The sequence below is a fragment of the Sphingopyxis fribergensis genome (assembly GCF_000803645.1).
In the GTDB taxonomy this organism is placed as follows: Bacteria; Pseudomonadota; Alphaproteobacteria; order Sphingomonadales; family Sphingomonadaceae; genus Sphingopyxis; species Sphingopyxis fribergensis.
Map to the genome: position 1 here is coordinate 3,334,456 of NZ_CP009122.1, position 54,861 is coordinate 3,389,316.

Annotated in this window: 59 protein-coding genes, 1 tRNA gene and 1 other annotated feature (2 of these 61 cut by a window edge); of the genes, 28 read left to right on the forward strand and 32 right to left on the reverse strand. The window is 63.3% G+C overall.

Annotation, left to right across the window (positions count from 1 at the left end):
- Both SKP52_RS15415 and SKP52_RS15420 read right to left on the reverse strand, forming a co-directional pair.
- Window positions 1–1,076, reverse strand: partial view of a M56 family metallopeptidase gene (locus SKP52_RS15415; protein WP_039576160.1) — the 5' portion only. Its footprint begins 649 nt before the window's first position; only the first 1,076 of its 1,725 coding nucleotides appear in the window; the start codon lies at window positions 1,074–1,076; the stop codon falls past the left edge of the window.
- Entirely contained in the window at window positions 1,076–1,450 is a 375-nt protein-coding gene (locus tag SKP52_RS15420; protein WP_039576163.1) for a BlaI/MecI/CopY family transcriptional regulator, read from the reverse strand. Before SKP52_RS15420 ends, SKP52_RS15415 begins: the two co-directional genes overlap by 1 nt.
- A 158-nt stretch (window positions 1,451–1,608) precedes the next feature.
- On the opposite strand from SKP52_RS15420, the gene SKP52_RS15425 reads away from it, so the two are divergent.
- From SKP52_RS15425 to SKP52_RS15435, 3 genes are all read left to right on the forward strand, one after another.
- Window positions 1,609–2,787 carry a vWA domain-containing protein gene (locus SKP52_RS15425; protein WP_039576165.1) on the forward strand — a complete coding sequence of 393 codons (1,179 nt, stop codon included), beginning with the start codon at window positions 1,609–1,611 and terminating at the stop codon, window positions 2,785–2,787.
- Between the two features lie 153 nt (window positions 2,788–2,940).
- Entirely contained in the window at window positions 2,941–3,747 is an 807-nt protein-coding gene (locus tag SKP52_RS15430; protein ID WP_081997401.1) for a lipid II flippase Amj family protein, read from the forward strand.
- Window positions 3,740–4,588 (forward strand): DUF817 domain-containing protein, encoded by an 849-nt coding sequence (locus SKP52_RS15435; RefSeq protein WP_039576167.1) that lies wholly within the window; start codon window positions 3,740–3,742, stop codon window positions 4,586–4,588. The genes SKP52_RS15430 and SKP52_RS15435 overlap by 8 nt, the downstream gene beginning before the upstream one ends.
- Here SKP52_RS15435 and SKP52_RS15440 read toward each other — a convergent pair.
- Genes SKP52_RS15440 through SKP52_RS15455 form a run of 4 tightly spaced genes read right to left on the reverse strand, consistent with a single transcriptional unit; the run spans window position 4,585 to window position 8,619 of the window.
- Complete coding sequence (locus SKP52_RS15440) at window positions 4,585–5,829, reverse strand: M24 family metallopeptidase (protein WP_039576169.1); 1,245 nt, start codon at window positions 5,827–5,829, stop codon at window positions 4,585–4,587. The genes SKP52_RS15435 and SKP52_RS15440 overlap by 4 nt on opposite strands.
- Before the next feature lie 16 nt (window positions 5,830–5,845).
- Window positions 5,846–6,856 carry a hypothetical protein gene (locus tag SKP52_RS15445; protein WP_039576172.1) on the reverse strand — a complete coding sequence of 337 codons (1,011 nt, stop codon included), beginning with the start codon at window positions 6,854–6,856 and terminating at the stop codon, window positions 5,846–5,848.
- 12 nt (window positions 6,857–6,868) lie between these two features.
- Complete coding sequence (locus tag SKP52_RS15450; protein WP_039576174.1) at window positions 6,869–8,074, reverse strand: exo-beta-N-acetylmuramidase NamZ family protein; 1,206 nt, start codon at window positions 8,072–8,074, stop codon at window positions 6,869–6,871.
- Window positions 8,071–8,619: a DOMON-like domain-containing protein gene (locus SKP52_RS15455; RefSeq protein ID WP_039576176.1), complete on the reverse strand. Its 549-nt coding sequence runs from the start codon at window positions 8,617–8,619 to the stop codon at window positions 8,071–8,073. Before SKP52_RS15455 ends, SKP52_RS15450 begins: the two co-directional genes overlap by 4 nt.
- A gap of 55 nt (window positions 8,620–8,674) precedes the next feature.
- On the opposite strand from SKP52_RS15455, the gene tyrS reads away from it, so the two are divergent.
- Window positions 8,675–9,901: a tyrosine--tRNA ligase gene (gene tyrS, locus SKP52_RS15460; RefSeq protein ID WP_039576178.1), complete on the forward strand. Its 1,227-nt coding sequence runs from the start codon at window positions 8,675–8,677 to the stop codon at window positions 9,899–9,901.
- Between the two features lie 74 nt (window positions 9,902–9,975).
- Entirely contained in the window at window positions 9,976–10,317 is a 342-nt protein-coding gene (locus SKP52_RS15465; RefSeq protein ID WP_039576180.1) for a PilZ domain-containing protein, read from the forward strand.
- On the opposite strand, the gene recG is transcribed toward SKP52_RS15465, so the two are convergent.
- Window positions 10,314–12,380, reverse strand: a complete 2,067-nt coding sequence (gene recG, locus SKP52_RS15470; RefSeq protein WP_039576183.1) for an ATP-dependent DNA helicase RecG — start codon at window positions 12,378–12,380, stop codon at window positions 10,314–10,316. The two genes, SKP52_RS15465 and recG, sit on opposite strands and share 4 nt — an antisense overlap.
- Window positions 12,381–12,539: 159 nt before the next feature.
- On the opposite strand from recG, the gene SKP52_RS15475 reads away from it, so the two are divergent.
- Window positions 12,540–12,800 (forward strand): succinate dehydrogenase assembly factor 2, encoded by a 261-nt coding sequence (locus tag SKP52_RS15475; RefSeq protein WP_039576185.1) that lies wholly within the window; start codon window positions 12,540–12,542, stop codon window positions 12,798–12,800.
- Entirely contained in the window at window positions 12,797–16,291 is a 3,495-nt protein-coding gene (gene mfd, locus SKP52_RS15480) for a transcription-repair coupling factor (RefSeq protein WP_052208370.1), read from the forward strand. Before SKP52_RS15475 ends, mfd begins: the two co-directional genes overlap by 4 nt.
- A gap of 98 nt (window positions 16,292–16,389) precedes the next feature.
- Here the strand turns inward: mfd and SKP52_RS15485 are convergent, their stop codons facing one another.
- Both SKP52_RS15485 and SKP52_RS25550 read right to left on the reverse strand, forming a co-directional pair.
- On the reverse strand, window positions 16,390–17,586 hold the full coding sequence (locus tag SKP52_RS15485; protein ID WP_039576186.1) for a GGDEF domain-containing phosphodiesterase: 1,197 nt from the start codon (window positions 17,584–17,586) through the stop codon (window positions 16,390–16,392).
- The gene (locus tag SKP52_RS25550) at window positions 17,583–17,903 is read right to left on the reverse strand and encodes a hypothetical protein (protein ID WP_228383668.1); all 321 of its coding nucleotides are present in this window, start codon (window positions 17,901–17,903) and stop codon (window positions 17,583–17,585) included. The genes SKP52_RS15485 and SKP52_RS25550 overlap by 4 nt, the downstream gene beginning before the upstream one ends.
- 9 nt (window positions 17,904–17,912) lie before the next feature.
- Here SKP52_RS25550 and moaA point away from each other — a divergent pair, with 9 nt between their 5' ends.
- The 5 genes from moaA (at window position 17,913) to SKP52_RS15510 (ending at window position 21,282) form a co-directional block, all read left to right on the forward strand.
- On the forward strand, window positions 17,913–18,929 hold the full coding sequence (gene moaA, locus SKP52_RS15490) for a GTP 3',8-cyclase MoaA (RefSeq protein ID WP_052208372.1): 1,017 nt from the start codon (window positions 17,913–17,915) through the stop codon (window positions 18,927–18,929).
- A gap of 30 nt (window positions 18,930–18,959) precedes the next feature.
- Window positions 18,960–19,730, forward strand: a complete 771-nt coding sequence (locus SKP52_RS15495) for an NAD kinase (protein ID WP_039576190.1) — start codon at window positions 18,960–18,962, stop codon at window positions 19,728–19,730.
- A gap of 60 nt (window positions 19,731–19,790) precedes the next feature.
- Window positions 19,791–19,865, forward strand: a tRNA-Asn gene (locus SKP52_RS15500).
- A gap of 112 nt (window positions 19,866–19,977) precedes the next feature.
- Window positions 19,978–20,559: a hypothetical protein gene (locus SKP52_RS26205; RefSeq protein ID WP_148309156.1), complete on the forward strand. Its 582-nt coding sequence runs from the start codon at window positions 19,978–19,980 to the stop codon at window positions 20,557–20,559.
- A 222-nt stretch (window positions 20,560–20,781) separates the two neighbouring features.
- Window positions 20,782–21,282 carry a hypothetical protein gene (locus SKP52_RS15510; RefSeq protein WP_148309157.1) on the forward strand — a complete coding sequence of 167 codons (501 nt, stop codon included), beginning with the start codon at window positions 20,782–20,784 and terminating at the stop codon, window positions 21,280–21,282.
- 1 nt (window position 21,283) lies between these two features.
- Here the strand turns inward: SKP52_RS15510 and SKP52_RS15515 are convergent, their stop codons facing one another.
- From SKP52_RS15515 to SKP52_RS15535, 5 genes are read right to left on the reverse strand one after another with little or no spacing between them, the layout of a single operon-like run.
- Window positions 21,284–21,499: a hypothetical protein gene (locus SKP52_RS15515; RefSeq protein WP_039576198.1), complete on the reverse strand. Its 216-nt coding sequence runs from the start codon at window positions 21,497–21,499 to the stop codon at window positions 21,284–21,286.
- Window positions 21,499–21,810 carry a hypothetical protein gene (locus tag SKP52_RS15520; RefSeq protein ID WP_039576200.1) on the reverse strand — a complete coding sequence of 104 codons (312 nt, stop codon included), beginning with the start codon at window positions 21,808–21,810 and terminating at the stop codon, window positions 21,499–21,501. The genes SKP52_RS15515 and SKP52_RS15520 overlap by 1 nt, the downstream gene beginning before the upstream one ends.
- Window position 21,811: 1 nt before the next feature.
- Entirely contained in the window at window positions 21,812–22,051 is a 240-nt protein-coding gene (locus SKP52_RS15525; RefSeq protein ID WP_039576202.1) for a hypothetical protein, read from the reverse strand.
- On the reverse strand, window positions 22,048–22,464 hold the full coding sequence (locus tag SKP52_RS15530; protein WP_039576204.1) for a hypothetical protein: 417 nt from the start codon (window positions 22,462–22,464) through the stop codon (window positions 22,048–22,050). Before SKP52_RS15530 ends, SKP52_RS15525 begins: the two co-directional genes overlap by 4 nt.
- Window positions 22,461–22,880 carry a S24 family peptidase gene (locus SKP52_RS15535; RefSeq protein WP_039576207.1) on the reverse strand — a complete coding sequence of 140 codons (420 nt, stop codon included), beginning with the start codon at window positions 22,878–22,880 and terminating at the stop codon, window positions 22,461–22,463. Before SKP52_RS15535 ends, SKP52_RS15530 begins: the two co-directional genes overlap by 4 nt.
- A 306-nt stretch (window positions 22,881–23,186) precedes the next feature.
- Here SKP52_RS15535 and SKP52_RS15540 point away from each other — a divergent pair, with 306 nt between their 5' ends.
- Window positions 23,187–23,492, forward strand: coding sequence for a hypothetical protein (locus SKP52_RS15540; protein ID WP_039576209.1), 306 nt, complete (start codon window positions 23,187–23,189; stop codon window positions 23,490–23,492).
- Window positions 23,493–23,577: 85 nt separating this feature from the next.
- Here the strand turns inward: SKP52_RS15540 and SKP52_RS15545 are convergent, their stop codons facing one another.
- From SKP52_RS15545 to SKP52_RS15590, 12 genes are all read right to left on the reverse strand, one after another.
- Window positions 23,578–25,968, reverse strand: coding sequence for a phage tail tape measure protein (locus SKP52_RS15545; protein WP_039576212.1), 2,391 nt, complete (start codon window positions 25,966–25,968; stop codon window positions 23,578–23,580).
- 10 nt (window positions 25,969–25,978) lie between these two features.
- The gene (locus SKP52_RS15550) at window positions 25,979–26,650 is read right to left on the reverse strand and encodes a hypothetical protein (RefSeq protein ID WP_039576213.1); all 672 of its coding nucleotides are present in this window, start codon (window positions 26,648–26,650) and stop codon (window positions 25,979–25,981) included.
- 5 nt (window positions 26,651–26,655) lie between these two features.
- Complete coding sequence (locus SKP52_RS15555; protein WP_039576216.1) at window positions 26,656–27,090, reverse strand: hypothetical protein; 435 nt, start codon at window positions 27,088–27,090, stop codon at window positions 26,656–26,658.
- Between the two features lie 330 nt (window positions 27,091–27,420).
- On the reverse strand, window positions 27,421–27,645 hold the full coding sequence (locus SKP52_RS27490; protein ID WP_407695107.1) for an HGGxSTG domain-containing protein: 225 nt from the start codon (window positions 27,643–27,645) through the stop codon (window positions 27,421–27,423).
- Complete coding sequence (locus SKP52_RS26535) at window positions 27,542–28,315, reverse strand: hypothetical protein (protein WP_160292432.1); 774 nt, start codon at window positions 28,313–28,315, stop codon at window positions 27,542–27,544. Before SKP52_RS26535 ends, SKP52_RS27490 begins: the two co-directional genes overlap by 104 nt.
- Window positions 28,316–28,372: 57 nt before the next feature.
- Complete coding sequence (locus tag SKP52_RS15565; protein WP_039576218.1) at window positions 28,373–29,143, reverse strand: hypothetical protein; 771 nt, start codon at window positions 29,141–29,143, stop codon at window positions 28,373–28,375.
- A gap of 65 nt (window positions 29,144–29,208) precedes the next feature.
- Window positions 29,209–29,445 (reverse strand): hypothetical protein, encoded by a 237-nt coding sequence (locus tag SKP52_RS15570; protein WP_039576221.1) that lies wholly within the window; start codon window positions 29,443–29,445, stop codon window positions 29,209–29,211.
- A complete protein-coding gene (locus SKP52_RS15575) occupies window positions 29,442–29,669 on the reverse strand; it encodes a hypothetical protein (RefSeq protein WP_148309159.1) in 228 nt (75 codons plus the stop codon). The genes SKP52_RS15570 and SKP52_RS15575 overlap by 4 nt, the downstream gene beginning before the upstream one ends.
- Before the next feature lie 178 nt (window positions 29,670–29,847).
- Window positions 29,848–30,036: a helix-turn-helix domain-containing protein gene (locus SKP52_RS27495; protein WP_081997403.1), complete on the reverse strand. Its 189-nt coding sequence runs from the start codon at window positions 30,034–30,036 to the stop codon at window positions 29,848–29,850.
- Between the two features lie 116 nt (window positions 30,037–30,152).
- A complete protein-coding gene (locus SKP52_RS15580; protein WP_039576226.1) occupies window positions 30,153–31,379 on the reverse strand; it encodes a tyrosine-type recombinase/integrase in 1,227 nt (408 codons plus the stop codon).
- Between the two features lie 496 nt (window positions 31,380–31,875).
- Complete coding sequence (locus tag SKP52_RS15585) at window positions 31,876–32,271, reverse strand: Na+/H+ antiporter NhaA (RefSeq protein ID WP_039576228.1); 396 nt, start codon at window positions 32,269–32,271, stop codon at window positions 31,876–31,878.
- Window positions 32,272–32,355: 84 nt separating this feature from the next.
- Window positions 32,356–32,853 (reverse strand): MarR family winged helix-turn-helix transcriptional regulator, encoded by a 498-nt coding sequence (locus tag SKP52_RS15590; RefSeq protein ID WP_039576229.1) that lies wholly within the window; start codon window positions 32,851–32,853, stop codon window positions 32,356–32,358.
- Window positions 32,854–33,166: 313 nt separating this feature from the next.
- On the opposite strand from SKP52_RS15590, the gene ectA reads away from it, so the two are divergent.
- The 11 genes from ectA (at window position 33,167) to SKP52_RS15645 (ending at window position 45,436) form a co-directional block, all read left to right on the forward strand.
- Window positions 33,167–33,622 carry a diaminobutyrate acetyltransferase gene (gene ectA, locus SKP52_RS15595; RefSeq protein ID WP_039581250.1) on the forward strand — a complete coding sequence of 152 codons (456 nt, stop codon included), beginning with the start codon at window positions 33,167–33,169 and terminating at the stop codon, window positions 33,620–33,622.
- Window positions 33,623–33,626: 4 nt separating this feature from the next.
- Window positions 33,627–34,931 carry a diaminobutyrate--2-oxoglutarate transaminase gene (gene ectB, locus SKP52_RS15600; RefSeq protein WP_039576231.1) on the forward strand — a complete coding sequence of 435 codons (1,305 nt, stop codon included), beginning with the start codon at window positions 33,627–33,629 and terminating at the stop codon, window positions 34,929–34,931.
- 15 nt (window positions 34,932–34,946) lie between these two features.
- A complete protein-coding gene (locus SKP52_RS15605; protein ID WP_039576232.1) occupies window positions 34,947–35,360 on the forward strand; it encodes an ectoine synthase in 414 nt (137 codons plus the stop codon).
- 23 nt (window positions 35,361–35,383) lie between these two features.
- Window positions 35,384–36,304, forward strand: a complete 921-nt coding sequence (gene thpD / locus SKP52_RS15610; RefSeq protein ID WP_039576234.1) for an ectoine hydroxylase — start codon at window positions 35,384–35,386, stop codon at window positions 36,302–36,304.
- A complete protein-coding gene (locus tag SKP52_RS15615; RefSeq protein ID WP_039576236.1) occupies window positions 36,301–37,743 on the forward strand; it encodes an aspartate kinase in 1,443 nt (480 codons plus the stop codon). The genes thpD and SKP52_RS15615 overlap by 4 nt, the downstream gene beginning before the upstream one ends.
- A 21-nt stretch (window positions 37,744–37,764) precedes the next feature.
- Entirely contained in the window at window positions 37,765–39,033 is a 1,269-nt protein-coding gene (locus tag SKP52_RS15620) for an MFS transporter (protein ID WP_039576239.1), read from the forward strand.
- Window position 39,034: 1 nt separating this feature from the next.
- Entirely contained in the window at window positions 39,035–40,390 is a 1,356-nt protein-coding gene (locus SKP52_RS15625; RefSeq protein WP_039581253.1) for an MFS transporter, read from the forward strand.
- A 76-nt stretch (window positions 40,391–40,466) separates the two neighbouring features.
- Window positions 40,467–42,272: a cation:proton antiporter gene (locus tag SKP52_RS15630; protein WP_039576241.1), complete on the forward strand. Its 1,806-nt coding sequence runs from the start codon at window positions 40,467–40,469 to the stop codon at window positions 42,270–42,272.
- The gene (locus SKP52_RS15635; RefSeq protein WP_052208379.1) at window positions 42,269–42,583 is read left to right on the forward strand and encodes a fasciclin domain-containing protein; all 315 of its coding nucleotides are present in this window, start codon (window positions 42,269–42,271) and stop codon (window positions 42,581–42,583) included. Before SKP52_RS15630 ends, SKP52_RS15635 begins: the two co-directional genes overlap by 4 nt.
- A 446-nt stretch (window positions 42,584–43,029) precedes the next feature.
- Window positions 43,030–44,871 carry an SLC13 family permease gene (locus SKP52_RS15640; RefSeq protein ID WP_081997406.1) on the forward strand — a complete coding sequence of 614 codons (1,842 nt, stop codon included), beginning with the start codon at window positions 43,030–43,032 and terminating at the stop codon, window positions 44,869–44,871.
- A gap of 43 nt (window positions 44,872–44,914) precedes the next feature.
- A complete protein-coding gene (locus tag SKP52_RS15645) occupies window positions 44,915–45,436 on the forward strand; it encodes a GFA family protein (protein ID WP_228383669.1) in 522 nt (173 codons plus the stop codon).
- A gap of 21 nt (window positions 45,437–45,457) precedes the next feature.
- Here SKP52_RS15645 and SKP52_RS15650 read toward each other — a convergent pair whose 3' ends face one another.
- A complete protein-coding gene (locus tag SKP52_RS15650) occupies window positions 45,458–46,786 on the reverse strand; it encodes a chloride channel protein (RefSeq protein ID WP_039576245.1) in 1,329 nt (442 codons plus the stop codon).
- Between the two features lie 303 nt (window positions 46,787–47,089).
- Window positions 47,090–47,145 (forward strand) — a sequence feature (sul1 is cis-regulatory element that is thought to sense ions involved in sulfur or methionine metabolism; They are found in Alphaproteobacteria).
- A 59-nt stretch (window positions 47,146–47,204) separates the two neighbouring features.
- Here SKP52_RS15650 and SKP52_RS15655 point away from each other — a divergent pair.
- On the forward strand, window positions 47,205–48,701 hold the full coding sequence (locus tag SKP52_RS15655) for a SulP family inorganic anion transporter (RefSeq protein ID WP_039576246.1): 1,497 nt from the start codon (window positions 47,205–47,207) through the stop codon (window positions 48,699–48,701).
- A 135-nt stretch (window positions 48,702–48,836) separates the two neighbouring features.
- Window positions 48,837–49,094 carry a hypothetical protein gene (locus SKP52_RS15660; protein ID WP_039576248.1) on the forward strand — a complete coding sequence of 86 codons (258 nt, stop codon included), beginning with the start codon at window positions 48,837–48,839 and terminating at the stop codon, window positions 49,092–49,094.
- A 31-nt stretch (window positions 49,095–49,125) separates the two neighbouring features.
- Here the strand turns inward: SKP52_RS15660 and SKP52_RS15665 are convergent, their stop codons facing one another.
- Complete coding sequence (locus SKP52_RS15665; protein ID WP_039581263.1) at window positions 49,126–49,737, reverse strand: glutathione S-transferase; 612 nt, start codon at window positions 49,735–49,737, stop codon at window positions 49,126–49,128.
- A gap of 153 nt (window positions 49,738–49,890) precedes the next feature.
- Complete coding sequence (locus SKP52_RS15670; RefSeq protein WP_039576251.1) at window positions 49,891–50,889, reverse strand: LysR family transcriptional regulator; 999 nt, start codon at window positions 50,887–50,889, stop codon at window positions 49,891–49,893.
- 131 nt (window positions 50,890–51,020) lie between these two features.
- Between SKP52_RS15670 and SKP52_RS15675 the strand changes: the two genes are divergently transcribed.
- Complete coding sequence (locus SKP52_RS15675; RefSeq protein WP_039576253.1) at window positions 51,021–52,226, forward strand: CaiB/BaiF CoA transferase family protein; 1,206 nt, start codon at window positions 51,021–51,023, stop codon at window positions 52,224–52,226.
- 80 nt (window positions 52,227–52,306) lie between these two features.
- Here SKP52_RS15675 and SKP52_RS27050 read toward each other — a convergent pair whose 3' ends face one another.
- Window positions 52,307–52,630 (reverse strand): glycoside hydrolase family 97 C-terminal domain-containing protein, encoded by a 324-nt coding sequence (locus tag SKP52_RS27050; protein ID WP_148309160.1) that lies wholly within the window; start codon window positions 52,628–52,630, stop codon window positions 52,307–52,309.
- Here SKP52_RS27050 and SKP52_RS27055 point away from each other — a divergent pair.
- The gene (locus tag SKP52_RS27055; protein ID WP_039576255.1) at window positions 52,595–52,873 is read left to right on the forward strand and encodes a substrate-binding domain-containing protein; all 279 of its coding nucleotides are present in this window, start codon (window positions 52,595–52,597) and stop codon (window positions 52,871–52,873) included. The genes SKP52_RS27050 and SKP52_RS27055 overlap by 36 nt on opposite strands.
- A 6-nt stretch (window positions 52,874–52,879) precedes the next feature.
- Here SKP52_RS27055 and SKP52_RS15685 read toward each other — a convergent pair whose 3' ends face one another.
- Both SKP52_RS15685 and SKP52_RS15690 read right to left on the reverse strand, forming a co-directional pair.
- Window positions 52,880–54,562 (reverse strand): GMC family oxidoreductase, encoded by a 1,683-nt coding sequence (locus tag SKP52_RS15685; RefSeq protein ID WP_039576258.1) that lies wholly within the window; start codon window positions 54,560–54,562, stop codon window positions 52,880–52,882.
- Between the two features lie 20 nt (window positions 54,563–54,582).
- Window positions 54,583–54,861 carry the 3' end of a sugar phosphate isomerase/epimerase family protein gene (locus SKP52_RS15690; protein WP_039576260.1) on the reverse strand. The gene runs 561 nt beyond the window's last position, so the window shows 279 of its 840 coding nt (coding positions 562–840); its start codon lies off the right edge, out of view; the stop codon is at window positions 54,583–54,585.

Sequence of the window (54,861 nt, forward strand, 5' to 3'; positions counted from 1 at the left end):
GTCGTCTTCCTGATCGTCGAGGCGACGGCGGAGTGGACGTCCGCCGTCAGTGCGGGCTTAGCGGTCGCCGAGAAGGCAGCGAGCGGCACGGTGATACCCGCGAGCACCACCAGGCTCATCAGGATCCAGCTCGCGCTCGCCGGACCGCGCCTCAGGCTGCCGTCGAGGACGCGTGTGATCCGGCGCTTCAAACTGTCCTTGCCCGGCGCGACGCCATGCGCGGCGAGCAGCGCGCCCTGATTGTCGTGCCGCGCCGCGCCGACCAGCAGGGTTGCATAGTCGGGACCGTCGATGTCGGCCATCAGCACCGCGTCATCGGCGGCTTCCTCGCGCAATTGGTGGCTCTCGCGCGCCAGCATCCACACCAGCGGATTGAACCAGAAGACCGCACAGGCGACACGCGCGCCGAGCAGCTTCGCCCAGTCGAGCCGCGCGACATGCGCCAGTTCGTGCGCGATGATCGCCTCGGCCTCACCCGACGCCGCCACGGCTTTCGGGCTCAGCACGATCGTCGGACGCAGCACGCCCCAGCTGATCGGCGAGCGCAATTCGTTGCTGACCAGCAGCGCGGTGCCATGCTTGAACCCCATCCGCCGCTGCGCCTCGGCGAGCGCCGACAGCCACGATCGCTCGACCAATATTTCGGCGCGCCCGCGCATCGCGAACAACCGCACCACCGCGACCGCCATCACTCCAGATAACAGCAGGAGCGGGGCAAGATAGAGAAAGGGTGCAAGGTCGCTCCACGAAAAGACGATCGGCGTCGATCCGGCACTTTCCACCACGACAGGGACTGACGTCGCAGCGGGTGCCGGATCGATCGCCGACCCCCCCGTTGTTGCCGTTTGCACGATCGGCACGGCGGGTTCGAAGGACCAGGCCGCGGGCAGCGGCGCCCATTGCGGCAGCAGCAATATAGCGGCCGGCAGCGCGAGCAGCGCCATCAGGCCCGCATGCGCGATCATCGACCGCTCGCCGGCCGAACGCCAGCGCGCGAGGCGCAGCAGGCCGAGCGTCAGCGCGGCGACAATGACGGATTTCCAGGCAAGGCCCAGCAACATGGCGGCGGTCAACATCACGCTTTCCCTTCGCGCGCTTTAGCGATCATCTGTTCAAGTTCGTCGAGTTCGCTATTGCTCATCTCGTCCTGCATCCCGAGCAGCGCCGCGGCAGCACTCGTCGCCGATCCGTTGAAGAAGACGCGCACGACCTGTGACAGCGCGGACTTGCGCGCGGTCTTGTCGGACACGCTCGGCGCATAGACGAAACCGCGGTCGGACTGTTCGCGGGCGACGAAGCCTTTGGTCTCCAGCCGCTTGAGCATCGCGCGGATCGCGGAACCCGACAGCTCGTCGGCCAAGGCTTCGCCAATCTCGATGACGGTCGACGCCCCGCGCTCGTATAGGATATCGACGATTTCGCGTTCCCGCGGCGGCAAACTGGACAACATGCGACTCACCTCATGCGCTACATTTGTAGCGTGCTACATTTGTAGCGCATTCTTGGCAAGGGGTTTTATTCGGATAACACACAAGGGGCGGTTGGGGCATCGCTTTCCGTAAACGTAAAGTGATTGCGCCCGCCGCCCCGACAGGATAATCCTACCCCATGTTTTTCGGCTTTCTCGACGAGCTTCGCGCCGCGGGCATCCCCGCCAGTCTGAAAGAGCATCTGATGCTGCTGGAGGCGCTCGACCGCGAGGTGATCGACCGCAGCCCCGAGCAATTCTATTACCTGTCCCGCGCGATCTACGTGAAGGACGAGGGCCTGCTCGATCGTTTCGACCAAGTGTTCAACAAGGTCTTCAAGGGCATCATTTCGGATTACGGCCAGAACCCGGTCGACGTTCCCGCCGACTGGCTGAAGGCGGTCGCCGAGAAATTCCTGACGCCCGAGGAAATGGCCGCGATCGAATCGCTCGGCGACTGGGACAAGATCATGGAGACGCTGAAAGAGCGGCTCGAGGAACAGCAGAAGCGCCATGAGGGCGGCAGCAAGTGGATCGGCACCGGCGGCACCTCGCCCTTCGGAAATTCGGGCTATAACCCCGAAGGCGTGCGCATCGGCGGCGAGAGCAAGCATAAGCGCGCGCTGAAGGTGTGGGAAAAGCGCGAGTTCCAGAACCTCGACAACACCAAGGAACTCGGCACCCGCAACATCAAGATCGCGCTGCGCCGCCTGCGCAAATTCGCGCGCGAGGGCGCGGCCGACGAGCTCGACATTCCGGGCACGATCGACGGCACCGCACGGCAGGGCTGGCTCGACATCAAGATGCGCCCCGAGCGGCGCAATGCCGTGAAGCTTCTGCTCTTCCTCGACGTGGGCGGATCGATGGACCCGTTCATCAAGCTCTGCGAAGAATTGTTCAGCGCCGCGACGACCGAATTCAAGAATCTCGAATTCTTCTATTTCCACAATTGCCCCTATGAAGGCGTGTGGAAGGACAATAAGCGCCGATGGTCCGAACGCCACCAGATGTGGGATATCCTCCACAAATATGGCCATGATTATAAAGTGATCTTCGTCGGCGACGCGTCGATGAGCGCCTATGAAGTCACCCATCCAGGCGGCAGCGTCGAACATTTCAACGAGGAATCGGGCGCGGTGTGGCTCCAGCGGATCACCCATGTCTATCCCGCCGCGGTGTGGCTCAACCCGGTGCCTGAGGCGCATTGGGGCTACACCCAGTCGGTAAAGCTGATCAAACAGTTGATGAACGACCGCATGTATCCGCTCAGTCTCGAAGGGCTCGACGATGCGATGCGCGAGCTGACGCGCAAGCATTGACGCGGCGTGGCCAACTTTGGCCGTGACCCTTTTTTGCCTATCCCCTAATTCCGTTCGCATCGAGCGAAGTCGAGATGCCCCTCGTCGGCGCCTGCCCCCAGGGTGTCTCGACTTCGCTCGACACGAACGGATTTCTCCGTATTGGGCTCCGCAATGATCGACCTCCCCCTCGTCACCATCCTGCTCCTCACGGGTTTCATCAACCTGATCGGCGCGCTTGCCTATGCTGCGCGCATCGCCGGTGTCCGCACGCGGCGCATCGCGATGTCGTTCGCGCTGTTCAACATCCTCGTGCTCTTCTCGCGCACGTCGAACAGCTTCCTCGGCCCCTTTCTCGCCAAAAGGATCGAGACGCGGATCCACGACGGCAGCGGCGCCTCGCTGTTCATCGACATGCAGTTTGTGCTCGCTGCAGCGAGCGTCGCGACGCTGATCGGAATCCTGCTTGTGCCCACCGGGCAGCGCATGTTTGCTACGGCGATCGGCTGGTATCAGACCAACCGCTCGACAACGAAGCTTGCGCTGAAAGCGATGAGTCGCAGCGGGCTGCGCACGGCGCACCAATCGCTGCGCATCCCCAGCCTCGCACATCTCAAGAGCTGGAGCATGCCGAAGGGGATCAGTTGGGGCGTGCTGATCGCCAACTGCCTCGCGCAATCCTTGCTAGCGGTCGGCGTCGTTGCCTCGCTCTACGCGGGCTATCTGGCGCCCGAATTCCGTGTCACAGCATCGCAGCTATCGGCACTGATCAACGGCTTTGCGACGATCCTGCTTTTCGCCTTCATCGACCCGCAGCTATCGGTGATGACCGACGATGCCGTCGAGGGCAAAGTCGGCGAAGGCGAGTTCCGCCGCGCGATCATGCTCATTTCGCTGAGCCGTCTCGCAGGCACCATCCTCGCCCAATTGCTACTGATGCCCGCCGCGCTACTTATCGCCTACGTCGCCGTGCATGTCTGAACCACCGCGCGGGCACAGTCGCTTCCACGCCGTCCGCTCGCGGCTGGAGGCGATGGCGGTCACGCCCGGGCCGCGCGGTTGGTTCGTCGAATTCCTCGTCTTTGGGTTCAAGCAGGGTTGGGCGTGCCTGTTCGGCGGCCTGATGCTCGCCCTGCTCCTCGGCACGCACCTTTTCTGGCCCGACGACGCCGCGCTCCACCGCTACGACGCGATCACGATCGGCGCGATACTGATCCAGCTCGGCATGCTCGCCTTTCGGCTCGAGACGCCGAAGGAAGCGCTCGTCATCCTGATCTTTCACATCGTCGGCACGGTGATGGAGCTGTTCAAGACCGCCGCCGGATCGTGGCAATATCCCGAGGCGAGCTTGCTCCACATCGGCGCGGTGCCGCTCTTCTCCGGCTTCATGTATGCTGCGGTCGGCAGCTATATCGCGCGCGTGTGGCGCATCTTCGACTTTCGCTACACCGGCTATCCGCCGGTTTGGTCGAGCTACGCGCTGGCAGTCGCGATCTACGTCAATTTCTTTGCCCACCACTGGCTGTACGACAGCCGCTGGTTCCTGTTCGCGGCCACCGCGTTATTGTTCTGGCGTTGTCAGGTGTGGTTCCGACCCCTCCACGTCCATCGCCGCATGCCGCTACTCGTCGGCTGGGGCCTTGTCGCTTTGTTCATCTGGTTCGCCGAGAATATCGGCACCTTCGCGCGCGCCTGGACCTATCCGAGCCAGAACGATGGCTGGCACATGGTTGGGTTCGAAAAGCTTGGCAGCTGGTATCTGCTGATGATCATCTCGTTCGTTCTCGTCAGCCTGGTCCAGCGGCCGAAGCTGCCCGACTAGCCAAACGGCTTGTCGATCGACGGCGGCGGTTCGCTGAACCATTTCGGCCCGCTGTCGGTCATATAGAAACAGTCCTCGAGCCTTATGCCGAATTCGCCGGGAATATAGATGCCCGGCTCGTTCGAGAAACACATGCCGGGCGCGAGCTTCGTCGTTTCACCGCGCACCAGATTGACCGGCTCGTGCCCGTCGAGGCCGATACCGTGCCCAGTGCGGTGCGAGGTGCCGGGCAGCTTGTAGCCGGGGCCCCAGCCAAGGCTTTCATAATAAGCACGCACCGCGTCATCGACCTTGCCGGCGGGCGTGCCGAGATTGGCGGCGGCGAAAGCGACATCCTGCCCCTTGCGCATCTGATCCCAGACCTGCCGCTGACGCGGGCTAGCCTTGCCATAAACAAAGGTCCGCGAGATGTCGGATTGATAGCCGTGCACCGTCGCGCCGCAGTCCATGAGCACGACTTCGCCGCTCTTCACCGCCTGCGGCTTGCCCGACCCGTGCGGATAGGCGCTCGCCTCGCCGAGGAGGATCAGCTCGAACTCGCTCTTGCCGCCAAGCGCCTCGGTCGCGCCCTTCATGATCGCGCCAATATCGGCCGGCGTCATCCCCGCCTCGACGCGCGGGGCGGTGTGGCGATAGGCGGCTAGCGTGATGTCGGCGGCGATCTGCATCAGCGCGATTTCGGCGGCAGATTTGTGCATGCGGCAACCGCGCACGACCGGCGCGCCGTTGACCACCGTCGCCTGCGGCATCGCTTTTTCGAGGCCATCAACCGCGAAATAGCGCACCGTTTCTTCGACGCCGATGCGCCCCTTGGTCAGCCCGCGCTTGCCAAGCCAGGCGGCGACGGTGGCGAGCGGGTTCTCGTCCTCGTTCCACGTCAGCACCTCGGCTTCGATGCCCAGGCTCTCGCGCACCGACGGTTCCTCGAAGAAGGGCGTAATGATGGCGACTTCGCCTTCGCGCGTCAGCACCGCAGCGGTCAGCCGTTCGCTCCGTGACCAGCGCACGCCGGTGAAATAGATGAGGCTAGACCCCGGTTCGATCAGCAGCGCGCCGATATCGTTCGCGCGCATGAGCTCTTTCGCTATGGCGATCCGCGCCATGCGCTCGGCCCTGCCGATGGGAACGGCCTTCGCGGCGAGGTTGGAAAGGTCCGCCGTGTCGGCCGCGAGCACCGGGGCGGGTAAGGTCGCTGCCAGCACGCCGATTGCCGCGGTGCCCAGAAATTGCCGTCGCTGCATCATTGCTTTCTCTCCGTCAGTTTCGGGGCGTCATGGGTATCGATTGGATGGTAGGCGGCGGCAATTTTTCATTGAGACGCCGCATCTCTCCGCTGCGGCGATCGCTATATTGCCTCATCAGGTCTTGGCAGAACCGCCGGGTGGTCCGCGTCCCGAGCAGGCCCGGCTCTGCCACGATTTCGGCCCATGAAAGTCCATCAGCAACGCACATCAGATCTTGGAAGTCCCCCGCATAAAAATCGTCAGAAAAATAGGCAAATAATCGTCCGCGCCGCGTCGCCACGACCGATGCCGCCCAGTTATCGTCGATCAACGGTATCGCCCAGGTCACACCATCCCCGGCTTTCATCATCTTCGACGAAGCAGCGACGGGATCGAAAGGCCGATATGCCGAAGCTTTCGGCCGAACTTCCCGGATCAACGTGACGCTGAGCTCGCCTGCCGAAACCTTGTCTTCGACGATATAGTCGGGCTTGGCTTTGCGGCCTTTCCACTCATCCAGCATGGCCAATTGATCCGCCGGCGGCGGCTTGCAACCAAGGTCCGACATATACATGCCCGCCCAGTTCAGCCCGGGCGCGATCGGCCCGCCCGGAAGGCGGTCCCATCGCATTTCCATCCGGCACAGGTCGATCTTGTCTTTTCGCTCGATCCGGCCATTGTTATAATCGTCGAGCGTTGCATAATTGCCCAAAGGCATGACGTAGAATACGCCCTTGCGGGGTGTCACCGCGCCAATGATGATCCGCGGGCGCGATGAGTCGATAGGAAAAATAGAATAAACGCCGACCTGAGGCTGATATTTCGGGTCGCGCCCTTCTTCTGCTGCCCGTTTCCGCAGCAGGCCAACGACATCACGATGAGATTGCTTCAGACGTTCGATATTGGTCCCGCCGGGGAACGGCAGCGTAACGACCTCACGCTCGACAACGGATGCCGTTGACGGCTCAGCCGCGCAGCTTGCGATCGGAAACGCAAGCGCAATGCTGATCGCAGCCGTCAAGCTTCGCTGCCATATCGTCGGCATTTCTTTGCCCCCTCAATAAATCAGCAGATCGGCAATCTCGTCCCGCCACGCCGCCTCGTCGGGCATCGCCAGTGCATCGAGATCGCCCGCCACCGCGCCCGCATCGTCGACCCACTCGCGCAGGCCCGGACCGCCGTTGATCACGTCGATCGCGAGCACATCGTCGGTATATTCATATTTGAAATCCTTCCCGCGCCAGATCGGATAGTCCGGATAGAGGCTGCGGATCGCCTTGAAGCCCAACGCCTGCACCCGCCACGGCTGGAACGCAGCATCGTCGTACCACGGCCCGTCGGCGTGGATATGCACGCCACTGCTCAGTTGCCCGACATGCTTGTGAAAGGTCGGCTGGAACCAGATATCGCGCAACCTGCACCCGCCGAGCCATTGCGGCGCGAGGCGCTGCATTTCCGCGATCACCGCCTTGGCGTCGATGTCGGGGGCGCCGAAGAGTTCGAGCGGGCGCGTCGTACCCCTGCCCTCGCTCAAGGTCGCGCCTTCGACCATCACCGTGCCGGCATAGGCGCGCGCCATGTTGACGTTCGCGGCGTTCGGGCTGGGGTTGATCCATACGCGGCCCTCCGGCCAGCCGAAGCCGGGGCCTTTCGGGTCCCAGCCCTCCATCCCGATAACGCGATAATCGACGTCGAGCCCGAAGTGGCGAATGAACCAATGCCCCATCTCGCCCATCGTCATCCCGTGGCGCATCACCATCGGTCCCGCGCCGACGAAGCTTTCCCAGCCGGGCTGCAACAAAGTGCCCTCGACGGGGCGCCCCGCCGGATTGGGCCGGTCGAGCACCCACACCGCCTTGCCATGCTGCGCCGCAGCCTCGAGTATATACAGGAGCGTCGTGACATAGGTGTAGATGCGGCAGCCGAGGTCTTGCAGATCGACCAGCATCACGTCGAAGGTGTGCATCGACTGACCCGACGGCCGCCGCACCTCGCCATAGAGGCTGAACACCGGCATGCCATAGACCGGGTCGGTGAAGTCGGGCGACTCCATCATATTGTCCTGAAGGTCGCCGCGCACGCCATGCTGCGGCCCGAAGACCGCAGTGATATCGAGCCCCGCAGCAACGAGCGCGTCGACGCTGTGCGTCAGGTCGGCAGCGACCGATGCGGGGTGCGCGAGTAGCGCGACGCGCTTGCCTTCGAGCGGTTTGCGGAGCGCCGAGTCGGCGAGCAGGCGGTCGATACCGAAAAGAACAGTCATGCCGCGTCGGGTGCCCCAAGCGTCAGCGCAAAGCAATCGGGATGATGGAAGTCGGGCTTGCCCGGCGGGTGCGCCAGCGCCCAATAGCTTTTGGTGCCGTCGACTTCCTCGATCACCGCCGACAGCGCGAGCTTGGCTCCATTGTCGGGAAAGATGCCGGGTTCGACGCGCAGCGCATAGCTTTGATCGTCCTTCTCCGCCGCCATTTTCCACGGCGCGAGATCGTCGGCACGCAGCAGCGAGCGATAATCGTCGAACTGGTAACAGGCCCACCGCCCGTCGGGGCCATAATTGAACTCGGTGTAATCGGGTTCGCCTTCCTCGGTCAAAAAGGCTTCGAAGCAGGTGCTTTCCCACAATCCATCGGTTGCACTGTCGGCGATGACAAGTTCGCCCTGCCCGTCGGGCAGAACCAGCGCGGCGATCGCACCGTCGACGATGAAGCGCAGCGCAAAACCGTCCTCGAACGACAGGCTGACCTCGACCGCGACCGCGCGCACGGCCTTCCCCGGCGTCGCCGGGTGACAGATCAGCTCTTTGCGCATGCTATCCAAATATCAAACCCCATGCTAAGCGCGCCCCGCTTTCAAAGAGGCCGCTATGACCAGTTACAAATCCGACCTGCTGCGCCTGCTCGACGAGCGAGGCTATATCCATCAGACGACCGACGCGGAAGGGCTCGATGCGCTTGCCGCGAAACAGGTCGTGCCGGGATATATCGGCTTCGACGCGACCGCGCCCAGCCTGCATGTCGGCAGCCTCGTCCAGATCATGATGCTGCGCCGCCTGCAACAGACGGGGCACAAGCCCGTCGTGCTGATGGGCGGCGGAACCACGCGGATCGGCGACCCGACCGGCCGCGACGAAAGCCGCAAGATGCTATCGGACGCGACGATCGCCGCGAACATCGCCTCGATCTTCAGCATCTTTCAGCAATATCTGACCTTTGGCGACGGCCCGACCGATGCGGTGATGGTCGACAATCAGGATTGGCTGGGCAAGCTCGGTTATATCGAGCTGCTGCAGGAAGTCGGCACGCACTTCACGATCAACCGCATGATGACCTTTGATTCGGTCAAGCTGCGGCTCGAGCGCGAACAGCCGATGACCTTCCTCGAATTCAATTACATGATCCTGCAAGGCTATGATTTCCGGCACCTGTCGAAGGACATGGGCGTCCGTCTGCAGATGGGCGGATCGGACCAGTGGGGCAATATCGTCAACGGCATGGAGCTTGGCCGTCGGATGGATGGCGCCGATTTGTATGGCCTGACGACTCCGCTGCTGACCACCGCCGCGGGGGCCAAAATGGGCAAAACCGCCGCTGGAGCCGTGTGGCTTAATCCCGCACAACTGTCCCATTTTGACTATTGGCAATATTGGCGCAACTGCGACGACCGCGACGTCGGCAAGTTCCTGAAGCTGTTCACCGACCTGCCGATGGACGAGATCGCGCGATTGGAAGCGCTCGAAGGCGCCGAGATCAACGAGGCGAAAAAGATCCTCGCCAACGAAGCGACCGCGATGTGCCGCGGCGCGGACGCCGCGAAGGCCGCCGCCGAGACCGCGACGCAAACCTTTGAAAAGGGACAGATCGGTGGCGACCTTCCGCAGGCCGTCGCGCCCGCCGAAGGGATCAGCGTTGTCGATGCCTTGCGCGAACTGGGCTTTGCAGGGTCGAACAAGGAGGCGCGCCGCAAGCTCGAAGAGGGCGCGGTGAAGGTCGATGGCGCAGTCGTTCGCGACCCGCAGCAGCTGATCCAGCCGGGCGCCGATCCCGTGCCGCTCAGCCTCGGATCAAAAAAACATGGCCTTGTGATCCGGTAACGCTCACAAACGCATTTACCACTTCTTCAGCAATCGGATGGATCGTCATGGCCAAATCAACAAGGTCCACGAATATGCGCAAGATCGACACCAGCAAGGCCCACTATGTAGGCCTCGACCAGCGGATCGCTCCGCGTAGCGACGTCTATTGCCGCCTGCCCTTCGTCATGCCCGACGGACGGCAGGAAATGTGCACCTGCGTCAACATCAGCGCCGACGGCATGCTGATGCGTTTCGAACGCGGGCTGGAGATCGGCGATCTCGTCGTATTCCGCATGCCGATCGTCGGCCGCATCGCGGCCAAGGTCGTCTGGTCGATCGGCGGCAAGACCGGCGTGCAGTTCGACAAGTCGATTTCGGTCGAGGATTATCTGCCGATGATCCGCGCCATGGGCGCGCGGGGCGACGTCAACTAACCACTCCGCAACAGCGGCACCGCCGCGTCGCGTTCGAACAGATACAGGCAGAGCCGCACCGCTTCCGCGCGTGCGCCGTCCATTCCGCCATCGCGCTCGACAAATAGGCGTGCGTCGTCGTGCGCCACGGGCAGCAGACGGACGAGTTGTTCGGGTGCCGCGAGCCGGTAGTCGGCATCGCCCGATTGTTTGAGTCCGAGCAGTTCGCCGCCACCGCGTAGTTCGAGATCTTTTTCGGCAATTACGAAACCGTCGTTCGTATCGCGCATCAGCGCGAGCCGCTCGCGCGCGGTTTCCGACAGATTCTGCGAGCGGAGCAGCAGGCACACCGACTTCGCGGTGCCGCGCCCGACGCGGCCGCGCAGCTGGTGGAGCTGGGCGAGCCCGAAGCGGTCGGCATGTTCGACGATCATCAGGCTGGCGGCGGGGACATCGACGCCGACCTCGATCACTGTCGTCGCGACGAGGACGCCGATTTCGCCCGCCTGGAAGCGCGCCATGACGTCATCCTTCTCCGGCCCCTTCATCCGCCCATGCACCAGTCCGACACGTTTTTCACCCAGCCGCGCGCGCAGCAGGCCCGCGCGCTCCTCGGCCGCCGCAAGCTCGCTGATCTCGCTCTCGGCAACGAGCGGGCAGACCCAATAGGCCTGCGCGCCGCTCGCCAAATGGCGGTCGAGCCCATCGACGACCTCGTCGAGCCGATCGACCGAAACGACGCGCGTATCGATTGGCGTGCGCCCTGGCGGCATCTCGTCGATTTGCGATACGTCCATTTCGCCGTGATTGGCGAGTTGCAGCGTGCGCGGGATCGGGGTTGCGGTCATCACCAGCAGGTGCGGCGGGCGGGCGGCCTTTTGCGTGAGCATCAACCGCTGCGCGACGCCGAAGCGATGCTGTTCGTCGACGACGACGAGCGCGAGATCCCTGTACGTCACCGCCTGCTGGAAAATCGCATGGGTGCCTATGAGGATATCGATGCTGCCGTCGGCAAGCCCCATCAGCGTCGATTCGCGGGCCTTCCCCTTGTCGCGCCCGGTCAGGATCGCGAGGTTCACCGGCAGGCCCGCGAGCATCCGTTGCAATGTAGCAAAATGCTGGCGCGCGAGGATTTCGGTCGGCGCAAGCAATGCCGCTTGGGTCCCTGCCTCAACCGCCGCCAGCATCGCGCGCAGCGCGACGAGCGTTTTGCCCGACCCCACATCGCCCTGCAGCATTCGCAGCATCGGCGTGTCCTGCGCCATGTCGCCTGCGATCTCGCGCCCGACGCGCTCCTGCGCTCCGGTCAGCCCGAACGGCAGCTTGAGCGCCTCGGTCAGCCGACCGTCGCCGACGATCGGGCGGCCCTTGCGCGTGCGAAGGCCCTGGCGGATCAGCATTAACGCGACCTGGCTGGCAAAAATCTCGTCGTAAGCCAGCCGGTCGCGCGCCGCTTCGTCGCGCGGGCTCGCATGCGCGCGTTCCATCGCCTCGCACCACGCGGGCCAGTTCCGGCTGGCGAGCAACGGCGCGTCGATCCATTCGGCAAGCTCGGGACGCCGTTCGAGCGCGATCTGCCCCAGCTGCGACAGTCGCGCGTTGGTGAGCCCTTCGGTCAGCGGATACACGGCCTCATGCTCGGCGATCCCCGCCTCGTCGCCCGGCTCGACGACCTGATCGGGATGCACGATCTGTCGCATGTCGCCATAGAGGTCGAGCCGGCCCGAGACACGGCGCTTCTCGCCCAGGGGAAAGAGTTTGCGCGCGAGCCCTGACGTCCGCCCGAAATAGACGAGCCGGACATGGTCGCCCGCATCGTCGAACGCCTCGACTCCGAACGGGGCTCGGGGCGACCTGCCCGCGCGATAATCCTGCGCGGTCAATTCGACGATGATCGTCTGCCCCGCCTGCGCCTGGTCGAGCCGCTCGACTGGGAAGCGCGAGATCAATCCGGTCGGCAAATGGAACAGCACGTCGACGACGCGCTCCAATCCCAGCCGCGTCAGCGGCTTGGCGAGCTGCGGTCCGACGCCTTTCAGGTCGGTGAGCGCAGCAAAGAGCGGATTGAGGATTTCGGGTCGCATCGCCCGGCGTGTCTAGCCTCGTATTTCCGCTCATGTCGAGCGAAGTCGAGACACCTCGCAGGCAAGCGCGCGACCGATGGGCATCTCGACTTCGCTCGATGCAAACGGGTTGGGGAAACGGCGGTTGATACATCGCCCGACAAGGCTAAAAGGCCCGCCATGCAAGACCGCCTCAAACGCCTGAAATTCCGTGCCTGGCACCGCGGCACGCGCGAGGCCGACTATATGATCGGCGGCTTTTTCGACCGCTATTCGGCGGGTTGGAGCGAGGAAGAGATCGCCTGGTACGAGATCGTCGTCGAGGAAGATGATGTCGACATCATGGCGTGGGCGCTGGGCACCGGTCAGCCGCCCCCCCATCTCGATCGACCCGAGATGATCGCCGCGATGCGCCGCCTGGACTATATCCCGCTGCCATGACGATTCCCGCCGCCGACATTTTCGCCGCGATCGGATCGGCGCCGACTCCGCTGACGCTGGCGCGCGCAGCCGACGGCTTCCTGCCGCTGCTCCTCGCCGACCTGGCGCGCGCAAGCGACAAGCGCCTCGTCTATGTCGCGACCGACGATAGCGCGATGCAGGCGATCGCCGACGCCGCGCCCTTCTTCGCCCCCGACCTTGCCGTCCACCGCTTTCCGGCGTGGGATTGCCTTCCTTACGATCGCGCCGGACCGTCGATGCGCGTCAGCGCCGACCGGCTTGCGACGCTCTCCGCGCTGCAACTGCCGCCGAAACGGGGCGAACTGATCCTGACCACCGTCGCCGCGATCACTCAGCGCACGCTGACGCCCTTCCGCATCCGCCAGCTCGCCACGACGCTCGCGGCGGGGCAGCGGATCGACCGCGACGCGCTTGCCGAACTGCTCGTCTCGAACGGCTTCAGCCGCGTCGACACCGTCGCCGATCAGGGCGAGTTCGCAGTGCGCGGCGGTATCCTCGATCTCTTCCCCGCCGGCGAAGAAACGGGCCTGCGCGTCGATTTCTTCGGCGACGAGATCGAGAGCATCCGCCGCTTCGACCCCGCCGACCAACGCAGCCTCGGCCCCGCCAAGGCGTTGCAGCTTCTCCCGGCATCCGAGACCTTGCTCGACGAAGCGACGATCAAGCGGTTCCGCTCGGCCTATCGCGACCTGTTCGGCGGCCAGTCGACGGGCGACCCGCTGTATCAGGCAGTGAGTGAGGGCCGACGGCAGGCGGGCATGGACCATTGGTTGCCGCTGTTCGAGGAACGATTGGCAACTTTGTTCGACCATATCGATCCCGCAACTCCCGTGCTGCGCGGCCACCGCACCGAGGCGACCGCCGAGACGCGTTTCGCAGCAATCAGCGACTATCACGCCAACCGCGTTGCCGCCGAACGCGAATCGCCGGGCAGCTATCGCCCGCTGACGCCCGAGACGCTCTATTTGGCCGAACACGAATGGGCCGGAGCCTCGTCGGATCGCCCAATCCATATCGTCACCCCCTTCGACGTGCCCCCAAGCGCAACGGTGGTCGACCTCGAAACCTTCGCCGCGCGCGATTTCACCCCCGAGCGCACTGCCGACCTCAACGTCTATGACAAGGTTGCCGACCATCTGTCGGACGAGCGGCGCAAGGGCCGGCGTACAATCATCGCCAGCTATTCGGGCGGCGCGCGCGAGCGCCTGTCGGGGCTGCTGCGCGACCATGGCGTCACTTCGCTCGCCCCCGCCGACAGCTGGCAGGAGGCGCTCGGCACCGCCTCGGCGGAAAGCGGCGGCGCGACCGCGATGGTCGTCCTGCCGCTCGACCATGGCTTTGCGAGCGACGCGATCAGCCTGCTTACCGAACAAGATATCCTCGGCGAGCGTCTCGTCCGGCGGCAGAAGCGCCGCAAGAGCGCCGATGCGTTTCTGGCGGAACTCGCGACGCTCAGCGTCGGCGACCTTGTTGTCCATCTCGATCACGGCATCGGGCGATATGAGGGACTGACCCAGATCCCGGTCGGGAGCAGCCCGCACGATTGCGTCGCGCTCACCTACGCCGGCGGCGACAAGCTGTACGTCCCCGTCGAAAATCTCGATGTCCTCTCGCGCTATGGCGGCGAGAGCGACGGCGTCGCGCTCGATCGGCTCGGCGGCGAAGCCTGGCAGCGCCGCAAGGCGCGGATGAAGGAGCGCATCCGCGAGATCGCGGGCGAGCTGCTCGCAACCGCGGCGCAGCGCGCTTTGCGCTCGGGCGAACTACTCGCGCAGGATGCCGCCTATCCCGCGTTCGCCGACCGCTTCCCCTATCAGGAAACTGACGATCAGGACCGCGCGATCGGCGATGTGCTCGCCGACATGGCATCGGGCCGCCCGATGGACCGGCTCGTTTGCGGCGACGTCGGGTTCGGCAAGACCGAGGTCGCGCTCCGCGCCGCCTTCGTCGCGGCGATGGCCGGGGTGCAGGTTGCGGTGGTCGTGCCGACGACTTTGCTCGCACGCCAGCATTACACGAATTTCGTCGAGCGTTTCAAAGGCTTCCCGGTCAACATCGGCCGCCTCTCTCGCCTAGTTCCGGCAGGTGAAGCGCAAAAGACGCGCGAAGGGCTCGAAAGCGGTCATATCGACATCGTCGTCGGCACCCATGCTGTGATCGCGAAATCGGTCGAGTTCAAGAATCTCGGCCTCGTCATCGTCGACGAAGAGCAGCGTTTCGGGGTCGTGCACAAGGAGCGGCTGAAGCAGCTCAAGACCGACGTCCACGTCCTGACCCTCACCGCGACACCGATCCCGCGCACGTTGCAGATGGCGATGTCGGGCTTGCGCGAACTCAGTGTCATCCAGACGCCGCCGGTCGACCGCCTCGCGGTCCGCACCTATGTGGCGCCGTGGGATCCCGTGGTGCTCCGCGAAGCCTTGCTGCGCGAGCATGACCGCGGCGGACAGAGCTTCTTCGTCGTGCCGCGGATCAAGGATCTGCCCGACATCGAGGAATTCTTGCGCAACCGCGTGCCCGAAATCAAATATGTCGTCGCGCATGGCCAGATGACCCCGACCGAGGTCGAGGACCGGATGAGCGCCTTCTACGACCGCAAATATGACGTGCTGCTGTCGACGACGATCGTCGAAAGCGGGCTCGATATCCCGAGCGCCAACACGCTGATCATCCACCGCGCCGACCGCTTCGGCCTCGCACAGCTCTATCAGCTGCGCGGGCGCGTCGGCCGATCGAAGACGCGCGCCTATGCCTATCTCACGACCCCCGAGCATGGCGCGATCACCGATACCGCCGAAAAGCGGCTGAAGCTGCTCGGCGATCTCGACACATTGGGCGCGGGTTTCCAGCTGGCGAGCCACGACCTCGACATTCGCGGCGCGGGCAATCTCGTCGGCGACGAGCAGTCGGGGCATATCCGCGAAGTCGGTTTCGAACTTTATCAGTCGATGCTCGAGGAGGCGATTTTAGTGGCAAAGGCCGAGGGTGCTGGAAAGCTGCCGCCGCGCGAAGCCTTGTCGCCCACGATCACCGTCGACGCGCCGATCCTGATCCCCGAGGATTATGTCCCCGACCTACCGCTGCGCATGGCGCTCTATCGCCGCCTCAACGACGCCGAGGATCGTCCGGCGCTCGATGCCTTCGCGGCCGAGATGATCGACCGTTTTGGGCCGCTGCCGCCCGAAACCGCGAACCTTGTGCAGCTGATGGAGATCAAGGCAAACGCGAAGCTCGCGGGGATCGCCAAACTCGATGTCGGCACCAAGGGCGCGCTCGTCAGCTTCCACGGCGACCAGTTCGCCAATGTCCCCGGGCTGATCGCCTATGTCGAACGGCTGAAGGGCCGCGCGCGCCTTCGCCCCGACAACAAATTGTCGATCAGCGGCGACTGGGTGAGCACGGGTGCGCGATTGAACGGCGCGCTCCAGCTATCGAAGGGATTGGGCAAGCTGGCGAAGCAGGTGGCGTAACGTCGCCTCGTCATTGCGAGGAGCCGAAGGCGACGCGGCAATCCAGAGCCCGCGTAAACCGCCCTGGATTGCTTCGCTCCGCTCGCAATGACGAAGGGCTATTCCATCAACGCCAGCAGTTGATCCGCCGGCACCGGCCCCGACTTCAGGAAGCCCTGCCACGTCGCGACGCGCAGTTCGGACAGGCGCGTCAGCTGACGCTCATTCTCGATGCCCTCGGCCACCACCAGCAACCCCAGAGCGCGCGCGAGGTCGACGATCGCGCGCACGACGATGCGGTCGCGATCGCTGCCGTCGATCGTGCGGGTAAAGCCGCTGTCGATCTTGAGATAGTCGATCGGCAGCCGTGCCAGCAGCGACAGGCTGGAATAGCCGGTGCCGAAATCATCGATCGCGACCGCGACGCCAAGCGCGCGGATCTGCGCAAGTTGGTCGGCGGCGCTCGCTGGGTCGCTCAGCATCGCCTGTTCGGTCAGTTCGAGCGTCAACCGGTCGGGGTCGACCTTCGCGGCTTTTGCCATCGCGGCGAAACGTCCCGCGAATTCGGGATCGCCCAGATCGGCGGCGGTGATGTTGAGCGAGACGCGCAGCTTGGCTAGCGCCTTGGGCCAGTTCGCCATTTCGGCGAGCGCGACGCGGTGCGCATGTTCGGTAAGCTCGCATTCGAGCCGCGCCGCGCGCGCCGCGGTGACCAGCGGCCCGGCGCCTAGCAGGCCGAGTTCGGGATGCTGCCAGCGCAGCAGCGCCTCGACCCCCGTCATTTCACCGGTCGCGACGTCATATTGCGGCTGGTAATGGATCACGACCTCATTCCGCGACAGCGCGGCGTGGACCATCACCCCGTCGCGTGCCGAGGCCGGCCGCGACAGCTGATCACCGGCATGGCGAAGCTGTTCGGCGACCGATTCGTCGCGCGTGATCAGCGCCGCGGCGATGCGGATAGACAGGCGGCCGTTCGGATCGCCGACGATCGGCTCGGCGAGCGCGACGTGCAGCGCGCGTTCCTGGGCGCGAAGCGCGCCGAGCGACAGCGGTGTCGACGGGACGATCAGGAAGCGCGGACCCTCAAGGCGGTCGACGCACGATCCCTGCCCGAATTCGTCGCTCGCGAAACTTTCGAGCCGGCGTCCGATCTCGTCGAGCACCGAATCGCCCGTCGCCTTCCCCGCGCTGTTGTTGATGCGCGCCATCTGGTCGACCTGGACCAGAATGACGCCCGCGTCGGCATCGTGCCGCGCGTGCAGGGCTTCGATTTTGCGGGCGCAGGCGGAAAGGGATTCGGACAGGCGATTCATCGCATTTCCATAGAGTCAGCATCCACCAATTGCACGTTCGAGGCATCGAAATGGCAAAGATATCGGGTTCGGGTGGCCGCCGCGAGTAGCATCGCTACCCGCAAGGTCGCGCGCGCACGAGATCGAAGCCATTTCGACGTCCCTTCGAGGTTTGAAGCGATTTTGCCCATGGCTTCGTCGGCAAGTCTGGAAATATCGACATATTCCTGCGCCTTGCCTCCTCGCCCTGAGCAAAATCGCTTCAAACCTCGATCGCGCAATTGGTGGATGCTGACCCTAGCAGGCTTTGCTTGCCAAGTTCCTGCCTTTTGCATCAATATGGGCGCGTGGCTGTCACATTTTCCCATAGCGTCGCGCGCGCAGCATCATTGATCGACGGACATGGCCGCCGGATCAGCTATTTACGCCTGTCAGTTACCGATCGCTGCGACCTGCGCTGTCGTTACTGCATGGCCGAGGATATGACCTTTCTGCCCAAATCGGCGGTGCTCAGCATCGAGGAAATGGGCGAACTTGCCGAGCGCTTTGTCGCGCGCGGGATTCGTCGCATTCGCCTGACCGGGGGCGAGCCGCTGGTGCGGCGCGGGATCGACACGCTGGCGATGCGTCTGGGGGCAATGATCGGTCATGGCCTCGACGAGCTGACGCTAACCACCAACGGCATGCGGCTCGCCGAGCATGCGCCGATGCTCGATGCAGCGGGCGTCCGTCGGATCAACGTCAGCCTCGACACGCTCGACAAACAGGCCTTTCAGCACATCACCCGCGTCGGTGACCTCGATGTCGCGCTGCGCGGCATCGATGCGGCGCGCAGCGCGGGGTTGGCGGTCAAGATCAATATGGTCGCGCTCGCCGGGCTCAACGAAGATCAGCTGCTGCCGATGCTCGATTATTGCACCGCGAATGGCTGCGACCTCACGCTCATCGAAACGATGCCGCTCGGCGACGTGGAGGATGACCGCAGCGATCATTATATCCCACTCCACCACTTCATCGCGCCGCTCCGCGAAGCACGCGCCATCTATCCGGTCGACAAGCGCACCGGCGGTCCGGCGCGCTATTTCGCGGTCGAAGGCAGCCCGGTGACGCTCGGGCTGATCACGCCGCTCAGCGATAATTTCTGCACGACGTGCAACCGCATCCGCCTGACGGTCGAAGGGCGCGTCTATATGTGCCTCGGGCAGGACGACCATGTTGACCTCCGCGCGGCGCTGCGCGAGGGCGGCGATCTGGATAGCTTGATTGATGGCGCGTTGGCTGGCAAACCCCGCGCGCATGACTTTCATATCGAAGGAAAGTCCAAACCGGCGGTCGCGCGTCATATGAGTGCAACGGGCGGCTGACAGGCCGTCCGCGAGGGGAACCGGACCAAAATGCATCGCAAGATTGCGCTAGTCGCATCGAACGCGCCCGCGGCCATGGAGGCGGAGGCCGAACTGCGCCCGCTTTATGACTTCGTCGACCTCGCCGAAGCCGATTTGCTGATCGCGCTCGGCGGCGACGGTTTCCTGCTCCACATGCTGCACCAATTGCTCGACCAGCGCCGAAGCATGCCCGTTTTCGGGATGAACCGCGGCACCATCGGTTTCCTGATGAACGAGTTTCGCATCGAAGGGCTGGTCGATCGGCTCGCCGCGGCGCGTCCCTTCCTGATCCACCCTCTGTCGGGCGACATCACGACGATCAGTGGCGAGCGCCACATCCTGCCCGCGATCAACGAAATATCGCTACTGCGCGAAACGCGTCAGGCGGCGAAGCTCGAGGTGATGATCAACGAAAAGACGATGCTGGAGGAACTCGCCTGCGACGGTGTGCTGGTATCGACTCCCGCGGGATCGACCGCCTATAACCTCAGCGCCAACGGTCCGATCCTGCCGCTCGAATCCGAAATGCTGGCTTTGACGCCAATCAGCCCCTTCCGCCCCCGCCGCTGGCGCGGCGCGCTCGTCCCCGAATCGACGAGCATCCGCTTCAACGTGCGCGAGGCGGCAAAACGCCCGGTCAGCGCCGTCGCCGACCAGCGCGAAATCCGCGATGTGAAGACGGTGCTGGTCACGACCGACCGCAGCCGGCCCCTGACTTTGCTGTTCGATCCCGATCAGGGATTGGACGAACGCATCGCGATGGAACAATTTATCGTTTGAGGCCTTGCAAAATGCGCCAAGCGACGGCAAAGGGGCCGCCTTGCCGCGTCGGCGGCGTGTTCCTCGGTAGCTCAGCGGTAGAGCAATCGACTGTTAATCGATCGGTCGTAGGTTCGAATCCTACCCGGGGAGCCATTTACCTTCCAGTTTAGCGCAGTTTTCCGCCCCGTTTTGGACTGCGCGGAAATTGGTTCCCACACTGGCACCCCACTTCGATTGCAAGTGTCAGCAGCATGGAAGCGGGTCTATGTCGGACTATTGGGCCTCGTCGCTTACGCCGCTGCTCCGCGATCCCCCGCCCGAATCGCATCGTAGAAGCGCCTACGAGGTTGAGATAAATCCGTGGTCGCGTCGCGGAGACGTCGAGGCCGCGCTGCTGTTTCGGGGGTCGATTGTTTCCGCTTATGGTTATATCGAAAGCACTCTTGGCGAACTTTGCGTGAGAGCTTCGCGACTGCCCAGTTATGCCGCCTTGAGAGAAAGTTTCCCGCACAGCGCCGATCAACGGATCTCGTTTCTGCGTCGAGCCTTTGCAATCGAACCCCTGCTTCAATATCAACTTTGGGCTGGCATGTTCTTCGATCGGCTTGATGCTCAAAGCGATCTACGGAATCTTGCCGCACATTCGCGCATGCAAGTGATGCCTGACTGGGGCGTTACCTTCCATGACCTGCGCAGGGATGGGCCGTCCAACGTGATAATGCGCAGGCAGCGCATGACCATGTCAGAACTGGAAACCGAAGCGTGGCGTGCCGCCAGGCTTAGTCGGCTGTGTCAGATGCTCGTTGGCCGCCTTAATCGCGCAGAGATTTTGCCTGTCATTGAATGAAGCGCGGTCTGGCAAGGCTTTGACCGGTGGGCGGGTAGTCTCAAGCTCCCGCCCTATGGCCGTGGCGTCTCAATTCGCCCGGCCGACCAGCGCGGCTAATTTGTCATGATTTACTCGACTTCGCAATGGCGTGCGCCGACCAATTGAGATCGCCGATGGGCCTTGAACATCGCAACTATTTTCCGCAACGTATCGGCCACGCGGAGCGAGAGAGGGGCGACTATGACAGACAAACGCGACTTAGAGTTGCGACTGGTCTCCTCAACCAGCAAAAGCGAAGTCGATGAGGAACATGCCAGGCGCCGCCTGACGTGGCCCCTTCGCGAGCTGACGGCAAATCTTCTGAGAACGGTCCGCGGCGCCGGAAAGCCATACGCGGTCGCCGAACAGATATTTGCCGTCGCAAACGCGCTGCAAGAGTACCGGGAGGCGGCCGGTTGTTGGCCGAGCGAATACGATATTCGAACCGCGCTAGATCGCGACGCTCGCTGGCCCGAAGGCAAGCCCAATGACGATATGGGATATGGCATCGACGAAATGGTCGATGGAAGCCTACAGATCGCCGCGTCGCAGTTGGTAGGACAGATGCCCCAAGAAGCAGCAGGCCGGCACCAGTTGTTCGAAGGCCTAAAAGTGGTCGAGGACATACGCGCGAAAAACTGGGCGGCCGCCAATAAATCTCGAAAAGTGGCCGCACCCCGAAAGGCGCGGCCGAAGTTGTAACTCAGCCGCAATTCGCCGCCGTCAGGTCGGTGACGGGCCAGCCAGTTATGCCCGACAGCACTTTCGCTGCCATGCGCGCAGTCACGTCGCTGGCGTAGGTCTCCGGGCGCTGCAGCATCTTGCCGAGCGCTTCCGGCGGGATGACCTGAACCCGATAGAAGGGCCCATCCTTGCGAACGTGGATCACCGGCTCGAGGGCTGTGTCGCGCGCACACATCACGCCCTCCCCAGCGGCTCGGCGTAAATCTTGCCGGCATAATTTAGGGTGGTGTCAGCCGCCGCAGATTCGCGCTCGATCAGCAAGTCGGACCACATCTTAACGCCCATCTCGGCGTGGATATATTCCGCCTTGTCTGTATAGCCCTCTTCAAGCATCCGGTCGCGATTCTCCGTGTGCTCGCGGAGCCGCCACCGAGCTTCCTCCAGCAGGTCGAGCGGGGTGAGCATCTTGCGGGGCTTGCGCAACCAGTTGTCAGGCCGGTGCGGCATCTGGCTCATAAGGTCGGGGAACTGGATCAGCTTTCCCATGTCAGGCCCTCCCGAACTGAATGACGTTGTCGCGCCGATGCCGGACCAGGTCCGCCAATATATCTTCCCACACATCGAAAATAATCTTGGTGATGTGCCAGTCGGCGCTGCCGTTCGCGCATTTGTTAAGCTCGGACCGCAGTCGCGCAACGCGCTGCCGCGCTTCGACAACATCCGCGTTGAAGTCCGGCGCTGCCTGAATGATCACGCGATCGGGCAAGCCTATAACATTTGCGGTCATGCTCCTGCCTCCAACGCGGCAAGCCACTTCGGTTCGCGAGCTTCCCATTCCTTCACGGCTGGCGGGCAATACCTCGTCATCGCGCGCCATTTACGCAAATTGCTACGGCGACTGGCGCGCCCGCCCTTGGTGGCGATCGGGAAGCGCACATAGCGGTCAATCAGGTCCATCGCCTGATATGCAATGAGGACCTGAGCCCCGCCGGCAACTGCGGCGTCAAATTTGCAGTCCGTGCCGCGCAGCCTAAAGCAGCGCAGCGCCTTCGCGTGGGCTTCATGGTTTAGCTCATCGATCTCGAGGCTAAGCTGATACCTTTCCTCCCAAGTGTCGTTCGCCAGTGTTTTCAAGGCACGACGCTTTTCATCTTCGCCAAGCTGAGGCGTTGCGGTGAACATCTCCATCAGGGCGCTCATTGTGCACCTCCGAGCGGCGTTATCATTGCCTTTCCGTCGCCCCGATCGACAGCGAGGCCGATTAGCTTGTGAACGGCGAGAACATCCGTCGAAGCGATTGAAAACGACCGAGGCGGGTTCAACTGCTCCACCACAATGATCGCGACGCAGCCAAAGGTTGGACGGCTCACAAGGCGCTTCACGATGCCAGGCATGCCGTGGCGCACGGCCGCTTCCCGAGTGAAGACGATACCGACAAGGTCGCCCGGCTCGGGGGTCTCGCGCTTATCGAAGGCGATCAGGGCACCGTCAGTGATGACGGGCGCCATGCAGTTGCCCCGGCCGGTGAGAGCATAACGGTTAGCCATGTCGTCGGGATGGATAAACGGTAATTGTGGATTGCCCCGCTGAGCGCGGGTATCAAAAGCGGTAGCCATAACTGATCTCCTTGGGATCGGCGTTGGTTAGGGCCGGTTGGAAGTTCGCGCTTCCTTCCGGCCTGTGTTCGTGTTAACGCGAGAACATGAGCAAGTCAACTGGTGATAACACGAAAACACGAAAGGCCCGAGCGCCTGAGACAGGGACGCTCGTCGGCACACGGTTTCAGGCCGATGACCTTGGCAGGATCGATGCGTGGATCGCGGATAAGGGACCGCCCTTTATCTCCAGACCAGAAGCCGTCCGTCGCTTGGTTGAAAAAGGCTTAGCGTCCGAGTAGCGTCTGCCGATTGATCGGGGGCGGCATGAACAAGTCAGTTTTGATAGCGATCGGCCTTGCCGCGTCCGTCGCCCTGGTATGGGGCGGCATCGAAGTTCGCCGATCGATGGTCTGCGCCGGTCTCGAGGAAGATTACCTCAACACGGTGAGTAGTTTGAAAACGAAGGTGCAGACGAGATCGCTGCTGGCCCAGCTCGGCAAGGATGACTCCGCCTTCATTTACATGACTAAGGTCGATGAGGAGAAGCTTTTGTGGATCCTCACAAATCTTCACCAAAAGTGTGGGAAAAGGGCCGCGGAGACTGCAACCCGTAAGGGTATCGAGATGTAGCTGCAAGTAGGGCCGGGAGAGAAAAGCGCTGAACCCTCCCGGCCCCTAACGCGGCGGCATTTCCCGACGCCGCCGCGCTATCTGGTCATTGCAGCACGCCGTCCTGGTCTAGCTGCGCGAGCATGGTCTGAAGGTTTCGCCTGATCTGCGCTTCCGTGGCTTCGCCGCCCTGCCGGATAAGCGCCATGACCGTTTCGGGCATGAAACCGCCATCAACCTTGTAGTTGTTCGTGATCTCGTTGGTGACGTTGACCGGCCCGCGGCCTGCCCCGCCCGCGCCGCCCATTGCGTGAACGCCCAGCTTGCCATTAGGGAGACGACCCAAGGGCATGACGGCCTCTGGCCCGGCTTCGCCCATTTCGCCGAGCTGCGTTCCTTTGGCGAACTTGAACAGCGTCGGGCTCGTGATGATCTGGTTCGTGAAACTGCCGCCGTTGGCGAAGCGTTGCGCGCGATCGAAGGCCCCGCCATGGGCATATCGCTGCGCGGTGCCGAACGCGCCGCCGTCGGCGAAAATGCTCTTGAACAGGCTGACGATACCCTTGCCGGCCAATGTCCCGAGCACGGTCCCGATCGCGCCGGCGGCGCCCATGCCGCCCATCGCTCCCATGCCCCCCATCTGGCCCATACTGCCCCCTCCGCCGAACATCTGGTTCACGAACTGATTGAGCAGCTTGTCGATGAGGCTATCGAGCATGTTATTGATCGACTTAGCGAGCGATTTAAAGACGTTCTCACCCGCGCGGACGCCATTGATCCAGTCAGAGAAGAAGCCCTTCGCCATTTCGCGCGCATCGGCGATGGCCTTGGTCTGCTTGTCGATGCTCTCCTGGCCATCAACGACCTGTATCTTTTTGGCGTATTCCTCGTCCTTCGCCGCTGCGAGCTGGCGATAGGTCTCGGCGAGCGCGACGTTCCCGTCCGCCTCGGCCTTTTTGATATTCGCCAAGATGCCGGTCAGTTCGATCTGGCGCTGGATCCGAAGAATTTCACGGTCGCGCTCGGCGCCGACGAGACCCATCGTCTGCAATTCGATGTCGACGCCACCGGTGATGCCCTGGCGCGTCGCCTCGAGCTGCTTCTTTGCGGCCTCGACTTCCTGCTGCTGGCGATCGAGCTTCAACGCCTTTTCGCGCTCGGCGCTGAGCTGGACGATGGCTTCGCGCTGCTGGTCCGTGGTCGCGCGCGATAGGGCTTGGACAACCTCATATTTCCGCAACGCTTCCTCGGAAAGCCCGATCTTGGCGACCTCCTCCTCCATGCTGGCGATATACTGGTCGGTCGCGCGTGTGCGTTCCTGTAGCGCCCTCGCCTCGTCGCTGATCGCCGCCGAGCGCGATGCCGTGCGACCGGCGCCGGCAGTCCGCGCCGCGCGCCCCGTGCCGCTGTCTTCCTGCAGGAAGGACTTGTCGAGCTTGCCGGTGGCGAGTGATTCCTCGATCTTCGCCGCGTTGCCCCGGGCATCGCGCACCTCGATCACCTTGGCCAACGCCTGCAAATATTCCTGAGCCGAAATATTGACGCCGCTGAAGTCCGCTTTCTCGGCCCATTTCGCGACCTCGGACGGGTCCATCGTGCCCCGCATCACGCCCTGCAGGTTCCGGCGGGCTAGCGTGTCATGCGATTCTTGCAGCCTGCCGGGACGCTTGGCGGTGAGCCAACCCGACCAGCTACGTTGTCCGGACGCGCGCTCGGCGGCCTGAGCCTCTTTCTCCGCCGCCATGGCGCTGGCGCGAAGGTTGATGGCAGTGAGCTGGATATTGAAGCGCAGCGCCTCGTTCTGAGACTTGATCTTGCCCGTCGTCAGGTCGAACATCTCGCCGAGCACGGATTGCACGTTGCTGTAGCTGGTCGCCGCGAGTTCGGCGGTTTTCAGGCTATCGGCATTGTCGAACATCTTCGCCGTCATCTCGATCACGGCCGTCACGACGGTGCCAATGATCACGCCGCCGAGCCCGCCAAGGATGCCGGCGAGGCCCGACGCGATTGCAGACGTGGTTCGACTGGCGACACCGACGGCGACGACGCCTGTGGCCGCGGTGCCGCTCGCCGCGGCCGCCGCCTTGCTCGCCGTCGCATTGGCTGCTGCTGATTGCGTCTGCGCGTTCTGCGCCGCCACGAGTCGAAGGAGGTGCTCCCGGTATGCGATCACCTGGGCATCTGCATTCACGAACGATCGCGTCACATTGTCGTTGGCAGCTCGCATGGCCGCCGACGACGCGGACGCGGACCGCATGGAAGCATCGGCCCGCCCTACTGCCGCCGCCGCCTTCGTCACGGCGCTGCTGGCCATATCAGCCGTTTGGGCAGCGCGAGCATAGTCGGCAGCCAGTTTGGCCGTGTTCCCGCCGCCCCCGGACATCTTGCCGGTGGATGCCGCCGCCTTGTCGGCAGACTTCGCGAATTTGTCGAGATCGGCCGTTGCGGCGACGACGTCCTTCGAATCTACGCTGAGGGCTAAGGCGGCAACATCCATGGTCTTGCTCCTAGATCACAAACACGGGTGCGTCGGGAACGCTCAAGCCGAGTTCGTGCGCCGCTGCCACCGCTTGGCTGTGCCAGCCCTCCATACTCTGACGCAGCATGGCCGAACGCTGGAAGGCGGCTTCGTCATCGATCCGCTGTTGATGACGCGCGACGGCTTCCGCAAGCGACGCAATCTCCTCGACCCTCGCGGGTGCATCGGCTCGATAGCTTTCCAGCGTGCGTCGCGCCGCGGAGAGGCGCTGCTGCTCTTTCGCCTTGACCTCGTCGGCCTCGCGGGTTTCCAGTTTGAGCAGATACCCCCGGAGGTGACACGCCTCGACCATCAAGCCAGCCTCACCTTCGGTCATCATGCCGAGCGCGCTAAGCTCGTTGATGCCGAGATGATGCCAGGTAGACCCGCTGCGACGAAACACGCGGGAAAACTCAGAATCGCATTCGTCTGTCGTCGGCTTGCGCAGCTTACCTGGACCGCGATTGAGATATTGGGCGATTGCCTCAAGGCGTGCCTCTGCTCCAGCCTTCCCGCGGGGGCCATCATATCGTTCGGTCGGCCGCAGGGCGGGCCAGTCGGGACATTTCGCCAAGTCCGGCCATAGCTGCTTGGGAGAGAGGATCAGCGTGCGATCGATGACAGTCTCGGGCGCGCGGTCTTGGGCAAATGCGGTTGCCATGGTGCTTACTCCCCCTTCGGCGCGAGATGGAAGTGCGGGATATTCTTGGCAGCGTTGTTGACGCGCTCGGGCATGATGTTGCCCAGACCGTCGTCGTCATCGCGAGGGGCGAGGAAACCGCGGTCGCGCTTGCCGTTCGCCAAGGTGCGAGCACCGCGGCCTTCACCGTCGGCCGGCAGCGCGAGCGGCGCCCGGTAATGGCCGCGCGCGCCGCCCGCATTCACCTGCATGTTGGCAAGGAGCGGCTTCACCGCCGCATTCATGGCTTCCGTCAACTTCTCGGGCGAGGTCGCGACCTCGACATCCTCGACAAGTGCCTCGACCACTTTCACCAGCGTAGCGAACTCGGCACGGGTGACGGCGGGCGGATCGTTGGTGATGGGCTGGCGTGCGGGCGCAGCGGCTCGCCCTGCGAGAAAGTCTTTGAGAAGATTCGTCATGTCGTCATCGCTCCGATTGGCCGGGACGGATGTCGCGGCTGAATTGCGTGAGCGCCCCGGACCGATCGGGCCAGCCGACCGGGGCGCAGCGAGACTAAATTGGGGAAAGGGGGTGATCCTCGATCTGGCCTCGCTGTATGAAGCTATCAAACCGGGCGTATTCTGCAATAGATAATTACGTCGATGCGATATTATATTACTCTATGCGGCCGCTATAGGCCCGCCCACGTGGACGGGGGCTCTACTTAATGGTGGGCAGGACGATGGGTGTCGCCAACTTGGCGACAATTTCGCTCATTAATTCAATGGCCTTTGGCGGACATGATAGGATTATAACCCCGATTCTCGGAGTTGCTGGCGCATCGCTCGCAACATCTTCCGTACGGCGATCGTCTCGGCGGAGTACCGGCCGTGCTTGAAGGCGTTCTGGTTCCCGATCGGCGCGCCGGGATTAGTGCCGCCGTGCATTCTGCACCTTCGCCTCCCCGCTACCGCTGGCGATTGGCACGCCGTTCCCTTGCGCGTCCGTGCTCCGCAACGCGGGCTGTCGGCCAAAATCTTCGGTTGCATCTGATTGTCCTCGTTTTTTTCTATTGCCCCTACCCCCCGCCCCGGGTGCCTCGACGGCCCCGACGATCGCCTGCGCGCCGGCGTGGACGTGAACGTGTTCGACTCGCACAGACTGATTGGCGCCACCGCGCAGGCGAGTGAGTGCCTCAATCTGAGCCGCGAAGGTGCGCTGCAGCTTGAGAGCGAGATTGCCATAGAGCTGGAGGTGATCGTTGTTGTCGGTCTGTCGCGCACGCGCGATCATCTCGACACTCAGGGAGTGACATCCGGCCATTTGGAGCGCCAGCGCGGCCTCAAGTTCATCATGGGCATCAATGGCGCCAATCAAGGCCAGCGCGGAGTTTAGGCGGACAGGGTCGTTGGCCTTCCCTGCACCGCGCGACCGCGTCATCCATTCGAGCTCGACCATGGCGGCATTCGTGAAGTGTGAGGACACCGTGCCGAAAGTGTCCAGCAGCAAGGCGTGATTTCCAAGCTCATCGCTATGCGGTGCCGACACCTTCATGGAGTTGTCGCCCTCGCACTCGACCTCCACGGCCACTCGCAACGGGCGATCCCCTGCGGCATCGATCGCGGCGGCCATGGCGGACCTGCGGCTATCTCCGGGTTCGGGCTTCGTGATTTCTTTGCTGGTCTTTGTCGGGGCCTTGGCCATGGTGATGATCTCCTAATTCGGTTGGTTCGTTATGCGTCAGATTGGCACGGCGACGGGTCAGGCGGCATTTCGCGCATCCATCGGAAAGGATCGAGCTACCGCCAGTTGCAGCGGCATCCGGTATTGGTCGGGCAACGATCGCCCGCTTAGGAATTTGGACAGCGTGCCGCCTGGCATCTCGACGTGATGCGCCAGCTTCGATTGCGCGCCTGCCGATGCCCAATCGAGATAGGCACGGGCGAACGATCGCAGCTCGGCTAAGTCCATTGCTGCCGACAGCGGCGAAATGGCCCGCGATGATTTTGGGGCAATATCGGGGGTATCTGAAACGGGATCGGATTGAGGAGAGATATGGCTAACTATATGTGTGTGGAAAGACGACACAGGGGCGTGGCCGTCGAACCCTACCGTTTCCGTCGCGCCTGTGTCGAAACACGACACGCGATGTTTCCTACGAGTGTGGAAACGAGACACGCGTAAGGGGTTTCGAGTGTGGAAATGCGACACGCTGGATTTTTTTGTTTCCAGTCGCTCCAGATAATCATGGGTCGCCGCGATCTCGCCATTCCGGCCCGTCGTTATGTGCGTCAGTTCATACTCCGTGGCTTTCCGCTGCCCCTTGGGAAAGCGAGTGGCGCGGATGAAGCCGGCGGCCTCAAGCTCGTCTATCGCGTCCGCGTTGGCTGGGTTGCTGGGGCTCCCAATCACTTCGGCCAGATCGCGCATCGAAAGGGCGATCTGGCCATTATTGAAGCCGTTGAAGCGCCGCACGATGGCGAGCCATGCCGCGACGGCGCGGTGGGAAACCAGCGACAGCAGAGCGTCCATCGTGACATGCGGGGCAAGCGCATATTGCCCGCCCCGCCCATCAGGTTTGTGATGCCCCTTTTTGCTCACCCGGCGATTTTCCGATGTACCGCACGGTGATGCCGCCGACAGAGCCAGCGCACCAACAGCGGCGTATCGTAATCATCGTGGTGGGCGTCGACCACCTCAGCGCCGCACTCTTCGCACGGCTCGGGGTGGATCAGCCCGCGGCGCAGCGCCGAGCGCAGCGATGCGTGCGCCCAAACGGCCTTCGGATTCGCCTTCGCCCATCTGGCCTGGCGTGTCAGCTTGGGCTGGGTCATTGGACGCCTCCCGAGTTGGCGTCGACTTGCCCGATCAGATATTGGGCCGCGAGCCGGACTTGCTCGCGATCGTCGAGGCCGGTGCGGTTCGCCGCTTCGATGATGATCGTGCCGGCGACGTCGAGAAGGTGATAAGTCGCCTCTACCCAATCCCGACTATTCGCCTCGAGGGCGTCGTTCATCAAGATCAGCGTCAGTTGCTCGCGGAGGGCATGGTCAACCATGATCGCCTCCCGGCAGCTCGCCATCCCGAAAATAGTGCCGCATCAATACCGGCCCCGGCTGCGCGGGGTGTTGATCGATCGGCGGTGAAGGGGTATGGGGGTTACGGGTTTGGCTTCGCAAACATTCCCGCAACGCCCCGTCCTTACCGGCGGGGCGTTCTTCTTTCTGGCACATGGTTCATGCCGCGCTAGCGACGACAGCGTCGATATCGGCCGCAGGAATCTTTGTCAGGCGACCGACCTTAGTAGTGCGCAACGTGCCACCGTCGATCAGCCGGTAAATTGTGCGACGACAGACCCCTAAAGCGAGAGCCGCGTCATTGACGCCGAGTAGGCGGGGAGCCGTGTTTTGATTCTGTGTAAGCATGGGTGCCTCCGTGCAAGTGTGTGCCTTTGGCTACCTCGAAACCGGGTTTCGCGCAATATTATTTCAACATCTGTTCGTATCACGTACTTGTTGAACTCGGACGCGCAATCTGGACATCATCCAACCTTCGAAAATGTCACAACATTATCCTCCGCGATGGACAGCGAGGGTGCAACAAAGCATCCCCACGCATCCATGAGATCGCGGCGCAAGTCGCGGAGATCCGAGCGCAGATAAGCTTGTTCGGTCTTTGTTCCGACGCTGTGCGCCAATGCCATCTCCGACACCATTGCAGGTATTCTCGACATTTTCTCGGCCGCCCAATCGCGGAACGTCGACCGAAAGCCGTGAACGGTTTCCGTCCGTTTTGCGGTCCGCATTACCTTCGTCAGCGTCATATCAGAAAGCCTAGCCCCCTTGCGGCCGCCTGGGAAAATGAGACCCTTCCCATTGGACAAGGCCTTCGCGCGCTCCAAAATCGCGATAGCCGCATCGTTGAGCGTCACCGTATGTTTGACGCCGGCCTTCATCAATTCGGCCGGGCGGTTCCATTCCCGCGCCTCAAGATCGACATGCTCCCATTGCGCCGATCGAACTTCGCCGCTGCGGGCGGCCGTCAGTATCGTGAACAAAAGGGCGAGGCGGCCGGTGGTCTCTTCCTTGCCCAGTTGGTCAGCAACAAACGCCGGTGCATCCCTAAAAGGTACCGCTGCAAAATTACCCCCTTTGGGACGACGGGCGAGCCCATCGCGCAGTTCGCGCGGATCGGGTAGCGCTTCCGAGCGCCAGCCATTGGCCCTTGAGAAGCTGAGCACCTGTAAGATGCGAACTCGAAGCTTCTGCGCCAAGGCAGGCTTTTCGGTCCACACCGCTGCAAGTGCCGAGATAACATCCGCGGTTCTGATATGGTCGACCCGGCGGTTGCCGATTTTGGGCACGACGTGGTCTTGCAGCGACGATTTGAACGAGGCCGCATTCTTCACGCTCCACCCCTTGGACAGCTCGGCGTGAGCTTTAAGCATCGCCTCTTTGAACGTCGGCACGACTAGTTTTTGCCGGTCGCGCTCCTCGCGCGCGTTTTTTCCCTGCCTTGCGAATTTGCGGAGGTGCGCCGCTTTCTCTCGGGCCTCACTTAAAGAAAGGTCGGTCGGATAGCCGCCGAGCCCAATATCTTCGCGACCGCCCTGGAACTGAACCCGCAGCACCCAAGATTTCGAGCCGACCGTCTGGCCCCGCTTTTGAGCATCCTTAGTCGGCTTTTTCACTCTCAGGTAAAGGCCGGCGCCGTCGCCATGGATTCCGGGTTTGGCGTTCCTTACTTTCAGGTCGGTAAGCTTTCCCATGGTTGTTGAGATTCCCGCGAGCCATTCGTTCCCACAAATCTATGTGGCAAGGACGCGCACGTCAAGGCACATTGATACACACCGAAAACCTAAAAACTTAAGAAAATCCTGAGCTTTTCGCGCCTCTTCGCGCACATAGTGGCCCACCCAGTCACGGCGAGTTATAATCCTACCCGGGGAGCCATTCTTTTCCAGACGCACGAAAGGCTACGCCAAAGCACCAGGGCTTTGCGCGGCGTTGTCCAGACCCAACGCCCCTTCGCGTCGGCTGGCGTAGAAATACAAGCCGACGTTTTCAGGCGCACTTGCGGGTACAGCAGCGTAACCCTGTGCGCTGTCCCATTACGCTGGCCTACCCTTGTGAACCATCCATGCCCATGTACCACCATCAGTTTCTGGCGGTTGCGGTAAGGTTGCTTTCGGCGAACCATGGCGGTTGAAGACATCAACCGATGCTAAAATCCGTAGCCGCCTATTTCAGCACAGCTATCAAAAATTATTCCCCAGCAATATTGGATCGGCGCCGAAGCTTCGCGCCGATCGCTGAGCAGCCGGTATCACGCCCGGATCCGCGAAAGTCCGGTTTCGCCACCCGCCAGCGCGACGTCGCCGTTCCGCTTGATCTCATCATTTTGTTCGATATCCTCGCGAAGCTGTTCGGGAGCCGGCGGGCGCGGCGCTGCACGATAAATCCGACCAACGCAGCCAGCAGCGATCCTGCCAATGTCCTCAGCTTTGCCTCCTCGACGAGCTCCGGATTGGCGAAGGCGAGACCGCCAATGAAGAGGCTCATCGTGCATCCGATGCCGCACAGCACCGAGACGGCATAGACTTGCAGCCAAGTCGCACCGCGCGGGCGGATCGCGAAACCGGTCTTCACGGCCAGCCACACTGCGCCGAAGATGCCGGGTTCACTAGCGCGCGTCCGCGCCGCGCAAAAGGCTTACGCAAAAAGAAGGGCCGAGCTACCGCGAGTTCAGGCGAGGTCGGCGGCCCCCGCCCGGTCGATGGCCCCGCTGTCAAGCAAGGGCGCGGCGTCCATCTCTGCGGCGCCCAACAAGGCCGCCAGACGCTCCGTACTGGCAAGGATCATCGCCTGCTCCCAGGGCGGCAAGGCGCCAAAGCGACCCGTAAATATTTCCTGCAGCATATCGGGCGCCTCGGCGACCCGTCGGCGACCCTCGGCAGTCGTGCTCAGGAGAATCTGGCGCTTGTCGCGATCGCTGCGCGTCCGCGCCGCGAGGTCGAGCGCGACGAGCCGGTCGACGATGGCGGTGATCGTCGCCTGGCTGAACTGCAGCTGCCGCGCGATGGCGCCGGGCGTGCCCGCGGGCTGTGCGTCGATTTCGCGAAGGACGAGCATTTGCGAAGGCGTGAGACCGGTTGCCACGGCGAGCTTGCGGCTGCCGCCTTCGGCCGCCCGCAGGACGCGCCGAAGCGCTTTCAAAGTGGCGTTGGCAATCTCGGTTTCCATCCGGATTTGTTAGCCGCACCCCCGGCCAGCACAAACCCGTATTTTCATATCAGCCCATTTAATTATGTTTCATTTTCCGAAGTATATTTCGTCGCATGGGTTGAACGTATCGTCGTGGATGCTATATTTTAGGGCATCCAGTAGCGAGTCGTACCACGACCGCTCCAAATTATCCTTCAGGAGATGAACAATATTTGACCGGCAACAGGACGGAGAGTCATTGCCTTTGGAAAAAGAAGCGGGCGCCCCACCTCTCTCTACCGGAGTTGTATTTAGAAGGCCTGTCGCCACCGACGGGCCGGCTATCACGGCGCTGATCTCGCGCTGCCCGCCGCTCGATCGCAATTCGGCTTACTGCAATCTTATCCAGTCGACGCATTTCGCCGACCATTGCGTAATCGCCGAACAGGAAGGACGAGTCGTTGGGTGGGTATCGGGGCATCGTCCGCCGTCCGACCGGACATCTTTTTTCGTCTGGCAGGTTGCCGTCGCGAGCGAGGGGCGCGGCAAGGGCCTTGCGAAGCGGATGATCCAATCGTTGCTCGATCGGCGTGCGCAGCGGGGCGTCACCTGCCTGACCACCACCGTGACCGACGACAATAAAGCGTCCTGGGCGCTGTTTCACTCACTCGCCCGCGACTGGGACGCGCCGCTCGAACGCACCGCGCTGTTCGAGCGCGAAGCGCATTTCGCCGGAGCTTATCCGACCGAGTATCAGGCCCGCATCGGGCCGTTCGACCTTAAAAAGATTCAAGAAGCACAGGGATAAATCGATGACTATGAAACCGAAACCGTCCGGTGCGATCCCGGACAGGATGATCTATGAGCGCCGCGAGTCCGGCGTGCGAAGCTATGCTCGGTCGATGCCGCGCCAGTTCGGCAAGGCCGAGGGCGTCTGGATGCACGACAGCGAAGGCGGGCGCTATCTCGACTTCCTGTCGGGCTGCTCGACCCTCAACTATGGCCATAACCATCCGCTGCTGAAGCAAGCGTTGCTCGATTATATCGCCGCCGACGGCATCGCGCATGGTCTCGACCTCCACACCGACGCCAAGGAGGCTTTCCTCCGCACGTTCGAGGATGTCATCCTGACCCCGCGCGGGCTCGATTATCGCCTCATGTTCACCGGCCCCACCGGCACCAATGCGGTCGAGGCGGCGATCAAACTGGCGCGCAAGGTCACCGGCCGCGAAATGGTCATCGCCTTTACCAATGGCTTTCACGGCATGACGCTCGGCGCGCTCGCCTGCACCGGCAACGCCGCCAAGCGTGGCGGTGCCGGGGTGCCGCTCAGTCATGTCGCGCACGAACCCTATGACGGCTATTACGGGCCCGAGGTCGACACCGCCGATCTGCTCGACCAGCGATTGTCCGACCCGTCGAGCGGGCTTGACGCGCCGGCCGCGATCCTTGTCGAAACTGTTCAGGGCGAAGGCGGGCTGAACGCCGCGTCGCCCGAATGGCTGCGCCGGATCGCCGATATCGCCAAGGCGCATGGCGCGCTGCTGATCGTCGATGACATCCAGGCCGGCTGCGGCCGGACCGGCGGCTTTTTCAGCTTCGAGGAGATGGGGTTCACGCCCGACATCATCACGATGGCCAAGTCGCTGTCGGGGATGGGACTTCCCTTTGCGCTCACCCTGTTCCGTCCCGAGTTCGACCAGTTCTCGCCCGGCGAGCATAATGGCACCTTCCGCGGCAACAACCATGCCTTCGTCACCGCGACGGCGGCGCTGCGCCATTTCTGGAGCGACGGCGCATTCCAGGTCGATGTGCGCCGTCGCGGCGATCTGCTCGACGCGCGCCTCACCCGCATCGCTGCCCGATATGGCTTTGAAACCCGCGGGCGCGGCATGATGCGCGGCATCAACACGGGATCGGGGGAGCTTGCCGGAACCGTTACCGCCGCCTGTTTCGACGCCGGCCTGATCATCGAGACCAGCGGCGCGCATGACGAGGTGATCAAGGTGCTCGCGCCGCTCGTCATCGACGATGCGACGCTGGGCGTCGGCCTCGACATTCTCGAAACCCGGATCCGCGAGGCGATGACAAGTGAATACGCCGTCGCCGCCGAATAACTCAGGAGACACAATATGATCGTTCGCAACCTCAACGACATCCGCAAGACCGACCGCAATGTCCGCTCGGACGGCTGGGCCAGCGCCCGCATGCTGCTCAAGGACGACGGGATGGGCTTTTCCTTCCACATCACCACCATGTTCGCGGGCACCGAATTGAAGATGCATTACCAGAACCATCTGGAATCGGTCTTCGTGCTCAAGGGCAAGGGCACCATCGAAGATCTTGCCACCGGCGAGATTCACAAGCTCGAGCCCGGCGTCATGTATGCGCTCACCGACAATGATCGCCACATCGTGCGTCCCGAAACCGACATCTTGACCGCCTGCACCTTCAACCCGCCGGTCACCGGCAAGGAAGTGCATGACGAAACCGGCGCCTATCCCGCCGATCCCGAGGTTCTGCGCGCGACCGTTCTGGCTGAATGACAAAAGAAAAACGGGGATTTTCCATGATTGACCTCTACCCATCGCGCCATGCCGCGGCAGCAGAGATGCGGCCGCGGCAGGATCCCGTCGTCCATAGCGAATGGAGCAACGACGCGCCGATCAGCCCGGCGCAGGCCGCACAATTCGACCGCGACGGCTATATCGTGCTCGAGGATATCTTCTCGGACGATGAAGTCGCCTTCCTGCAAAAGGCCGCGGGCGCGCTGCTAGCGGATCCGGCCGCGCTCGACCAAGACACGATCGTAACCGAGCCGCAGGAAAAAGAAATCCGGTCGATCTTCGAGATTCACCGGCAGAATGCGGTCATGGCGCGCCTCGCCGCCGATGCGCGCCTCGCCGACGTCGCAAAATTCCTGCTCGGCGACGAGGTCTATATCCATCAGTCGCGGCTCAACTATAAACCGGGTTTCACCGGCAAGGAATTCTACTGGCACAGTGATTTCGAGACCTGGCATGTCGAGGACGGCATGCCGCGGATGCGCGCGCTGTCGATGTCGATCCTGCTCGCCGATAACACCCCGCATAACGGGCCGCTGATGGTCCTGCCGGGATCGCATCGCACCTATCTCACCTGCATCGGCGAGACGCCCGACGATCATTATCTGAGTTCGCTCAAGCGCCAGGAATATGGCGTCCCCGACGAAGACAGCCTCGCCGAACTGGCGCACAGGCATGGCATCGTTGCGCCAACCGGCAAGCCGGGGACCGTGATCCTGTTCGACTGCAATCTCATGCACGGTTCGAACGGCAACATCACGCCCTTCCCGCGCGCGAATGCGTTTCTTGTCTATAATGCGGTCAGCAACCGGCTCGAAGAGCCGTTCGGCGCGCCCAAGCCCCGCCCCTGGTTTCTCGCCCATCGCGGCGATCCACAGCCGCTGCGGAGCGAACGGGGGCAGCTCAATGAGCCGGTGCCGGCATGACGGGCGGCCATAGCGTCGAGAAGATCGGCGGCACCTCCATGGCGGCGACCGAAACGCTGCTCGACAATGTCCTCATCGCGGGCCGCACGGGTCCCGATCTGTACCAGCGCATCTTCGTCGTATCGGCCTATGCCGGAATGACCGACCTGCTGCTCGAAAACAAGAAAAGCGGCACCCCGGGTGTCTATGGCCGCTTCGTCGCCGACGACACCGCCGAAGGCTGGCGCAACGCGATCGGCGTCGTTCGCGAGGCGGTGCGCGATCGCAACGCCGCGATGTTCGCGCAAGCGAAGAGCCGCGCCGAAGCGGATGCCTTTATCGAGCAACGGATCCGCGCTGTGTCAGCTTGCCTCGAGGATCTCGCGCGGCTGCGCAGCCACGGCCGCTTCTGCGTCAAGGAACAGTTGCTGACGCTTCGCGAACTGCTCGCGGGGATCGGCGAAGCGCATAGCGCGCATAGCACCGCGCTGCTGCTGCGCGACCGGGGTGTGAACGCCCGGTTCGTCGATCTCACCTTGTGGGATCAGGACGATCTGCGCAGCCTCGACCAGCGGATCGAGGAGGCGTTCGCGGCGATCAACCTGTCGAACACCCTCCCCATAGTGACCGGCTACGCCGGGTGCGAAGGCGGCATGGTGCGGCGCTATGCGCGCGGATATACCGAGATGACCTTCTCGCGGCTCGCGGTGCTGACCGGCGCGCGCGAGGCGATCATCCACAAGGAGTTTCACCTGTCGAGCGCTGATCCCAAGCTGGTCGGCGTGGACAAGGCGTGCAAGATCGGCCGCACAAATTATGATGTCGCCGACCAACTCGCCAATCTCGGCATGGAAGCGATCCATCCGGGCGCGGGCCGCGGCCTGCGCCAGACCGATATTCCGCTGCGCATTCGCAACACCTTCGACCGCGAGGATGAGGGCACACTGGTGACTGGCGACTATGTCTCGGACGTCCCGCGCGTCGAGATCGTCACCGGCATTCGCCAGATGCAGGCGCTGCAATTCTTCGAGCAGGATATGGTCGGGATCAAAGGCTATGACAGCGCGATCCTCGAGTCGCTGGCCCGCCACGGCGTGTGGATCGTCAGCAAATCGTCGAACGCCAACACGATCACCCATTATCTCGCCGCATCGCCCGACGCGGTGACGAAGGTGATCGCCGATCTGCAGAAAGACTATCCCGACGCCTCCATTTCGGCGCAGCCGGTGGCGATGGTGTCGGCGATCGGCAGCGACATCTCGCGCCCCGGGCTTGTTCCCGACGCGCTGCGCGCGCTCGATGAGGCGGGGATCATGATGATCGCGATGCAACACCAGATCCGCAACGTCGATATCCAGTTCATCATCGAATGCCGCGACTTCGACGCGGCGGTGCGCGCCCTTCACCGGGCGCTGGTCGAGGATGAGGGGCAAGCGGCCGAGGGCCGGCGCGCCGCCTGACGCGGCCGCCGACGACATCTGATGCTCGCAACGATCCTGCCGGTCCGCAGCCTGCTGATTGCCATCTTTGTGCTGATGGCGGGCAGCGGTTTTCTGTCGACCCTGATCGGGCTCCGGCTTGAGCGCGCCGGCAGCGGGACAATGGTCATCGGACTCGTCGCGACCGCTTATTTTGCGGGACTTGTGATCGGCGCGCTCAGGGCAGGCGATATTGTGCGGCGCGTCGGCCATATCCGCGCCTTCGCCGCCTTTGTCGCGCTGCTGTCCGCGAGCACGCTCGCCTATGCGCTGTTCGCGCAACCCCTCCTTTGGGGCGCGCTGCGGCTGGTCGACGGGCTTTGCGTCGCCGGCGTCTTCGTTTGTGTCGAAAGCTGGCTCAACGACCGCGCCGAAACGGGCACGCGCGGCACGGTGCTCGCCTGGTATATGGTCGCGCTCTATTCGGGCCAGGCGTTCGGCCAGCTGATCCTGCGTTCGGGCAACACCGCCCCGCAGGTCCCTTTCCAAATTGCCGCGATTCTGATTTCGCTGGCGATCATCCCGGTCTGCCTGACCCGGAGCAGCGCGCCGGTTCTCGAAGATGCCGCGTCGCTACCGCTGCGGCGCCTGTTCGAGGCCTCGCCCCTCGGTGTCGTGGGAGCGGGCGTCACCGGCCTGTTGCTTGGCGCCTTCTATGGCCTGGCGGCCATTTACGCGCGCCGGATCGGGCTCGACCTTGGCGAGACCGCGACCTTCATGATGACGGTCATCCTCGGCGGCGTCGCGCTGCAATGGCCGCTCGGCCGATTGTCGGATCGCTACGACCGCCGCCGTATCATCCTCATCTGCTTCGCCGCCACCTGGGCGACGAGCATCGGGCTGGCGACGCAGCCGCAGGGGTTCCTCCTCTTCGGTCTCGGTGCCGCCTTTGGCGGATTGAGCTTCGCGCTCTATCCGCTTTGCGTCGCCTATGCGAACGACCGGCTGCTTCCGTCCGAGCGCGTAACGGCCAGCGGTCAACTCGTGCTCCTCTATTCTGCCGGCGCGGCGCTCGGCCCGCTCGGCGCAGCGGCTTCGATGACTCTCACAAATGCCGGCGGGCTCTTCCTCTTCATCGCGCTGGCGGCCGCCGCGATGCTCGCCTTCGGGATGTGGCGCGTCGCGACGAGCGATCCCGTCCCAGGCGACCAGCAGCAGGATTTCCAGATTCTGCCGCGCACCACTCCGGTCGCGGCTCTGCTCGACCCGGCCGGCCCCGACCACCCCGCCTTTCAACCAAACCCAACGCCACAGGTGATCAATGGACAATGAGATGACGCTCCACGCGCCGGGCCACGCGCCGGGCCACCCGCCGCCCTTCCCCGAGCCTTCGCCGCTCCACCGCGCGGTCGGCGCCTCGGCGCTCGGCAATGCGGTCGAATGGTTCGATTATGGCATCTATGCCTATGGCCTGACCTATATCTCAGCCGCGCTTTTCCCGGGCGATACCGAAGAGGCGGTGCTGTTCGCGCTCGCAACCTTCGCCATATCCTTCCTCATCCGTCCGCTCGGCGGGCTCTTCTGGGGCCCGCTCGGCGATCGCATCGGACGTAAATCGGTGCTCGCGATGACGATCCTCCTGATGGCGGGCGCAACCTTCGCCGTCGGCCTCATTCCATCCTATGACGCGGTGGGTTTCTGGGCACCGGCGGCGCTCGTCCTCTTACGGATGCTCCAGGGCTTTTCCACCGGCGGCGAATATGGCGGCGCGGCGACCTTCATGGCCGAATATGCACCTGACGACCGCCGCGGCTTTTATGGCAGTTTCCTCGAATTTGGGACGCTGGCCGGCTTCTCGCTCGGGGCGGCGCTCATGCTGGGCTATTCGCTGCACCTCGGCGACGAAGCGATGCACGAATGGGGCTGGCGCATTCCCTTTCTGATCGCGGGGCCGATCGGGCTCGTCGGAATGTATCTGCGGTCCAAGATGGAGGACACGCCGATCTTCCGCGAAGAAATGGCTGCGGCCGAGGAGCGCAAGCCGCCGGGGCTCGGCAGCTTGATGCGTAATCACTGGCGTCCGCTGCTGGTCGTCGGCGGGCTCGTCGTCGCACTCAACGTCGTCAACTATTCGCTGCTGAGCTATATGCCGACCTATCTCCAGCGGCGCATCGGCCTGTCGAGCGAGGAGGCTCTGCTCGTCCCGATCATCGGCATGGTCTTCATGATGATCTTCCTGCCGTTCGCCGGCGCGCTTTCCGACCGGGTCGGCCGCAAGCCGATGTGGCGCTGGTCGCTGATCGGCCTGCTGCTGCTTGTCGTGCCGCTCTATATGCTGATCGGAACAGGGTTTGCAGGCGCGATTATCGGCTTCATGGCGCTCGGCCTGCTCTACGTCCCGCAGCTCGCGACGATATCGGCGACCTTTCCGGCGATGTTCCCGACCGCGGTCCGTTTCGCAGGCTTCGCGATCGCCTATAATATCTCGACGTCGATCTTCGGCGGCACCGCGCCGATCGTCGGCAGCGGCCTGATCAGCCTGACCGGCGATCCGCTCATGCCGGCTTATTATATGATGCTCGCTTGTCTGGTGGGACTGGTGGCCCTCCGCTTCATGCCGGAAACGGCCGGGCGCTCGCTACGGGAAAATCCCTTCGAACCGGCTCCCCGATCACTCGCCGACAAATAGGAACGCGCCGCAGACTGCGGACAGCTTTGCTTTCGGCGCTGGAACCAATTGCCGTCGTGCCGCATAGGCTGGCGACATGTTCGCGATTGAATCCCTGCTCGTCAAAATTGCCCTGATCGGGGTTATCGGCATCGGCGCGCAGTGGGTCGCCTGGCGAACCGGGCGCCCCGCGATCGCGCTGATGCTGATCGCCGGCATCATCGCAGGCCCGATTCTCGGCCTGATCGACCCCGAGCGCGATTTCGGGGCCCTGCGCGAACCGGTGATCAAGCTGGCGGTTGCCATCATCCTGTTCGAGGGCGGGCTGAGCCTCAAGTTTCGTGAGCTGCGCAACGCAGGGGTGGCGGTGTTCATGCTCGTCTTCGTCGGCGTTCCGGTGGGCTGGGCGCTCGGCACCGCCGCCGCATATTATGGCGCGGGCCTGCCGTTCGAACTCGCGGCACTGTTCGGCGGCGTCATGGTCGTGACGGGGCCGACCGTGATCGTCCCCTTGCTGCGCTCGCTCAACATCGCGCCGCGCGTCAAGAATATGCTCAAATGGGAAGCGATCGTGAATGACCCGATCGGCGCGCTGCTCGCCGTGGGCGTCTTCAGCTATATCACCCATGGCGGGGCCGGCGCCAATAGCGCGTCGATCCTCATCGATGTCGGCGCGGCGAGCATCCTCGCCATGGTGATCGGCGGCGCCGCCGGCTTTGCACTGACCTGGGTTTTCCCGCGCGGCTGGGTGCCCGAATATCTCAAAGCGCCCGTTCTGCTGACCACGGTGATCGCCGTCTTCGTTCTCTCCGATCTCGTGATGCACGAAACCGGGCTGATCACGGTCACGATCATGGGCGTCGTGATGGCCAATCGCGAAACCTATTCGAGCCACCACCTGCTGCGCTTCAAGGAGGATCTGACGATCCTGCTCGTCTCGGGCGTCTTCATCATTCTGTCCGCCACGCTCAATTGGGAGGTCGTGCGCAACTTCGAGCTTCGCTTCGTCATTTTCCTGCTGTTGCTGCTCTTCGTCGTGCGGCCGCTCACCATCATGACCGCGCTGCTCTTTACCCGCGTTCCGTTCAAGGAACGGTTGTTCGTTGCCTGGATAGCGCCGCGCGGCATCGTCGCCGTCGCGGTGACGGGGCTTTTCGCGCTGCGTCTCTCGGACCTTGGCATCGCCGGCGCCGAGGCGCTGGTGCCGCTCGGGTTCGGCGTCGTGATCGTGACGATCTTTGCCCACGGCTTTACGGCGGCGCGGTTCGCGCGCTGGCTCGGGCTCGACCGCGGCAAGGGGAATGGGGTGCTTCTCGTCGGCGCCAACAGCTGGACGATCGCGTTCGCCGACTTCATCAAGGCGCAAGGCCGCGAGGTGCTGATTGCCGACGCCAGCAAGCTCGCGCTGCGCCGCGCCAGGCGAAACGGCATTCCCGTCTATCAGGGCGATATCGTCGATGAGGCGCATGACGACGACATCGACATGGGCCAATATCAGCAACTGATCGCGGCGACCGACAACGACAGCTACAATGCCTTGATATGCAGCGAGCTCGCACCCGAAGTGGGATCCGACCGCGTCAGCCGTATCATCGGCGAATCGGGGGCTGGCAGCCGGCGCCGGGGGCGGGTGTTCACCCTCGCTGGCACGCCGATCGAGGAATTGCTCGATCGCCTTCAATCGGGCTGGACCTTCGGCCGCACGCGGATCACCGAGAAATTCACCTACGCGCACTTCGTCGCGCGCATGAAAGCCAATGGCGGCGACAGCCTGGCCGTCGCACGGCCGTCGGGCGACCTCATGATCTTCTCGGCCGAACACCGCCCATCGGTCGTCACGGGTGACATCCTATGGACCTTCGTTCCCCCTGAGACCCAAGTGCGCAAACCAGCTGAAGCTTGAGCGGCAAGATCTGGACCGCCGCAAGTAAAAAGGGCAGATTTTGGCCATTTTCTGCATCCGTTGCACTGAACTTCCATGTCGTTCCGGGTCGGCTGACCGCCGTTGAATTTTATAAGAAGATCAAGGCCGGCGGCGGGAGCGCGGTTCTGACGACGGTCGCCGGCGAGGATCTGAAACTCACCGAGGCCCAAGGCAACATCAAGATCGAGGGCACGCAGGGCAGCGTCGGCTTTGTGACCGAAACCGATGTCGAACAATCAAACGGCATGATCCATGTGATCAACGGCGTGTTGATGCCAACAATAGGCTGAACAGCCTCGCGGCTACCCCTCGTCCCGGGTGGCTAGAAGCGTAAAAATCGCGCAGGCCATCATCATACCGCCGGCGCCGAGCCCAACAAGCATGTTGGTCAAATGGCATTTTGGGAGGCGGCTATCCCATGTCAAACGGTCTGCCGTCGCTTTCGCGCTTAAAGTGGCCTCTTGGCCGACCCGATCAGACCCATTTCTGGCGCAACGGGGCAGCCTTGCCAGTCCCCCCCACCCGAGAGCGAGTGCGAGTGCGATGCATTTCCAATTCGTCGGGCGACTGAGGCAGGCCGGTCAATGCGATCCCGTCCCCCTTCGAGGTGCCGGCAAGACGAGGCTGGCCAAGCGGCCGTAACCCGTCCAGTCTTGCACGACCGCCGCCGGACAGAATGGGGACCCAATGCCTTGTACGAAAGCCAGTAAAGCCAATCCTGCATTGTGGCGGACGCATGCGCCGCGGCAATTCGATTGCGGCAAAGACGGGCGGATACCTCGTGCTTGAGACGCCGCCACCGCATGCGATCGGCGCCCTGCTGCTCACTTTCGCGATGTTCTATGGCTTTGTGTCGGGGCGGGTTCGGGTCGAAATCATCTCGCTTTTGACGCTTGGGGTCATTGCACTGGCGCTCTTCATCGCTCCGCTTCCCGGCCAATCCCCGACCGACGGCCTGAAACTCGCCTTTGAAGGCTTCGGGCATTATGCCCTTGTGACCATCTGCGCCCTGATGATCATCGGACGCGGTCTTGTGACCACGGGCGCATTGGAACCAGCCGCGAGGACGTTGACGAAAGTCTGGCGCTTCAACCGCCAGCTGGGTCTTCTGGTGACATTGCTGCTTGCGATGTTCATGAGCATGATGGTCAACGACACGCCGGTGGTCGTGCTTTTGCTACCCATCCTCGTGTCGTTGGCCGCGCGCGGCGGGATGCCCGCTTCAAAGACCTTGATACCGGTGAATAGCGCGGTCCTGATCGGCGGCATGGCGACGACGATCGGCACATCGACCAATTTGCTGGTCGTCGGCATTGCCACTGACATGGGCATGCGACCGATGGGCGTATTCGATTTCACGCCGATCGTTCTCATTGCCGCGCTGGTAGCGCTACCCTTCATATGGCTGGTGATGCCGCGGCTGCTTCCTGATAATTCGCCGGCAAGCGGACACCAGCCGCGGTGTTTCCGCGCCACGCTGAGGCTCGGCGAGCGATCGATGGCGATCGGCAAGACAATCGACGCGGTCAGGAGGCTCCTGCCCGACGAGACGACCGTCGCCGGACCGGCCGACCGGATTCTTACCGCGGGCGCACGTCTCACCATTTCCGCGCCTCACGAAGCGCTGGAGGAAACAGTCCGGCTGCTGGGTGCCCACGCGGCGCCGCCATGGCTGATGGAAAGGCTTAACGCGGATTATGCGAGAACCGGCGACGATCTTTCGGTCGTCGAACTCGCAATTGCGTCCGATTCCGGCCTCATCGGCAAGCGGATAACCGAATCGGGCGTCGCCGAGACTTATAATGTGGCGATACTCGGAACCCACTCCGGTCGGCCGGGGCTGGACTCGCTCAACGACACCGATGCCGATACGTCGTTGTCCGAAGGCGACATTCTGTTGGTCGCTGGCGCGCTGGCGAATGTCCAGAAACTCGCTCGCGGCGAAAATCTCCTCGTTCTGGAGGGGTTGAGAGAGATGCCCCGGACGATGAAAGCGCCGCTCGCGCTCGCGATCATGGCGGGCGCGGTGATCCCGGCGAGTATCGGCCTCGTGCCCATTGCGATCTCGTCGCTCGGCGGCGCCATCCTGATGTTCGCCACCGGCTGCGTTAAGTTCGACAGGGTCGGACGCGCGCTCTCGGCGAAGGTCATCGTATTGATCGCCGCCAGTATCGCGATCGGCCGGATCGTGCTCGACAGCGGCGCGGCGGAATGGCTCAGCCAGCTGATCGCTCTTGGCCTTCAGTTCCTGCCCGCCGCTGGCGTGCTTGCGACGATCATGTTGTTCGTGACGCTTCTCACCAACTTCGCCTCGAACGCGACCGCTGCGGCGGTCGGCACCCCCATCGCCTTCAACCTGGCCGAACAGCTCGGAATCCCGGTCGAACCGCTTGTCCTGGCGGTGCTGTTCGGATGCAATCTCTGTTACGCGACCCCTGTCGCCTATCAGACGAACATGCTGATCATGTCGGCCGGCGAGTATAAGTTCGGCGACTATACGCGAACCGGTGTGCCGCTGGTCGGATTGATGATCGTGACCCTGTCCGCATTGCTCGTTTTTCGTTACGGGCTGCATTGAAACGGCACCAAATGCTGATGGCCCGTCAATCAAGGGCCGACCTTTGCAGGAAGATCAAGGCTCGGGGTCACGCGGCAGTGCAATTGCGGACCCGCGACAGGCCTGTGCCAAACCGGCCGAACATGATAGCCATCTGCCCATGGATCGACGTGCCGCCTGTCATTGCGAGCAGCTCGTGCTGGCCTGCGCGGGCGAGCCCAGAAAGATTTCGCTCTGCCATTGCCTGGATTGCCAGCGAAGGACCGGATCGCTTTTCAGCGTGGCAGCGTTTTTCCCGCGCGAGCAGATCACCCCGATTTCGGGCGAAGCGAAGAGCTTCACGCGCGCATCGGCCAGCGGTTTCCCGGTGACCTTCCATTTCTGTCCGGCATGCGGCTCGACGCTTTCGTGGGAGGCCGCGCGTCTGCCCGACCTGATCGGCGTAGCGGCAGGCGCATTTGCGCAGCCCGATTTTCCGATGCCTAGTCAGGCCGTCTGGACTCAGGACCGCCATCCCTGGATCCAACTTCCAGAGCCTATCGTCACCCATGCCCGAAACCCTGAAAAGGCCGCTCGGAAGGAATGACAGGCGTATCCGTCTCGACCGCTAAACGTCGCCGGACCGCGCCGCCGGCATCATCCGCCGCGAAAGTCCGTGATAGAGGCGGGTCGGGCAAATTTGTGCGCTCGCCCAGTCGGCAACGAGCGCGGTTGCGAACAACGGCAGGATGACGCCGCGCGCAGCGGTCGCCTCGATGAGTATGATGACGGCCGTCAGCGGCGCCCGTACGACGCCGACAAAATAGGCGACCATGCCCATCATCACGATGGCGCCCGCCGGACTGCCAGGAAACATCGGGGTTAGCAGATTTCCGAAACCTGCTCCCACCGCAAGCGATGGGGCGAAGATGCCGCCGGGCGCTCCGCTCAAGGTCGAGGCCAAGGCGGAAGTGAATTTGGCGGGGAAGATCCAGAGATCGCCGCGATGGCCCTCGACGAGGAATTTCGTGATATCATAGCCCGTGCCCCAGGTTGCGCCGCCCGACGCAATGCCGACGATCGCGACGACGAGGCCGCAAGCGGCCGCGAACAGAACGGGGCGCGACGCCGCGCGGCGCGCCCAGGGCGACGCCCGTTCGCTGGCGGCGAGCACGATACGAGCGAACAGGCCGCCGAGCAGACCGCCGCCGAGGCCGACGACGGGCGCCACCAGCAGGACATCCGATACGGGCAGCGTCTCCCGCATCACGCCGAAATAGATATAGTCGCCAGCGATCGAGAGACTGACGAGACCCGCGATCATCACCGCACCCATCGTCAGGACGGCGACGCGCTGCTCATACGCCGCCGCAAGTTCCTCGATCGCGAACGCGATCCCGCCCAGCGGCGTGTTGAACGCTGCCGCGACACCTGCCGCCCCGCCGGCGATGAAGACGCCGGCGGTGATGCGGACGCGCAGCAAGCGGTGAACGGCAACCATGATCGCCGCACTCACCTGCACCGTCGGTCCCTCACGGCCGACCGATCCGCCCACCGCGAGCGTTGCGAGCGTGAGCCCGAGCTTGGCAAAGGCGGTGCGAAGCGAGACGAGCGGCCCCTTCGCTTCCAGCTCGGGCCGGCGGCTCGCGGCGATAATCTGCGGAATGCCTGACCCGCGCGAGGCCGGAAAATAGCGGTTCGCGGCCCAGACGATCAATGCGAAGCCCGCGGGCGTGATCAGCAGCGGCATCCACCATATGCGGTCGGTCGCGAGGAAGATCAGCCGCTGAGCGCGATCGCCGGCAGCGGCGAATGCGAGCGCGACAAGTCCGAGCAGCACGGCACCGCTGATCATTGCGACGCGGCGGTGAATATCGACCACTTCGGTTTTCGCACGGCGGTTGAGACGCAGCTGCCAGAGGCGCAGCCAGCGCGGACGAGTCGGCTTGGCGGGCATAGCTCCATGTGGAGGCACCGCGGCGAGGGTGCAACCCCGCCGGGGATTTCCGACGCGACCGCGCCAAGGGTCGCCATCGCCTTTGTCTGAGTTGACGCCGCCTTTGTTGCGGACGCCCAAACTCTAGCGCCTGGTCGTGGCGCGATCATAATGATATCGCCAGGACCGGGATGCTCATCGAGGTTCGGCAAAAATCCAAATGGCCTATTTGAGAATGATCGCGTCCAGACGAAAAATTACGATAAGGCGGCACTGGATGGGCTTGCGCTGCACTTCAGCATCAGGATAGAGGGCCTTTATTCGCAAGGACCCGGTGTAACTCCGGGTGGCTATTCCGGCCGCCTATCCGCCGGACAACATCGCACATGCAAATCAAGTTTGTCCGCCCGGGCACCATGTGTCTTGATGTGAGCTTTTCATGTTCAACGGACTTTCCACGTACCGCCAGCAATGGTTCGCCGGCGCCGCGACCGCTCGCGCCGACGTCCTCGCGGGAATTGTCGTCGCCCTCGCCCTCATTCCCGAGGCGATCGGGTTTTCGATCATTGCGGGTGTCGATCCGCGCGTCGGCCTTTATGCCTCGATCGCGATCGCGATCGTCATTTCCTTTACCGGCGGCCGGCCCGGCATGATCTCGGCGGCGACAGCCGCGGTCGCCGTTCTCGTCGTTCCGCTCGTACGCGAGCATGGGGTCGAATATCTTTTCGCCGCGACGATCCTGATGGGCCTCATCCAGATCATCGCCGGCCTTTTGCGTCTCGATCTCGTCATGCAGTTCGTGTCGCGCTCAGTGATCACGGGGTTCGTCAACGCGCTAGCGATCCTCATCTTCATGGCACAGCTCCCGCAGCTCATCAATGTGACCTGGCAGGCCTATGTCATGGTCGCAGGGGGCCTCGCGATCATCTACCTATTGCCGCGCCTGACCAAGGTGGTGCCATCACCGCTCGTCGCTATCCTCGTCCTGTCCTTCATCAGCATATGGTTCGGCCTCCCCGTCAACACCGTCGGCGATATGGGCAAGCTGCCCGAAGGTTTGCCGAGCATCGTCCTGCCGAACGTGCCGCTCACGCTGGAAACGCTGCAAATCATCCTTCCCTATTCACTGACAATGGCGGCGGTGGGCCTGCTCGAATCGTTGCTCACAGCGCAGATTGTCGATGATATGACCCACAGCGACAGCGACAAGCGCCGCGAGTGCGCCGGGCAGGGAAGCGCCAACATCGCCGCCGCCCTCGTCGGCGGCATGGGCGGCTGCGCCATGATCGGACAGTCGGTCATCAACGTCACCTCTGGTGGCCGCACGCGGCTATCGACGTTCACGGCCGGCGCGACGCTGCTCATCCTGCTTGCGCTGCTCGGCCCCTATGTCGGCCGGATGCCGATGCCCGCGCTCGTCGCAGTCATGGTCATGGTGTCGATCGGAACCTTCAGCTGGAACTCAATCGTCAACCTCCGCCGCCATCCGCCCACCTCGTCGATCGTCATGCTGACCACCGTGGTCGTCGTCGTGGCGACGCACGACCTTTCGCTCGGCGTGCTCGCCGGCGTCCTGCTGTCGGGCATCTTCTTCGCCGCCAAGGTTCAGCGGATGTTCGATGTGCGCCGGGACCTTCACCCGGGCGGCACGCGCGCGACCTATTTCGTGACCGGCCAGATCTTCTTCGCGTCGGTCGATCGTTTCACCCGCAGCTTCAATGCCGATGAGACCGCCACCGACATTCTCATCGATGTGTCCGCGGCGCATTTCTGGGACATCTCAGCGGTCGGCGCGCTCGACAAGATCGTCGCGCGCCTGCTCCGCGAAGGCCGCACCGTGGAGGTCGTCGGATATAATCGGGCCAGCGCCGACATCGTCGACAAATTTGCGCTGTACGACAAGACGGGCGTCGAACTCGGCGCGGTTCCGCACTAGCCGCGCGGCCCGCGCGGGCTCGACATAGAAACGAAAATTTAATTGCGCGAAGGCCGGGCAGAGAATTTTCCCGGACCGTCCGGATTGGCGGCATCGCGGACGCGCGCGGCGCTTTGCCAGTTTCCGTTGAGGCGCATGTCGGAATTCACCTGCAATGACAGCGTGTGCGGGGCGCGACATTTCGAGAGGGTCGGGCTGGGAGCTCGCGCAATCCTCCGCCGGCCTGTTCAGCACAGCGGCAGCAACTACGGGATTCTCAAAACCATGGGCGTCGGCGATGCCCGAAGCGGGCGAGCGAGCTTCGTCTTCACCAGCGCCGCGAACGGCAATGCGCTCGCGGCCAGGATCATAAGGCAGGCGACGTGGATCGACCGGTTGAAGCCCCTGATCTGATCATCAGGCCCAGCCGATCGCCAGATTCATTTCAGTCCCCACCTGGCGCCCAAGGTGCCGTCCGCACCATCGCCCGCTCGAACAGTTCCGACGCGATCAGCGCCCCGAGCCATTCGCGCACCTGGCGCGGTGCATGAGCTTCAAACCAAGGTGGATCGACGCCCGCGAACTGGCGCACGAACGGAAAGATAGCGACGTCGCTGAACCCGCGCGTCGCGCCTCCCAGAAAAGCCTGATCGGCGATCCGCACGTCCAGATCGGCCAGCATCGCCAGCCCTGCCGCACGATGCTCCACGGGATCGACGCCGTAGCGCCCCCAATATTTATAGCGGTCGAGATGATGTTTGAACGCGCCGTCAAAATCAGCAACCAGCGCCGCGTCGGCGCGCGCGATCCAGTTCTCGGGATCTTTCTGTAGGAGCGCCCAACGCATGATATCGATGCTTTCATCGACCACGATTCCGTCCGCGGGCACGAGAACCGGCACCGTTCCCTTGGGGGACGCCGCCAACATGGCGGCGGGCTTGTCACGCAGAAGCACTTCGCGATGCTCATATGAAACACCGCTCACCAAAAGCGCCATGCGCGCGCGCATCGCGTAGGGGCAGCGGCGGAAGCTGTAGAGGATCGGCAGGCCCGTCATCGTCAGGGCCATAGCCGACCGCCCACACCGCGGTACAGTCCGATGGACAATGGCCCTCGACCGCGACGCCCCCACCCGCTGCCCAATCTGTCTTGGCTCGCCCAAGTTGAATCGGACTGGGTCGGACGCTGGGGAGCGACAATCACAATTGCGTCATATACTCCTACCCGAAGCGGAACCCCGATCCCATGTCCGGGCTTCGGTCTGGAGTTCGCGCATGAAGTCGCGCGCGGGCGTCATCAGCGACCGGGAATGACAGGTAACCAGCCCGATCGGACGCGACGCCTCGGGGGTGTCGAGCGGCCGCCAGGTCAGGTTCGGATCGCTCACCTGCTCGACCGTCAGCCGGGTCAGCACGCTGATGCCGAACGACGCGGCGACGAGCGCCGCCGCCGTCGAGGGGTGCTTGCAATTGAAGAGCGGATCGACCTGGATGTCGGCGGCGCCGAAGGCCCGGTCGATCAGACTGCGCAGGCCGGTATCGGTGGACAGCGCGATGAAGGGCCGATCGCGAAATACCGTCCAGTCGTGACGCGCACTCGACGCCAGCTCGTCATCGCCGCGGCAGGCGAGAACCAGCCGGTCCTGATATATAGCGAGGAAGTCCAGGCTGTGCGTCTTTGACGGCGGCGGGGCGATCCCGATGTCGGCGTCGCCCTCCTCGACCGCGCGATGCACGGGAATTCCTACGTCTTCCCAGATGTCGACGGTCACGCCGGGATGCGTCTGGCAGAAGCGCCGCACCGCGCCGGGCAGCAGGGTCGCGGCGACCGACGGCAGCGTCGCGATGCGGACGCGGCCGGAGCGGCCGTCGACATAAGCCTCAAAATCCGAGAAGGACGCCTCATAGTCGTTGAGCAGTTGTACGGCGATCGGCCGCAGCCGCTCGCCGGCCGGCGTGAGGCGGACATGCCGCGTATCGCGGTCGAACAGCCGCACCCCGATGCGCGTTTCGATCTGCTGGATCGTCCGGCTGAACGCCGGCTGCGACACGCCGAGTTCGAGCGCAGCGTCGCGAAAGCTGGTGGTCGCCTCCAGCTTGAGGAACGCCTCGAGCTGCGGAAGGGTCAGACGCTGGCGCATATTTTTGTCCTGAGCTTTGGTGTGAAGCGACGCTGCGGCGTCATGCTCGATCGTGAGCCCGGAGCGCATCGATTCATATCTTTGATGAGATTGAGCAGCCCGTCGCCTCGGCTATCATAATCGTCACAATCGACTGGCCGCACGGCCAAAGCGGGGGCGAGCATGAAAATCAAGGCTGAAAACTGTGCGGGGCCTACCCTATGACCCCCTTGTTGCAGGGCGTCCGCGTGGTTGAGGTCGGCGCGGTCGTCCTCGGACCGCTTGCCGCCCAGATCCTCGCGGATCTCGGGGCTGACGTTATCAAGGTCGAGCCGCTGAGCGGCGACGTCGCGCGTGAATCGCATCCTCAGGGGGCGAGCGACGGCGCGTTGTTCGTGAACAACAACCGCAACAAACGGATGCTCGCGCTCGATCTCAAGCGCAGCGAAGGTCGCGCAGCGTTCGCCCGGTTGGTCGCCACCAGCGATGTGATGCTGCACAATATGCGCATCGAGGCGGCCGAGCGGCTGGGGCTCGGGTTCGAGGCCATTTCGGCGATCAATCCGCGCATCGTTCATTGCGCTGCGATCGGCTTTGGCCAGCGCGGGCGCTACCGTGATCGACCGGCGTTCGACGACATCATCCAGGCGGCGAGCGGCCTCGCCGGTCTGGCGGCGCAGCAAGGCGGCGAACCGCAGTTCATCCCGACGATATTGGCCGACAAGGTCGCCGCGCTGCACATCGTCTATGCGGTGCTGGCGGCGCTTGTGGCGCGGGCCAACGGCCGCGAAGGAGCAATAGGCATCGAAGTTCCGATGTTCGAGGCCATGGCCTCGTTCGTGCTCAACGAGCATCTGGCCGGTGCGACCTTCGCCGACGACGGCGCGCTCGGCTATCCACGCGTGCTGGCCGCCGACCGACGCCCCTATCGCACTGCGGACGGCTGGATCGCCGTCCTGCCCTATACGGGCGACCAATGGCGACGTTTTCTCGATGAAGTCGGGCGCGGCGAGATATGCGAGCAGGCCTGGTTCGCCGATCCCCGCGTCCGCCAGACGCGGATCGACGATCTTTATGCAATCCTGGCCGAAACGCTGCCGCAGCGCTCGACGGCCGATTGGGTCGCGGCGCTGTCGGCCTGCGACGTGCCGTGCTCCGAGATCAATATGCTCGAAGATCTGCTCACCGATCCGCACCTCGCCGAGGTCGGATTTTTCGATGTCGGCCAAGGCTTCCCGGAAGACATCAGACGGTCGCTGCCGCAGCCGGTGGAATTCGCCGGGGTGTCGCCCGTCGGCAACATCGCGCCGGGCGCAGTCGGCGAGCATAGCCGGATGGTGCTGCGCGAATGCGGGCATAGCGAGGCCGAGATCGATGCGCTCGTCGCCGCGGGCGTCCTTCGCGAAGACACCGCTCGCCGCCGATAATGCTCCATCCGCCATAGAATCCCTCACCGTGGCGTCCTGTTCGGTCGACCCTCACCTTCTGTCCCTTAGCCTTAGGACAGCTACAAGCGCCAAAAACCGGGAAGTTCATGGGTCCAAGTGCCCGGATGCAGCCGCCGATGAGGAGCGGCTCGGCTGGGCCAGGCAGAATTGGGACTTACCGAAGGAGCATGGCCAATGCTGCGTGGACGGCGGTCACCGATGCGCGTCCAGCATCTTGAAGCGGATCGCAACGCCGCCGCCGAGGCCATGTCCAGGTCGAGACTGTCGGCGCTCGTCACGACGCGCTTGCTGATCGTCGGTGCGCCGGGGTTGGTGCGATAGTCGGCGTTCGGTCCGTCGGCGTAGATTTGCGCTTCATAGCGCGTGCCGGGGGCGAGGAACATCGAGCTGTTCCATCCCTCAACCAGTACCCCGTCGAAGCCATATTTTGCGGCGAAGACGTATCGGTCGTCGGCTATGACGATATGCTGCTCGCACGGCTCAGCACCCCCGCGCTGACGACGATCGAGCAAGACACGCTCGAGGCGGGCCGCCGCCTCGTGTCACAGGTGATGGACGCGCATTCCGAGCAGTTTCTCGACTATCTGCCGACGCACCTTATCGCCCGCGAATCCTGCGGCGCCTGACGGACCCTAGATCGCGCCGGCCTTCATCTGCCCGACCGCATAATCGACCGCGCGCGCGGTCAGCGCCATGAAGGTCAGCGACGGATTGACGCACGAGATCGAGGCCATCTGCGCGCCGTCGGTGACGAACAGATTGGCGGCGTCGTGCGCCTGGCTCCATTTGTTGAGGACCGACTGGCGCGGATCGGCGCCCATGCGCGCGCCGCCCATTTCGTGGATCGCATCGCCGGGGACATGCTCGCGCTGCTCGCTCTTCACATTGGTCAGGCCGACCTTGCGCAGCATCGCCTCGCCCTCGGTCCGCGCATCGTTCATCATGCGGATCTCGTTGTCACGGAAGGTGACGTCGAAGCGCATCAGCGGCACCCCGAAGCGGTCGGTCTTGTCGGCGTGCAGGCTGACGCGATTGTCCTCATAGGGCAGGCATTCGCCGAACGCGCCCATGCTGAACTTCCACGGCCCATAGCCGCGCATCGCCTGCTTCATCGATGCGCCGAAGCCGACCGGCGCGGCCGGGTCGCGCCGCGCGCTGCCCTGATAGCCATAGCCGCGTTTGAACCCGATGCCTTCCTCGCCGCCGACGTTGCGGAAGCGCGGGATATAGACCCCGCCCGGACGCCGACCATATTCGATAAAGTCGGTCATGCCCGGGATATCGCCCCAGATGTTGACGCGGAAAATATGGTCCATGACATAGCCGCCGAGCGTGCCGCTGGCGTCGAAATGGCTCTTGCCGCTGCCCGGCGCGCGCGAGTTCATCAGGATCTGCGTCGAGGCGAGCGCGGACGCGCAGAGGAACACCATTCGCGCGGGGATCACCTCGGCCTGCTTCGTGTTGGCGTCGACGACGCGGACGCCGGTCACGCGCTTCGTCTTTGGATCATATTCGAGGTTGGTGACCACCGAATCCGGCCGCAACGTCAGCCGCCCCGTGGCGCGCGCCGCGGGCAGCGTCACCGCCTGCGTCGAGAAATAGGCGCCGAACGAGCAGCCGCGACCGCACTGGTTGCGGAACTGGCATTTGCTGCGGCCCTGGTCCTCCTTGTCCTCGGTCATGTTTGACAGGCGGGTGTGGATCAGCTTGCGGCCTGGCGAGGTCGCCTCGAGCCGTTCCTTCACCCATTTTTCGGCGATGTTCATCTGCATCGGCGGCTGGAATGCGCTGTCGGGAAGCTGCGGCAGATTTTCGCGCGATCCCGACACGCCGATATATTTCTCGACATAATCGTACCAGGGCACAAGGTCGTCATAACGGATCGGCCAGTCGATCCCGACATTTTCGCGCTTGTTCGCCTCGAAATCCTCAGGCGCCCAGCGAAAGCTCCAGCGCCCCCAGATCAGCGACTTGCCGCCGACCGCGGCGGGGCGGATCCAGTAGAATTTGTCGCCCTCGTCATAGGCATAGGGATTGAGCCGATCATTGTTGTAGAATTTCCGGTTCGACGGCGAGACATAGCCATGCTTGGCGATGAAATAGTCGCTATCCATCAGCGCCTTGGGCATCATGTCGCGCGCCGGAATTTCATACGCCGGCTTGCCGTCGAAATCATAATCCTCGCCATGTTCGACCATCACGCCGCGGTCGAGCATCAGGACCTTGAGGCCCTTTTCGGTCAATTCCTTCGCTGCCCAACCGCCGCTCACCCCGGAGCCGATGACGATCGCGTCGAACTTGTCGGTCGCTGCCATGAATAATCCTCGAATATCTGTTAAGCGCGGAGACGGCTGAGCGCCGCGAAGCTGGTCTCGATGTCGGGAAGATAGGGCGCGGGCGACTGATCATTCTCGACATAGAAATGCTTCACGCCGGCGGTCCGGTTGAGCGTGAAGATATCGGCGAAATCGATCACGCCCTTGCCAACGCTGGTCATCTTGCCGTCGGCGGTGCGGTCCTTGACATGATAGGCATAGATGCGGCCCGGCAGACGGGCGATGATCGCCTTGGGGTCCTCGCCCGCGGCGACCGCCCAGAACAGGTCGAGCTCGAT

What these genes read in the sequence shown, in the direction of transcription:
- SKP52_RS15425 (WP_039576165.1), top strand. Translation starts at nt 1,609, where the DNA reads ATGTTTTTCGGCTTTCTCGACGAGCTTCGCGCCGCGGGCATCCCCGCC.
- SKP52_RS15530 (WP_039576204.1), bottom strand. Translation starts at nt 22,464, where the DNA reads ATGAGCGCCCTGATGGAGATGTTCACCGCAACGCCTCAGCTTGGCGAA.
- SKP52_RS15420 (WP_039576163.1), bottom strand. Translation starts at nt 1,450, where the DNA reads ATGTTGTCCAGTTTGCCGCCGCGGGAACGCGAAATCGTCGATATCCTA.
- SKP52_RS15590 (WP_039576229.1), bottom strand. Translation starts at nt 32,853, where the DNA reads ATGGAAACCGAGATTGCCAACGCCACTTTGAAAGCGCTTCGGCGCGTC.
- ectB (WP_039576231.1), top strand. Translation starts at nt 33,627, where the DNA reads ATGACTATGAAACCGAAACCGTCCGGTGCGATCCCGGACAGGATGATC.
- SKP52_RS15525 (WP_039576202.1), bottom strand. Translation starts at nt 22,051, where the DNA reads ATGACCGCAAATGTTATAGGCTTGCCCGATCGCGTGATCATTCAGGCA.
- tyrS (WP_039576178.1), top strand. Translation starts at nt 8,675, where the DNA reads ATGACCAGTTACAAATCCGACCTGCTGCGCCTGCTCGACGAGCGAGGC.
- SKP52_RS15665 (WP_039581263.1), bottom strand. Translation starts at nt 49,737, where the DNA reads ATGACGGGCCTGCCGATCCTCTACAGCTTCCGCCGCTGCCCCTACGCG.
- SKP52_RS15630 (WP_039576241.1), top strand. Translation starts at nt 40,467, where the DNA reads ATGTTCGCGATTGAATCCCTGCTCGTCAAAATTGCCCTGATCGGGGTT.
- SKP52_RS15520 (WP_039576200.1), bottom strand. Translation starts at nt 21,810, where the DNA reads ATGGGAAAGCTGATCCAGTTCCCCGACCTTATGAGCCAGATGCCGCAC.
- mfd (WP_052208370.1), top strand. Translation starts at nt 12,797, where the DNA reads ATGACGATTCCCGCCGCCGACATTTTCGCCGCGATCGGATCGGCGCCG.
- SKP52_RS15655 (WP_039576246.1), top strand. Translation starts at nt 47,205, where the DNA reads ATGTTCAACGGACTTTCCACGTACCGCCAGCAATGGTTCGCCGGCGCC.
- SKP52_RS15430 (WP_081997401.1), top strand. Translation starts at nt 2,941, where the DNA reads ATGATCGACCTCCCCCTCGTCACCATCCTGCTCCTCACGGGTTTCATC.
- SKP52_RS15440 (WP_039576169.1), bottom strand. Translation starts at nt 5,829, where the DNA reads ATGCAGCGACGGCAATTTCTGGGCACCGCGGCAATCGGCGTGCTGGCA.
- SKP52_RS15675 (WP_039576253.1), top strand. Translation starts at nt 51,021, where the DNA reads ATGACCCCCTTGTTGCAGGGCGTCCGCGTGGTTGAGGTCGGCGCGGTC.
- SKP52_RS15455 (WP_039576176.1), bottom strand. Translation starts at nt 8,619, where the DNA reads ATGCGCAAAGAGCTGATCTGTCACCCGGCGACGCCGGGGAAGGCCGTG.
- SKP52_RS15685 (WP_039576258.1), bottom strand. Translation starts at nt 54,562, where the DNA reads ATGGCAGCGACCGACAAGTTCGACGCGATCGTCATCGGCTCCGGGGTG.
- SKP52_RS15450 (WP_039576174.1), bottom strand. Translation starts at nt 8,074, where the DNA reads ATGACTGTTCTTTTCGGTATCGACCGCCTGCTCGCCGACTCGGCGCTC.
- SKP52_RS15575 (WP_148309159.1), bottom strand. Translation starts at nt 29,669, where the DNA reads ATGGTTGACCATGCCCTCCGCGAGCAACTGACGCTGATCTTGATGAAC.
- SKP52_RS15545 (WP_039576212.1), bottom strand. Translation starts at nt 25,968, where the DNA reads ATGGATGTTGCCGCCTTAGCCCTCAGCGTAGATTCGAAGGACGTCGTC.
- SKP52_RS27495 (WP_081997403.1), bottom strand. Translation starts at nt 30,036, where the DNA reads ATGCTTACACAGAATCAAAACACGGCTCCCCGCCTACTCGGCGTCAAT.
- SKP52_RS15510 (WP_148309157.1), top strand. Translation starts at nt 20,782, where the DNA reads ATGACAGACAAACGCGACTTAGAGTTGCGACTGGTCTCCTCAACCAGC.
- SKP52_RS15650 (WP_039576245.1), bottom strand. Translation starts at nt 46,786, where the DNA reads ATGCCCGCCAAGCCGACTCGTCCGCGCTGGCTGCGCCTCTGGCAGCTG.
- recG (WP_039576183.1), bottom strand. Translation starts at nt 12,380, where the DNA reads ATGCGACCCGAAATCCTCAATCCGCTCTTTGCTGCGCTCACCGACCTG.
- SKP52_RS15550 (WP_039576213.1), bottom strand. Translation starts at nt 26,650, where the DNA reads ATGGCAACCGCATTTGCCCAAGACCGCGCGCCCGAGACTGTCATCGAT.
- SKP52_RS15435 (WP_039576167.1), top strand. Translation starts at nt 3,740, where the DNA reads ATGTCTGAACCACCGCGCGGGCACAGTCGCTTCCACGCCGTCCGCTCG.
- SKP52_RS15605 (WP_039576232.1), top strand. Translation starts at nt 34,947, where the DNA reads ATGATCGTTCGCAACCTCAACGACATCCGCAAGACCGACCGCAATGTC.
- SKP52_RS15555 (WP_039576216.1), bottom strand. Translation starts at nt 27,090, where the DNA reads ATGACGAATCTTCTCAAAGACTTTCTCGCAGGGCGAGCCGCTGCGCCC.
- SKP52_RS15570 (WP_039576221.1), bottom strand. Translation starts at nt 29,445, where the DNA reads ATGACCCAGCCCAAGCTGACACGCCAGGCCAGATGGGCGAAGGCGAAT.
- SKP52_RS15535 (WP_039576207.1), bottom strand. Translation starts at nt 22,880, where the DNA reads ATGGCTACCGCTTTTGATACCCGCGCTCAGCGGGGCAATCCACAATTA.
- SKP52_RS27050 (WP_148309160.1), bottom strand. Translation starts at nt 52,630, where the DNA reads ATGTTCCTCGCCCCCGGCACGCGCTATGAAGCGCAAATCTACGCCGAC.
- SKP52_RS15465 (WP_039576180.1), top strand. Translation starts at nt 9,976, where the DNA reads ATGCGCAAGATCGACACCAGCAAGGCCCACTATGTAGGCCTCGACCAG.
- SKP52_RS15625 (WP_039581253.1), top strand. Translation starts at nt 39,035, where the DNA reads ATGACGCTCCACGCGCCGGGCCACGCGCCGGGCCACCCGCCGCCCTTC.
- SKP52_RS15615 (WP_039576236.1), top strand. Translation starts at nt 36,301, where the DNA reads ATGACGGGCGGCCATAGCGTCGAGAAGATCGGCGGCACCTCCATGGCG.
- SKP52_RS15475 (WP_039576185.1), top strand. Translation starts at nt 12,540, where the DNA reads ATGCAAGACCGCCTCAAACGCCTGAAATTCCGTGCCTGGCACCGCGGC.
- SKP52_RS15540 (WP_039576209.1), top strand. Translation starts at nt 23,187, where the DNA reads ATGAACAAGTCAGTTTTGATAGCGATCGGCCTTGCCGCGTCCGTCGCC.
- SKP52_RS15485 (WP_039576186.1), bottom strand. Translation starts at nt 17,586, where the DNA reads ATGAATCGCCTGTCCGAATCCCTTTCCGCCTGCGCCCGCAAAATCGAA.
- SKP52_RS26535 (WP_160292432.1), bottom strand. Translation starts at nt 28,315, where the DNA reads ATGGCCAAGGCCCCGACAAAGACCAGCAAAGAAATCACGAAGCCCGAA.
- thpD (WP_039576234.1), top strand. Translation starts at nt 35,384, where the DNA reads ATGATTGACCTCTACCCATCGCGCCATGCCGCGGCAGCAGAGATGCGG.
- SKP52_RS15565 (WP_039576218.1), bottom strand. Translation starts at nt 29,143, where the DNA reads ATGGACGCTCTGCTGTCGCTGGTTTCCCACCGCGCCGTCGCGGCATGG.
- SKP52_RS15445 (WP_039576172.1), bottom strand. Translation starts at nt 6,856, where the DNA reads ATGCCGACGATATGGCAGCGAAGCTTGACGGCTGCGATCAGCATTGCG.
- SKP52_RS26205 (WP_148309156.1), top strand. Translation starts at nt 19,978, where the DNA reads ATGTCGGACTATTGGGCCTCGTCGCTTACGCCGCTGCTCCGCGATCCC.
- SKP52_RS15670 (WP_039576251.1), bottom strand. Translation starts at nt 50,889, where the DNA reads ATGCGCTCCGGGCTCACGATCGAGCATGACGCCGCAGCGTCGCTTCAC.
- SKP52_RS15515 (WP_039576198.1), bottom strand. Translation starts at nt 21,499, where the DNA reads ATGTGTGCGCGCGACACAGCCCTCGAGCCGGTGATCCACGTTCGCAAG.
- SKP52_RS15495 (WP_039576190.1), top strand. Translation starts at nt 18,960, where the DNA reads ATGCATCGCAAGATTGCGCTAGTCGCATCGAACGCGCCCGCGGCCATG.
- SKP52_RS15620 (WP_039576239.1), top strand. Translation starts at nt 37,765, where the DNA reads ATGCTCGCAACGATCCTGCCGGTCCGCAGCCTGCTGATTGCCATCTTT.
- SKP52_RS15580 (WP_039576226.1), bottom strand. Translation starts at nt 31,379, where the DNA reads ATGGGAAAGCTTACCGACCTGAAAGTAAGGAACGCCAAACCCGGAATC.
- SKP52_RS15660 (WP_039576248.1), top strand. Translation starts at nt 48,837, where the DNA reads ATGTCGGAATTCACCTGCAATGACAGCGTGTGCGGGGCGCGACATTTC.
- SKP52_RS15640 (WP_081997406.1), top strand. Translation starts at nt 43,030, where the DNA reads ATGCGCCGCGGCAATTCGATTGCGGCAAAGACGGGCGGATACCTCGTG.